Source organism: Cupriavidus sp. GW823-FHT06D04 (genome assembly GCF_058795055.1).
This window is the reverse complement of sequence record NZ_JBXAHL010000016.1, coordinates 57,209-114,624: the sequence shown is the minus strand read 5'-3', so window position 1 is coordinate 114,624 and position 57,416 is coordinate 57,209. Positions and strand designations below refer to the sequence as shown.

At 59.3% G+C, this 57,416-nt stretch carries 56 protein-coding genes (2 of these 56 running past the window's edge); 34 read left to right on the top strand and 22 right to left on the bottom strand.

The window, feature by feature from the left end:
* From AC1Q7H_RS20580 to AC1Q7H_RS20565, 4 genes are all read right to left on the bottom strand, one after another.
* Positions 1-4,416, bottom strand: partial view of a strawberry notch C-terminal domain-containing protein gene (locus AC1Q7H_RS20580; protein WP_492381678.1) — the 5' portion only. It extends 828 nt beyond the left edge of the window; 4,416 of the gene's 5,244 nt are visible here — the first part of the coding sequence; the start codon lies at positions 4,414-4,416; its stop codon lies beyond the left edge, outside the window.
* A gap of 102 nt (positions 4,417-4,518) precedes the next feature.
* Entirely contained in the window at positions 4,519-5,706 is a 1,188-nt protein-coding gene (locus tag AC1Q7H_RS20575; RefSeq protein ID WP_147316235.1) for a hypothetical protein, read from the bottom strand.
* Positions 5,707-5,726: 20 nt separating this feature from the next.
* The gene (locus AC1Q7H_RS20570; RefSeq protein WP_116321307.1) at positions 5,727-6,755 is read right to left on the bottom strand and encodes a hypothetical protein; all 1,029 of its coding nucleotides are present in this window, start codon (positions 6,753-6,755) and stop codon (positions 5,727-5,729) included.
* Between the two features lie 223 nt (positions 6,756-6,978).
* Positions 6,979-7,200 (bottom strand): LbetaH domain-containing protein, encoded by a 222-nt coding sequence (locus tag AC1Q7H_RS20565; protein ID WP_411860315.1) that lies wholly within the window; start codon positions 7,198-7,200, stop codon positions 6,979-6,981.
* Here AC1Q7H_RS20565 and AC1Q7H_RS20560 point away from each other — a divergent pair.
* Positions 7,168-7,365, top strand: coding sequence for a hypothetical protein (locus AC1Q7H_RS20560; RefSeq protein WP_233528223.1), 198 nt, complete (start codon positions 7,168-7,170; stop codon positions 7,363-7,365). The genes AC1Q7H_RS20565 and AC1Q7H_RS20560 overlap by 33 nt on opposite strands.
* A 317-nt stretch (positions 7,366-7,682) precedes the next feature.
* Here the strand turns inward: AC1Q7H_RS20560 and pilV are convergent, their stop codons facing one another.
* Genes pilV through AC1Q7H_RS20495 form a run of 13 tightly spaced genes read right to left on the bottom strand, consistent with a single transcriptional unit; the run spans position 7,683 to position 20,700 of the window.
* Positions 7,683-9,134 carry a shufflon system plasmid conjugative transfer pilus tip adhesin PilV gene (pilV, locus tag AC1Q7H_RS20555; protein ID WP_116321309.1) on the bottom strand — a complete coding sequence of 484 codons (1,452 nt, stop codon included), beginning with the start codon at positions 9,132-9,134 and terminating at the stop codon, positions 7,683-7,685.
* Positions 9,135-9,143: 9 nt separating this feature from the next.
* The gene (locus tag AC1Q7H_RS20550) at positions 9,144-10,154 is read right to left on the bottom strand and encodes an ATPase, T2SS/T4P/T4SS family (protein WP_116321310.1); all 1,011 of its coding nucleotides are present in this window, start codon (positions 10,152-10,154) and stop codon (positions 9,144-9,146) included.
* Between the two features lie 35 nt (positions 10,155-10,189).
* Entirely contained in the window at positions 10,190-10,759 is a 570-nt protein-coding gene (locus tag AC1Q7H_RS20545; protein WP_116321311.1) for a type 4 pilus major pilin, read from the bottom strand.
* A gap of 38 nt (positions 10,760-10,797) precedes the next feature.
* Positions 10,798-11,907: a type II secretion system F family protein gene (locus tag AC1Q7H_RS20540; protein ID WP_116321312.1), complete on the bottom strand. Its 1,110-nt coding sequence runs from the start codon at positions 11,905-11,907 to the stop codon at positions 10,798-10,800.
* An 8-nt stretch (positions 11,908-11,915) separates the two neighbouring features.
* Positions 11,916-13,622 carry an ATPase, T2SS/T4P/T4SS family gene (locus AC1Q7H_RS20535; protein ID WP_116321313.1) on the bottom strand — a complete coding sequence of 569 codons (1,707 nt, stop codon included), beginning with the start codon at positions 13,620-13,622 and terminating at the stop codon, positions 11,916-11,918.
* Between the two features lie 19 nt (positions 13,623-13,641).
* A complete protein-coding gene (gene pilP / locus AC1Q7H_RS20530; protein ID WP_116321314.1) occupies positions 13,642-14,238 on the bottom strand; it encodes a type IV pilus biogenesis protein PilP in 597 nt (198 codons plus the stop codon).
* On the bottom strand, positions 14,225-15,493 hold the full coding sequence (pilO2, locus tag AC1Q7H_RS20525) for a type 4b pilus protein PilO2 (RefSeq protein WP_116321315.1): 1,269 nt from the start codon (positions 15,491-15,493) through the stop codon (positions 14,225-14,227). The genes pilP and pilO2 overlap by 14 nt, the downstream gene beginning before the upstream one ends.
* A gap of 13 nt (positions 15,494-15,506) precedes the next feature.
* Complete coding sequence (gene pilN, locus AC1Q7H_RS20520) at positions 15,507-17,258, bottom strand: PilN family type IVB pilus formation outer membrane protein (RefSeq protein ID WP_492381677.1); 1,752 nt, start codon at positions 17,256-17,258, stop codon at positions 15,507-15,509.
* Complete coding sequence (locus AC1Q7H_RS20515; protein WP_116298459.1) at positions 17,255-18,052, bottom strand: toxin co-regulated pilus biosynthesis Q family protein; 798 nt, start codon at positions 18,050-18,052, stop codon at positions 17,255-17,257. The genes pilN and AC1Q7H_RS20515 overlap by 4 nt, the downstream gene beginning before the upstream one ends.
* 15 nt (positions 18,053-18,067) lie before the next feature.
* Entirely contained in the window at positions 18,068-18,337 is a 270-nt protein-coding gene (gene icmT, locus AC1Q7H_RS20510; RefSeq protein WP_116321316.1) for an IcmT/TraK family protein, read from the bottom strand.
* Complete coding sequence (locus AC1Q7H_RS20505; protein WP_116321317.1) at positions 18,334-19,452, bottom strand: type IV pilus twitching motility protein PilT; 1,119 nt, start codon at positions 19,450-19,452, stop codon at positions 18,334-18,336. The genes icmT and AC1Q7H_RS20505 overlap by 4 nt, the downstream gene beginning before the upstream one ends.
* Positions 19,449-20,261 carry a type IV secretory system conjugative DNA transfer family protein gene (locus tag AC1Q7H_RS20500; protein ID WP_116321318.1) on the bottom strand — a complete coding sequence of 271 codons (813 nt, stop codon included), beginning with the start codon at positions 20,259-20,261 and terminating at the stop codon, positions 19,449-19,451. The genes AC1Q7H_RS20505 and AC1Q7H_RS20500 overlap by 4 nt, the downstream gene beginning before the upstream one ends.
* On the bottom strand, positions 20,251-20,700 hold the full coding sequence (locus AC1Q7H_RS20495) for a DotD/TraH family lipoprotein (RefSeq protein ID WP_116321319.1): 450 nt from the start codon (positions 20,698-20,700) through the stop codon (positions 20,251-20,253). The genes AC1Q7H_RS20500 and AC1Q7H_RS20495 overlap by 11 nt, the downstream gene beginning before the upstream one ends.
* Positions 20,701-21,348: 648 nt before the next feature.
* Between AC1Q7H_RS20495 and AC1Q7H_RS20490 the strand changes: the two genes are divergently transcribed.
* The 4 genes from AC1Q7H_RS20490 to AC1Q7H_RS20475 all read left to right on the top strand — a co-directional run bounded on the left by AC1Q7H_RS20490 (position 21,349) and on the right by AC1Q7H_RS20475 (position 26,314).
* Complete coding sequence (locus AC1Q7H_RS20490; RefSeq protein ID WP_116321320.1) at positions 21,349-22,647, top strand: replication initiation protein; 1,299 nt, start codon at positions 21,349-21,351, stop codon at positions 22,645-22,647.
* A gap of 96 nt (positions 22,648-22,743) precedes the next feature.
* Positions 22,744-23,898, top strand: coding sequence for a ParA family protein (locus AC1Q7H_RS20485; protein ID WP_116321376.1), 1,155 nt, complete (start codon positions 22,744-22,746; stop codon positions 23,896-23,898).
* A gap of 8 nt (positions 23,899-23,906) precedes the next feature.
* Positions 23,907-24,908 (top strand): ParB/RepB/Spo0J family partition protein, encoded by a 1,002-nt coding sequence (locus AC1Q7H_RS20480; RefSeq protein WP_116321321.1) that lies wholly within the window; start codon positions 23,907-23,909, stop codon positions 24,906-24,908.
* Positions 24,909-25,177: 269 nt separating this feature from the next.
* The gene (locus tag AC1Q7H_RS20475) at positions 25,178-26,314 is read left to right on the top strand and encodes a hypothetical protein (protein ID WP_147316236.1); all 1,137 of its coding nucleotides are present in this window, start codon (positions 25,178-25,180) and stop codon (positions 26,312-26,314) included.
* Positions 26,315-26,878: 564 nt separating this feature from the next.
* Here the strand turns inward: AC1Q7H_RS20475 and stbB are convergent.
* Positions 26,879-27,568 carry a StbB family protein gene (gene stbB / locus AC1Q7H_RS20470; RefSeq protein ID WP_116321324.1) on the bottom strand — a complete coding sequence of 230 codons (690 nt, stop codon included), beginning with the start codon at positions 27,566-27,568 and terminating at the stop codon, positions 26,879-26,881.
* Positions 27,569-28,024, bottom strand: coding sequence for a hypothetical protein (locus tag AC1Q7H_RS20465; protein WP_199414641.1), 456 nt, complete (start codon positions 28,022-28,024; stop codon positions 27,569-27,571).
* Between the two features lie 1,410 nt (positions 28,025-29,434).
* Here AC1Q7H_RS20465 and AC1Q7H_RS20460 point away from each other — a divergent pair.
* The 21 genes from AC1Q7H_RS20460 to AC1Q7H_RS20360 all read left to right on the top strand — a co-directional run bounded on the left by AC1Q7H_RS20460 (position 29,435) and on the right by AC1Q7H_RS20360 (position 48,211).
* Positions 29,435-30,283, top strand: a complete 849-nt coding sequence (locus tag AC1Q7H_RS20460; RefSeq protein WP_492381676.1) for a site-specific integrase — start codon at positions 29,435-29,437, stop codon at positions 30,281-30,283.
* Between the two features lie 671 nt (positions 30,284-30,954).
* The gene (locus AC1Q7H_RS20455) at positions 30,955-31,305 is read left to right on the top strand and encodes a helix-turn-helix domain-containing protein (RefSeq protein ID WP_116298363.1); all 351 of its coding nucleotides are present in this window, start codon (positions 30,955-30,957) and stop codon (positions 31,303-31,305) included.
* A gap of 62 nt (positions 31,306-31,367) precedes the next feature.
* Positions 31,368-31,991 carry a DotI/IcmL family type IV secretion protein gene (locus tag AC1Q7H_RS20450; protein WP_158577687.1) on the top strand — a complete coding sequence of 208 codons (624 nt, stop codon included), beginning with the start codon at positions 31,368-31,370 and terminating at the stop codon, positions 31,989-31,991.
* Between the two features lie 8 nt (positions 31,992-31,999).
* A complete protein-coding gene (locus AC1Q7H_RS20445; RefSeq protein ID WP_135707257.1) occupies positions 32,000-32,266 on the top strand; it encodes a hypothetical protein in 267 nt (88 codons plus the stop codon).
* 2 nt (positions 32,267-32,268) lie between these two features.
* Positions 32,269-33,216 (top strand): DotH/IcmK family type IV secretion protein, encoded by a 948-nt coding sequence (locus AC1Q7H_RS20440; protein WP_116321327.1) that lies wholly within the window; start codon positions 32,269-32,271, stop codon positions 33,214-33,216.
* A 2-nt stretch (positions 33,217-33,218) separates the two neighbouring features.
* Positions 33,219-34,391, top strand: a complete 1,173-nt coding sequence (locus AC1Q7H_RS20435) for a DotG/IcmE/VirB10 family type IV secretion system protein (protein ID WP_492381675.1) — start codon at positions 33,219-33,221, stop codon at positions 34,389-34,391.
* Positions 34,392-34,446: 55 nt separating this feature from the next.
* Entirely contained in the window at positions 34,447-35,370 is a 924-nt protein-coding gene (locus AC1Q7H_RS20430) for a hypothetical protein (RefSeq protein ID WP_116321329.1), read from the top strand.
* Positions 35,370-35,900, top strand: coding sequence for a conjugal transfer protein TraQ (gene traQ / locus AC1Q7H_RS20425; protein ID WP_116321330.1), 531 nt, complete (start codon positions 35,370-35,372; stop codon positions 35,898-35,900). Before AC1Q7H_RS20430 ends, traQ begins: the two co-directional genes overlap by 1 nt.
* 25 nt (positions 35,901-35,925) lie before the next feature.
* Positions 35,926-36,477: a hypothetical protein gene (locus AC1Q7H_RS20420; RefSeq protein WP_116321331.1), complete on the top strand. Its 552-nt coding sequence runs from the start codon at positions 35,926-35,928 to the stop codon at positions 36,475-36,477.
* Between the two features lie 12 nt (positions 36,478-36,489).
* A complete protein-coding gene (locus AC1Q7H_RS20415; RefSeq protein WP_116321332.1) occupies positions 36,490-37,266 on the top strand; it encodes an HNH endonuclease in 777 nt (258 codons plus the stop codon).
* Complete coding sequence (locus AC1Q7H_RS20410; protein ID WP_147316237.1) at positions 37,241-38,524, top strand: hypothetical protein; 1,284 nt, start codon at positions 37,241-37,243, stop codon at positions 38,522-38,524. The genes AC1Q7H_RS20415 and AC1Q7H_RS20410 overlap by 26 nt, the downstream gene beginning before the upstream one ends.
* The gene (locus AC1Q7H_RS20405; RefSeq protein ID WP_492381674.1) at positions 38,505-38,762 is read left to right on the top strand and encodes a hypothetical protein; all 258 of its coding nucleotides are present in this window, start codon (positions 38,505-38,507) and stop codon (positions 38,760-38,762) included. Before AC1Q7H_RS20410 ends, AC1Q7H_RS20405 begins: the two co-directional genes overlap by 20 nt.
* Positions 38,759-41,827, top strand: coding sequence for a putative type IV secretion/conjugal transfer ATPase (locus tag AC1Q7H_RS20400; RefSeq protein WP_492381673.1), 3,069 nt, complete (start codon positions 38,759-38,761; stop codon positions 41,825-41,827). The genes AC1Q7H_RS20405 and AC1Q7H_RS20400 overlap by 4 nt, the downstream gene beginning before the upstream one ends.
* Positions 41,824-42,321, top strand: coding sequence for a hypothetical protein (locus AC1Q7H_RS20395; RefSeq protein WP_492381672.1), 498 nt, complete (start codon positions 41,824-41,826; stop codon positions 42,319-42,321). The genes AC1Q7H_RS20400 and AC1Q7H_RS20395 overlap by 4 nt, the downstream gene beginning before the upstream one ends.
* Positions 42,322-42,367: 46 nt before the next feature.
* A complete protein-coding gene (locus AC1Q7H_RS20390; protein ID WP_492381671.1) occupies positions 42,368-44,596 on the top strand; it encodes a DotA/TraY family protein in 2,229 nt (742 codons plus the stop codon).
* Positions 44,597-45,867: 1,271 nt separating this feature from the next.
* Positions 45,868-46,479, top strand: coding sequence for an ATP-dependent DNA ligase (locus tag AC1Q7H_RS20385; RefSeq protein ID WP_492381670.1), 612 nt, complete (start codon positions 45,868-45,870; stop codon positions 46,477-46,479).
* Positions 46,480-46,621: 142 nt separating this feature from the next.
* Complete coding sequence (locus AC1Q7H_RS20380; protein WP_492381669.1) at positions 46,622-46,885, top strand: hypothetical protein; 264 nt, start codon at positions 46,622-46,624, stop codon at positions 46,883-46,885.
* An 86-nt stretch (positions 46,886-46,971) separates the two neighbouring features.
* Positions 46,972-47,268: a hypothetical protein gene (locus AC1Q7H_RS20375; protein WP_492381668.1), complete on the top strand. Its 297-nt coding sequence runs from the start codon at positions 46,972-46,974 to the stop codon at positions 47,266-47,268.
* A complete protein-coding gene (locus AC1Q7H_RS20370) occupies positions 47,255-47,575 on the top strand; it encodes a hypothetical protein (RefSeq protein WP_492381667.1) in 321 nt (106 codons plus the stop codon). The genes AC1Q7H_RS20375 and AC1Q7H_RS20370 overlap by 14 nt, the downstream gene beginning before the upstream one ends.
* Positions 47,576-47,638: 63 nt before the next feature.
* Positions 47,639-47,905, top strand: coding sequence for a hypothetical protein (locus AC1Q7H_RS20365; protein ID WP_116298378.1), 267 nt, complete (start codon positions 47,639-47,641; stop codon positions 47,903-47,905).
* A 48-nt stretch (positions 47,906-47,953) separates the two neighbouring features.
* The gene (locus AC1Q7H_RS20360; protein ID WP_492381666.1) at positions 47,954-48,211 is read left to right on the top strand and encodes a hypothetical protein; all 258 of its coding nucleotides are present in this window, start codon (positions 47,954-47,956) and stop codon (positions 48,209-48,211) included.
* Positions 48,212-48,372: 161 nt separating this feature from the next.
* Here the strand turns inward: AC1Q7H_RS20360 and AC1Q7H_RS20355 are convergent, their stop codons facing one another.
* Complete coding sequence (locus tag AC1Q7H_RS20355) at positions 48,373-48,699, bottom strand: hypothetical protein (RefSeq protein WP_492381665.1); 327 nt, start codon at positions 48,697-48,699, stop codon at positions 48,373-48,375.
* A gap of 187 nt (positions 48,700-48,886) precedes the next feature.
* On the opposite strand from AC1Q7H_RS20355, the gene AC1Q7H_RS20350 reads away from it, so the two are divergent.
* Positions 48,887-49,261, top strand: a complete 375-nt coding sequence (locus AC1Q7H_RS20350) for a hypothetical protein (RefSeq protein ID WP_492381664.1) — start codon at positions 48,887-48,889, stop codon at positions 49,259-49,261.
* A gap of 90 nt (positions 49,262-49,351) precedes the next feature.
* On the opposite strand, the gene AC1Q7H_RS20345 is transcribed toward AC1Q7H_RS20350, so the two are convergent.
* Positions 49,352-50,356 carry a replication protein RepA gene (locus tag AC1Q7H_RS20345; protein ID WP_492381663.1) on the bottom strand — a complete coding sequence of 335 codons (1,005 nt, stop codon included), beginning with the start codon at positions 50,354-50,356 and terminating at the stop codon, positions 49,352-49,354.
* A 155-nt stretch (positions 50,357-50,511) separates the two neighbouring features.
* Positions 50,512-50,754, bottom strand: coding sequence for a hypothetical protein (locus AC1Q7H_RS20340; RefSeq protein ID WP_492381662.1), 243 nt, complete (start codon positions 50,752-50,754; stop codon positions 50,512-50,514).
* Positions 50,755-50,835: 81 nt separating this feature from the next.
* Here AC1Q7H_RS20340 and AC1Q7H_RS20335 point away from each other — a divergent pair, with 81 nt between their 5' ends.
* From AC1Q7H_RS20335 to AC1Q7H_RS20305, 7 genes are all read left to right on the top strand, one after another.
* A complete protein-coding gene (locus AC1Q7H_RS20335) occupies positions 50,836-51,243 on the top strand; it encodes a hypothetical protein (RefSeq protein WP_492381661.1) in 408 nt (135 codons plus the stop codon).
* Positions 51,240-51,716, top strand: coding sequence for a lytic transglycosylase domain-containing protein (locus AC1Q7H_RS20330; protein ID WP_492381660.1), 477 nt, complete (start codon positions 51,240-51,242; stop codon positions 51,714-51,716). The genes AC1Q7H_RS20335 and AC1Q7H_RS20330 overlap by 4 nt, the downstream gene beginning before the upstream one ends.
* Positions 51,701-52,819 (top strand): secretion/conjugation apparatus DotM-related subunit, encoded by a 1,119-nt coding sequence (locus AC1Q7H_RS20325; protein ID WP_492381659.1) that lies wholly within the window; start codon positions 51,701-51,703, stop codon positions 52,817-52,819. The genes AC1Q7H_RS20330 and AC1Q7H_RS20325 overlap by 16 nt, the downstream gene beginning before the upstream one ends.
* A gap of 10 nt (positions 52,820-52,829) precedes the next feature.
* Entirely contained in the window at positions 52,830-53,828 is a 999-nt protein-coding gene (locus AC1Q7H_RS20320; RefSeq protein WP_492381658.1) for a hypothetical protein, read from the top strand.
* 14 nt (positions 53,829-53,842) lie between these two features.
* Positions 53,843-56,704, top strand: coding sequence for a type IV secretory system conjugative DNA transfer family protein (locus AC1Q7H_RS20315; RefSeq protein ID WP_492381657.1), 2,862 nt, complete (start codon positions 53,843-53,845; stop codon positions 56,702-56,704).
* Positions 56,705-56,796: 92 nt separating this feature from the next.
* Positions 56,797-57,240: a YcbK family protein gene (locus AC1Q7H_RS20310; protein ID WP_167884681.1), complete on the top strand. Its 444-nt coding sequence runs from the start codon at positions 56,797-56,799 to the stop codon at positions 57,238-57,240.
* 116 nt (positions 57,241-57,356) lie between these two features.
* Positions 57,357-57,416: the beginning of a hypothetical protein gene (locus tag AC1Q7H_RS20305; protein WP_492381656.1), read on the top strand. It continues 1,062 nt past the right edge of the window; 60 of the gene's 1,122 nt are visible here — the first part of the coding sequence; it begins with the start codon at positions 57,357-57,359; the stop codon falls past the right edge of the window.

Below are 57,416 nucleotides of genomic sequence, written 5' to 3'. Positions count from 1 at the left end.
CTCCCCAGTGAAGCGGATCAGGCGGCCTGGCATCACGCGCGGCAGGTTCTCCCGCATCCAGTCTCGCCGCAGTTGCGAGAACTTGATCGGATTGGACTCGCTGGCCTGCAGCGCGGCCTGAACCGACTCAAACTCCGTCATCGAGCGCAACGCTCGCTTCTGCACATGGTCGAACGCAGCATTCACGTCGGCCATGAGCTTCTCGGGCGCTAGTGCCCAGCGATGCGCCTCGCTGACGGCATACTGGTTCTCCTTCAGTTCGAATCGACCGTCGTTCTCCACGAGATGCTGGCGGCTCCGCGCGACAGCCGCACGCATGACCTCGGCACTCAGCGGAATGACCTCCTCTTCCCACTCGACGCGCGCGCAGTAGGTCGGACGGTCGAACACCGAGCCCGACTCTGTGCCTGGGCGGAAGACGGTTTTCTCGACAATGCGTGCGCCCCAGTCATACACCGACGTCTGGAATGGATTGATCCCTTTCGCCGCCATCTCCTGCAGCGTTTCCGCGTAGCCGCGTGATAGATCTGCATACGCCTGTCGCTGCTTCGCCACCGGCAATAGCGCAATCCGGCCAGTTAGCTTGTTCGCGAAGTACGCTTCATCGTCGCTCGGTGTCTCCTCCTCAGGATCAATATCGAGCAGCGCCGCAATATCCGGATTCTCCATCAGGTATCGCTTGCAGATCTCATTGCCGACCTTGTTCAGGATGTCCGGTACGTCCCGCATCTCCGCCTGGTTGTTACGGTTCGACTGCGTGTTGGCCGACAGCTTACGCAGCTTGGCGTTCTGCATGGCGAGTGTCCGCGCCTCCGAAGGAAGCGGCGACACAAGTGTCGTGATGATCGGATCGCATACCTGACCGCGGCGGTTCACGCGCCCAAAAAACTGGACACGTTCTGCGACATTGTTTGCGATCTGCAACTCGATCATTTCGCGCTGTCGTTGGTCCGCGAATTTCTCGCTGGCATGAAGCGAGAGTCCTGTCGCCCCGGCTCGGGTAATGGCAACAGCGTCCCTGGTGCCGTTGTTGAACTCTTGGATCGTGCGCAGTCGCTCGTCCGGACGGACAGTGACAATCATCCTGTTACGATCACTCGGGTCTACCCGGGTCTCAAAGCTGCGCCCGGAGATCTCGCCAGCCGAGTAGCCGAGCGCCTGGATGCGTTCCCGCACCGTATCCAACGGTGAAACAGGCAAATCGGGTAAGTCATCAATGCGTGCGCGCATCGATGCGAGCATTTCCTCGATAGCCTCCCGTTCTTCGTCAGTCTCCGCCTGCTGGAGGACGTGCTCGTAGTGCCCAACGCCATAGTCGTCGCGCACGTAGATGTATTCGAGCTTTGCGGCCACCCGTCGCATCACGTCCCGGAAAGTCACACGCTGGATGGTCGTTCCATCACCGCCGATCCCCATCATGCTGGCATCCGTACTGTCCGGATCAGGGGAGTCGTTCTGCTGCAGCGCTTCTTTGAGCAAGGCTTCGAACGTCTGTTCGACTACCAGCACCGGTTTGCGGCCTTCGCGCAGCGCGTTCGCCGCGGCCTCAGCCGCATCGTCAACCTTGATCGCAAGGCTGAACTGCCGCAGGATGTTGTAGAGGCGCGAGCCGAAGCTCTGGTAGGAAACACCCATGCGGTTCCCCTTCCGGGCGGCTTCCGGCAGCTTCTCCAACTCCTTCTTGATGGCCTTGTTCATCCGCTTCGTGATCCGGGTTACGTCACCGGAGAAGTAAGCCATTTCGCGCAGAGCGGCGCTCAGAGAATCGGCCCACGATTCATAGTCGGCGGCATTCTTGCTCGCGACCACGGTGCGGAATTCCAACTTGGACAAGTCGTGTTCGCGACGGATGAAAACGCCCTCCTCCGCCAGCATCGCTGACAGCACTTCCTGCAGAGGCTCCCCACCGACTGCCAGGGTATCCGCGAGACTTTCCACCTGTACGCTTTCGGGGAAAACCTTGCGGTACGCGCGCATGTTTTTGGCACCCTTGGCATACGTCGCGCTTGAGTAGATGGCGGCGTCGCAATACTCAGCTGCGCGCGCAATGTTGTCGGAGATGTTCGAATCGCCCGCGGCAACGTGGGACTCGTCCAGGATCATGACGCTGCCCTTGACGCCATCCGAGATCCAGTCTGCCTTCTTGCTCTTTATTGCCTCGCGGTTGAACTGCGAGTAGGTAGCGAACATGATGTTGTAGCCGGCGTCGCGCACTGACAGCTTGGCGTCCATGATGCGCTGCAGTTCGCCGGCCTTCGTCGCTTTGATCTCGACTTTGTTGGTATCCATGTTGCGGATGGGCTCGTCCGCATTCAGGATCATCGGACGGAACAGATCTTCGGTGCCGATGTCTTTCAGGTCGCGCCAGAAGTCCGAGAAGAGGTTCGCCTTCTCCGTGCAGAACGTAACGGCCTTCCCGTTGAGTACGGCATAGCGCGCAATGCCAGCCAGTACGCGCCCCTTTCCTTGGCCCGTCTGGTCCCCAAGAATGAAGCCGCGCCCTTCTTCGCTACGCTTGATTGCCAGCGCGATGGCGTCTACTTGTTCTGCAGTGAACGCAATTTCGAGATCTTCCGGCGTGAAGTCGAGTTTCCGAGCGACATAGCTGTCGACGCTCTCGCCGATTTCATCGGTTAGCTTTGCCAACGCCTTACGCACCGGTTCAAGCAAGTTTCGCGGCGTCATTGCGGTGGGCTCGCTGATCTGGGACGCGGGCACGTACGGGGCCTGGTACTCGTTCTCTTCCTTCGGCGAGTGCGCGGTCTCCTCTGCAGCTTCATCCGGCTTCGTCCCATCGTCGCTGGTCAGGTCAATGGCCTGTGCCGGGAGCGCTTCGGCTTCGACGTCCTCGGATTCCACCTGGTGGGCGTCCGTAGCGTCGTTATCGACCGGCTCCGCGCCAGCGAGTTGCGATAAGTCGGCAGCCTTTTGGGACAGACGGTCGGAAAGTACCTTTGCATGGGACCACAACGAATCCCACGTATGGAGCACCGGCAGCGTGTCACCAAGGCGGTACTCCTTGGTCCGCAGCGCCTCCGAGGCCTCAGCGTCGGTACGCCGACGTCCCACCGTGACCATGCGCACGGGGTACTCCGACCCCTGCTTCCGATATAGGGCACCGTTCAGCTCAACTACGTCCTCCAGCTCGTAATGGTCGGACAGCCACGCGAAGAACGCCTTGCTGCCCCCAGCAATCTTGCCGGGGTGCACAAGACTCTCGCGGTCCGCGGCGATGATGAATACCCCCCGGCCGTCCGCCCTGCGCCGTTGCAGCGCCTTGATTGCGATGAGGTGGTCGATGCGGGTACAGCGCAGATCCTCGACTACGACAGACTGCTGCAAGCCGCCGAAAGGCGGGTTCGCGATCACTCGGTCATAGTCCTTGCCTCCGCGCTGGCCAATGCCGACGAAATCGCCCTCGATAACGGTGATCGGCTTGCCGTTCACCTCGCTACCGAATCGGGTCTGCTCCGCCCTCTTGGGATCGATCTCTACGCCGGTAACAGCCACGTCCGCGGGAAAGAGAGCGACCAGGCTTGCGTTGCCGATGGTCGGCTCCAGGACCGTTTCGCCCGATGTGGGCGCCAGAATCCTCTGCGCCGCTACCGACATCGGCAACGGTGTGGAGTATTGCTGATTCTCGACACTGGTGGACGTGCGGAATGTGAAGACCGGCTGCTTGTCGCTCAGGGAAACTGCGTGAGCGAAGGCCTCATCGGTGGCAGAGTCTGCAGTGCGAGTGAGTTCGCGCTGCATGGCGGCTTCAATGGCTTCTTGTGCCTGGCGTAGCCGGGTATCGGACGCAGCTAGCGGCTTCTCAGCGCCGAATGCTGCTTGCGCAAACAGCCGCAGATCCGCTTGTCGCATGTTCCGACCGCCGAGCATCTCCTGAATAAATCCGTCTGCGCAGAACTGCAGGCCGGTGTCGTCATCGGCACGCAGCCACTCAGCACCGCGGGCACTGCGTTCGTTTGCGGTTGCGCCGGCTGCGATATAGCAGCGGTCCTCATAGACCTGGGAACCTTGATACCGATAGAACCGACCGGATTTGTCTTCGAAAACGGGGTGTCCAGCATGATTGACGCCGAGTTGAAGTACGTCACTGTCGGCGCGGCGCTTTCTCGGCTCAGCATCGTGTCGCGTGGACTTCTGCGAGGCAGTCTGTGCCTTCGCCTTGATCCAGACCCGCGACACTTCCATGTCCGCGATAGCCGCGCGCGGGAAGATCTGGCGAAGCGCGCGACTGTTCAGATCAGCACCCTCTCGGATCAGCGTCTTGCCAGAGGCGGATGCCACGAAACCAAGCGCCTCCAACTCCTGCCACTGCTGCGAACCCGAAGAAACTCCGGCAACGATGAGGTGGGTAGTTCGGTCGTCCGCCTGATATAGCGCTAGACGCGCGTTGTGTGCGGACAAATCAAGCCAACGCATTGTCGGGGAGCTGGACATAGTCTTGGAAAGCAGGAGTTGATGCAGAAAAAAGGCCGCCCGCGGGCGGCCCAGAAGGCGAACCTGGTATTACATGCGCATGCGCGAGGCGGTCTGCGTGGGGGCAGCCGTCTCCGGCACGACGTCGTGCAGGTCGAAGTCCTCTTCATCCTCGAAGCCGGCCTCCGCACGAGTGCCTTCGCTCAGGTCGCGCGCCTCCGCCGTAACGCTATGGCCAACGTAGTTCGCCGTGGCAACGTCGCGCGCATGGAACAGCTGCGGCTTGTTCGACAGCGGCTCGGCCATGGTGAAGACCTTGGCATCGTTGGGCAGTCGATGCAGCACCAGGTAGGACTCGGCAAAGCCGGTTTCACTTTGGTCTTCGCGATCCAGACGATACGCGCGGTTGGCAACGTCCAGCTTGCCGCCATTCTGCTCGTAGCCGGCTTTGGTCTGGCTGCCCATCGACAGCGAGGCCAGCGGCATCACTTCGACATTCAGATCCGGGTTCGCGGCGAAGCCGGAAATCTGCTTGCCAGTCGAGGACTGCAGGAACCGGACGGTGGCTTCGTCAAACGGCAAATCCGAATACTCACCGCTCTCCTTATTCTTGATGCGCGGCACTACCACTTCCACGGCCTTGCTGACCTGGCCGTCGCTGAGGCGGATCAGTACACCGTTGCGACCGCCCACTTCATTGCCATTGCCGCCGAATGCCGACAGAATTGCGCCCTGCAGCTGCTCCCCCGACTTCACGACTTGCGCCATTGCCGGGTTGATCACCGTGACCGTGGCCGAGGCCGGGGCGTTGTCACGGTAGATCACCGGATCGACGCGCGCCATGACGGAGGGATGCACGACCGTATGGCCGGCGTACTTCGACGCCGAAACCAGCCACCCGGCCTGCACCATGCCTTCGGCATCGGTGAATGCGCGCTGCACGATGATCGTGCCGCCCGGCTCGGTCTTGGCCTTATAGCCCTTCATGACGTTCTTGCGGACCTCGTCATTCGGCAGGCTGTCGATGACGCTCGAGATCTCGCCAGGCTTGGCATAGAAGTCCTTGATCTCAGCACGAGGCGCCTTCAGGGGTGTCTTGCCGGTATACGGTCGCAGGTAGACGCAAACCTCTTCGCCCGTGTCCTGGCGAATGCCGGTGATGAACGGCTTGCCCGCGGGGTCACGCTTGTAGCCCTGGACTTCCATGGAGAAATTCTCCGTGGGGGGCAGCTGACGACGCGCACCGGTCTGCTCTTGGAACGAGTTGAGAATGGACATTTCCTGCTCCTGTGTGCTAGTTAAAAAGAAGCCGGCTTGCGTGCAGGCTTTCGGGTGATTTCCGTTGCCGGAAGTAGCTTTGTTTCAGGCACGTCGCGAATGGACGTCACCGAGGACAAACGGGTATCGAGCATCTCCGCCACGTCACGTCGCAGGGCTTCTCGAACGCTGGAGATCTGCGGGCTGCGGGCGATCAGGAAGCGCAGATCACCGGCTTCCGATGCTTCGACGGTCAAGGCTCGCAGTTGCAGACTGGCGCTGCGCAAGCGCTGCTCAGCCAGATGCGAGCGAAGTGCGGGTTCGATGGCCTTGAATTCGGCATACGCGGCGTCGCCGAGCAGCTTGAGGAACGCAGCGCGATCTGCGAGTTCCTGCAACTCGTCTTTCGCTGGGTTGGGTAGCTGGTTGACCGCAATATGTGACTGCCAGTAGTGATCGTGAACGCGGTCAATCTCTGCCAGCATTTGAGGACTCAGCTTGACCTCGGCGATGCCGGCGTGCGAGTCCACCGCGAACAGACCAGTAACGCGGCAACCCGACGACCTTGCTATCAGCGCGTCCACATGCAACTGCACTGCCTGTTCGTACCCCTGCAGGTCCGTGCGAGAGATCATGACTACGCCGTTACCAGGCATGCGCGCCATCACGCTGTTACCGGGCCGTAGCATCTGCTTCGCCAACTTTGGCCTCACCTGCTGGCCAAGACCTGGGGCCGGAATGGCGTTCAGGCGGTTAAGTGCATTTTCCTTTTCGCCTTCGATCCACTGCGCTTGCCCGACGACTGTCAGCTGAGCAGGAACCGCGAGCAGCAGCTTTTCTGCGCAGATCTCGCGTGCAGTGCGCCCTTGGTGCGGGATGCTATTCAGTTCTTTTGCAAGAACAGCGACTTCGTCGTGGGAAAAATGGCTGGCCCGAACGGCAGCTTGAAGGAGGGAGTCAGGACCATGCCGGCGCTCTACCTCTGCCGCCCATTTAGGGAATCGGCAAGCGATGTCATGCCAATGCGGAAGCTCTGCAAGGACGGCAAAAGCCGTCGCTCGTGGATGCATGGTTGCGGCTCAAGTTGGTTGCGTATCAAAGGAATGATACGTAACGTAGCGGCCGCATCAAGTCGTTTCTGACATTGCCCGACTCGGATTTTGCCTAGCCAGCAACGGATTTTGTGCTATTCCGCTGCATAGGCCATTAATTTGTGACCCATGGCGCAAGAAAAAAGTTGGGCGATACCAACGCGATTCGGCATTGCCCCAACAGAAGGCGCCTCGGAAGCGCCTACGCTGCGTCGCGCAAGCCCATGCTTGGCGTCGCGTCGGTCGGCGCGTGGTGCGCCATGGGGTGAGGAGTATGCAGCGCGAAATGCTCTGCGCTTGACCACGTCCGTTTCTGGACGGCGGGACTGCCGGCCACGAGAGAGAATGCCGGAACGTCTCGCGTCACTACCGAGCCAGCAGCCACGACGGCATGCTGCCCGATGACCACGCCTGGACAGATCACAGCACCAGCGCCGATCCACGCATGATCGCCTACCGTGATTGGCCTGCTGAACGAGTGCGGTTCGTTGTGCCGAAGGCGAGGGTCGACATGATGCGTGTCAGTGCAGAACTTTACGCCGGGTCCCACAAGCACATGCTCGCCGATGCGAACCTCCGCACCATTTAGCACGACGCACCCACTGTTCATGAAGCTACGGTAGCCAAGGAGGAAGTTTCCTGAGGTACCAGCGTGGAAAGGCCTGGCAATGCTGGATTTGGCGTGCACTGCCGGGAAGGCCCGTCGCAAAATCCGGTGGCGATGACTCCGCGAGAGCCATGCTGAATTGAAGAAGTGGCATGCGGTATCTGCGGAGATCCGCCTGCGCAACAAAAGAGCCAGATACAGTACGAACGACATATGCAAATTGACGCTTACCGCGCCCTCAAGAAAAGAGCCGCCCGGTTGCTTCTCCGTGCGACTCTCGTCTCTATCGGCATCGGTCTCTAATACTTAACGCACATATACATATGGTTGCCACCCTCCACCAGCACCTCGGTTCTTCCCCATCCCCCCGGACATGCCATTGGGCCACTGCCCCAGCCTATTCCCATGCATGAAACAGTAGGTGCCCCAGTGTTCCACTGAACCCCGCAAAGGGAGCCAGCCGGTGGGTCGCTGCCTCCCAGCTTTTTCCAAAGACCGTTCTGGCAGCTCAGGAGCGCCCCCGGCCCATCCCGACCGACAAGCCCATTCGGGCCACAACCCCAATTTTCATTCGCGATCCCGTCGATCTGCATATACTCGCCCGAACGAACTCGCCCCCATGACGAGATGTATCCGGAACTCACGCTGCCGTCCGCTTGAAGTGTACCGGGCGTCCAAATGTTCTTGCCGTTGTACGCACGAATCCAGCTGGGGTCGCTCATATACCAGCCGCCTCCCCATTTCTCCCAATAGATACCGCCGTCATTGCGGGCGCGGAACCACCCGTTCACGTAACTTTCGTTCGCCTGTGTGGTGTTCGCGTATACGTCTCGCGTGTAGATATCCCTGGACGACTTGATATCCGCTGCGTTGCCATTTACGTCCTGAACATAGAAGCCGCCTCCAGGCTGGGAACGAACTGCCGTGTTCTGGGTGTCGCCATAAAAGTAGGTACTACCAACACGCATACTGTTGGCGTTGCTGGAACCGGGAAGGCTGGCAGACTGTGCATCGAGGGCGTTGACGTTCGCGATGTCGTGACGAGCACCCGCGGTATCTCGCATGTTCAACGTGCCCATCATCGGCAGCGAACCATCCCGCCGCAGGAATTGCTGCCAGCCCAGCGTGGCGTAGCCGACCTGCATTGCCAGCGTCCCGACCTGGGAGCCCATGGGATTGGCTTGATTCCACTGGCCTCCGAACCCAGAAATCGTACCTGGGCTGAGATCGTCCGAGAAGCCGCCATCGCCGCCGATAGCCGAAATCGCTTCGCCGAGGCCTCGACCGTATACACCACCGGTCGCGGGGTCCGTCAATGGACCGGCCAGGTAGACGAGACCGTTCACATCGCAAGCCGGTGGCGTACAGCCGGATGGCACGCGCTGGAAGCGAAAGCGGTATGGCAGGTTGGTCCAGCCCGTGTCTGCGAAATTCTGAATCGGCAGACCAATGGCTTTCAACTCCGCCATCGTGGGCTGATATGGGTCCGCCACGCCTGGAATGCTTGGCGCAGCCTTCTGCAGCTCGTTGTAGTAACGCAGGATGTACTCGTTGCCGCCCGCGTTGCCGATAGCCTTCAGGGTCTCGCCCTGAGCCTCGAACGCGTTAGCCAGCGCATCTTGACGCGCTGCCCACATACCTGCAGACAGACCAATTGCCAGCAACGTCGATGCGATCAGCATCTCGACAATCGTGAAGCCACCCTGGCCTTTGCGGGTTTTCGAACGACGGTGCAGTCTGATTCGGTGCATAGTGGTCCCTTACGGGCGCATCTGGGATTGAAATGCGGCCCGCCCAAGCAGTTGAGTGCTTGCCTGGCGTCGCTGTTGATCGATTGCCGTCGCGAGCGTTTTCAGATCCGCCGCAGAATCCGAGATGATGTTTGCCACCTCCTGCGTGACACGCAGGCATCGCACCATCGCACGCTGATTCTCCAGCTTCTGATGGACCACAGCGCGCAGGTTTTGCCCAATAAGGCTGCGCGCGTAGGTTTCGCCGCCGCGCTCGGCGAATGCGATCAGCATCTCAATGGCCTGTTCCATCGTGGCCGAATGAATGGTTGTGATGACGAGATGGCCGCGCCCGATCAGTCGTGCTAACTCGGCTGCCGCCTCTTCATCAAGCACTTCGCCGAAGAAGAACATCGAACGAGTCTCAGCCGGGAACTTGCGCATCGCGCTGGCCACCTCGGACTTGAAGCCAGTGTTTGTCGCGTCCACCTGTTCGCAGTAGCCGTCACCATGAAAGCCCTCCAACTCCTTCTCGACAGGACTTTCGACAGTCAGGCAATAGCCACCGTAGCGCGCCAGCCGTTCCTTGACCGTTGCGTAGGCCGTCGTTGTCTTGCCAGACCCTGTGTCGCCGGCAACCAGGATCAGACCGCCTTTGCGGAAGTCCTCGTCCAGGAGGAGCTGCGATGCCTCGGCCCCCAGCTTCAGCTCCCCAAGATTCTGGACCACTTTCGGCGAAAGCCGGAGTGCATATCGACCTGGTCGAATCCGTTCGCCTCGGAAGAAGAGCCGACCGACAGGAAAAGACAGACTCTTTACGGTGCTATCGCCGACTTTTTGCTTAAGGACTTGCGCGATAGCGTCGCGCACCGGGAGCATCGACTGCGGAACCCGGGACGGGATGGACTGCGCCGTTGCCTCACCATCCCGCAAGGGACGAAATACCACAGTCTTCTCGATGTCATCGAGATCCACATGCCAGTCACGAAAGCTAGAAGCCTCAAGCCACAGCATGTCATCGATGGGGAAGTCGCCGTTCATCACCGTCCGTTCTCCTGATCCGTTTTCAGCCCGGCTTATGCCTTGCCGATGGTGTAGACGACGGTATTTGCCACACCGCCAGCTGCACAGGCCGTGCCAAGCGCCGTCATGTCGGTCTGCGCGTTGTTTGCCTTTACCGAAGTGCCGCCCACCGTGACAACGCGCACGTTCTGCTCCACGCCAGGGATGACGTCCGCGCATTCCGCCTGGGGAACCTGCGTGAAGGACAGCGTCAGGGCATCGTTTGCCGACACGAGAGTCGCAGTACCAACGGTAACGGTACCGCCCCAGCGGTTTTGAACCGTGGCGCCGACGACCCAGGACTGCGGAAAAACACCCAGGTTAATCAAGCCTGCCGTGGTTGCGCCGGCGTAGTTCTGTCGCTGCGCGTATTTCTGCTGGATCGCAGTAATGATGGCCGGCAACTCCTTCATCTCGCGATTCGCGCGGTCGTTGGACATGTAGTCCGAGACACCCTTATAGATGCCGGCAATACCGAGAGCCAGCAGCACGGCAGCAATCAGCAGCTCCACCAGGGTGAAACCGCCCTGCTGCTTGCGAATGCTACGAGCGTTGATTTTGCGGAAAGTGCGCGATTGATTCATGAGAGTGCTCCTTTTCGTTGGAAAGTACGTTTCGCCGCTTAGCGGCGGTGCTGCTGGTGATTGAGTTGGCTCTTCATTGCACTGGAGAGATCCTGCCCAGTGCGCATCGTGCCGAGGATGAGATAGCCCACGACTACCCCCATGATCAGGATCATCGTGATATTCAGCCTGTATGCGCTTTCCTCGACTTGTTGCCGGGTTTCGTCCATCCCCTCGATGCCTATCCGCTTCATGACGGCAGGGAAATCGCTGCTACGACGGCTACTGTCGATGAGCCGGTTGGCAATGGGCTGCGCAAGGACGCCAGTGTTGAAGGCCTCGCCATGCGAGCGCGAGGCTCTTAGACGGTTTTTAGCGATCTTCCTGATGTGCCACCGCAACCACGGACTGGAACGCTTCTTCAGTTCATCAAGGGTCGCGTCGATGCCGACGCCTGCCGCCAGCATCGACGCGACAGCAACCAGAAACTGGGCTGCGTAATAGTCACGGAACACACGGTAGAAGACCAATCGGTCTGCCTTCACCCGATAGGGGCCTGTCCAGTTTCGGATGGACCAGACATACGCCCACACCCCCACAGCAACCAAGGCCGCGATTAAGATCCCGTAATGGGTGACTGCGTACGAGATGAGGTACAGGGAGTAGCCGGCGGTCCCCCACTTCTCAGGCGGGGCGATGAGTGAGAACACCGGCACCACAAGCAACGAGAGGACAACCATGAAGACAACGGTGATGGCAAGCGCAATGACTGGCACAGTGACTGCTTTGATCAGTACGTTGTTCAGCTTTCGTTGTGACTTGATCGTGACCGCGAGGAACCGAAGCGTCTCAGGCAAGCGGTGCAACGTGAGGTCTTGTGCTGAGATAATCATCAGATCCATCTCGGGGGCACATCCCTTCAACACGTGGGAAAGTCGACCACCTTCTGCGCCTGGCATGTCCATTCGCCGCAGCCATTGCCTGTACAACACGGCGAGTGGATCCTTCTGTGCCGCGGCGCGTGCGGCCAAGGCGCTGAAGTATCTGGCCATAGCCTCCCCGTCCGCAATGGATTCCGCCAGGGAGTCATAGAACTTCTCCCTAGTCTTGCGGAACGCGCGCACCGCGGCGCGATACTTGATCTCATCGATAAGTTCTTGGAGTGCCATGGTGCTTCTCAAATGATCTCGAACCGGTCGAACGTTTCGAAGGTTTCTACCGTCCGCGGATCAATGCGTCCGAGGTACGCCTTGTACAGGGCATGCTGGAATACGGTCTTCCCTGTCATGTTTGGCGAGTCAAAGCGCCCGTCCCAAGAGCTACGCCAGATCCGTTCCGCGTCGAAGATGTCCCCTTTGCGGATCTTTTCCAGAATTGCCCGGGTCGGCTGCAGCATCTCCGCCACCACTTCGACACCTGCGACTCCTGTGTGATTACATTTGTCGCACCCATGCTCGTTGCGCACGCGCATTTGAGTGGTATCGAGGCTGAACCGATCCTGCAGAAACCGCGCGAGGTCAGGCAACTGTTCGTCCACGGGCTGCTTGCAGTCTTTGCAGAGGGTTGGCACCAGCGCTTGATACACGATCAAGTTCCAGAAATTCGGCATAGTCAGCGTTCCCAGAGTGAACCCAATCGTCGGATCAACCAAACGATTGAAGACACCGAGCACGGAGTCTGCATGCACTGTGAACAGGGTGAGGTGCCCTGTTTCGTTCATGATCTTCGCCGTCTGGCCTGACTCAACGCACCGTACTTCACCGATGAATACCGCATCCGGATCTTCACGGACCAGCCGCCGTTGCACGTCTCGCCACGCATCCGGGGTCGTTTCCTGAATGGTCTTCTGGCGGGCCCCGTGAATCTTGTATTCCACAGGGTGCTCGACAGTGATGATGTTTAGACGGTGTCCGTTCAGTTGATCGACCTGCTCCAAGAAGTATTTGGCAGTCGTGGACTTTCCGGATCCGGTGATGCCAGAAAAGCTCACCGCCCCCTTGCGCGCACGCATCGCAGAGAACAACAGGGCCGCCTGGTCATCCGAATAGCCAGCGCCTTGCGGTGAAGACCAGTCGGTGGTCTTGGAGAACAGATAGCGCAAGTAGACGGTGAACCCACCGAAATTCGGCGTGCCCGTATAGCGGATGTTGAAGGCTTCTTTGCCGTTGTCATACGGCACCATGCATTCAAGATCGATTTCGGTGCTAAAGCCCGCATCGTTATTGGTCTTGTCGGCATGCAACTTGTTGTAGGCGAACGCCACAGCATCCTTCACCGTGTCAATCGGATGGATGCCCTTGTCCGCGGATCGTGGGGGTATCAAATCTCCGTTCACCCGGTACAGCAAGGATCCAGTCCGGTTTGCCTCCTCGAGCAGAACGTGCAGGTCTGTCGCGCCTAGCTCCAGCCCCTGGTCGATCATCTCGTTCCAGAAGATCTCTGCGGACGTCAGCCCTTCCGTAAGGACGCCGTTGCTCGTATCCAGTGTGGATTCGGTCGCATACAGCTGAGCGATTAACTCCTCCGGAGCGTAGTAGTAACCGTCGATCCGGATGCCGATAGCTTTGAGCTGCGCCGCCATGGAGCGAACCAACGACTTTCGGCCTTCGTGGAAGCGTGGATCGACGTAGAAGTTTGCAGACTTCTCGTTACCCAAGGCGATACAGCCGCGCCGAAAGTCGTCTGTGACGCCTTTTGCCAAATCGCTCTTCCTCCCCGTATGGATACAACGATACGTAGGAATCTCGGCAAAACTGCGTACCCACTTATGCTGCTCGGCAGCGGGCTGCGCGGCTTGCTTCGCCGCGACTTTTCGCTTGGCCACCGGCGCGACTACAACCGGCTTCTTTGGCCCAAAGCCAAGGAGGTTCGCAATGGCGTTCATCAGCGTGCTCTCGTGCCGCTTAGCGCTTGGCAGCGCCAGCTGCCATGTTCGTCAAAGCCTGCGCCAAGGGACTGACTTGCGTCGGGGTCGGTGCGATGATAGGCGGCAAGGAAGAGCCGAAGCCAGTTGGAGGTGCGATGCCGCGCGATTGCGTGGTTGCGACCGTTGCGGGCTCGGACAAGTAGACGACATGACGTGTGACCCCCTTGGCCTTCTTCTTGCCTCGGGTGAAGTTCACTCTTTGCGAAGTAATCGAGTCCACGTACCAGCCCGGCATGACTTCATAGCCTTCCTTGACCGCGGTGGGCACGCCGCCCTTCACGGAAACATCGGCAGTGAGCTTTCCCACTTCACCATACACGGCTACCACTGAGACGTCCTCAATGCGTGGCTTGGTGTCTTCCCCCACAACTTGCGTCTGGACAGGGGCCGCAGCGGATTGCGTACCGGCAGCTGGTGCGTCTACTTTCGCCTTCGACTCCGCTCGCTTCTTCGCAATCTCATCAGCCATCGCTGCGCGCTGCTCGTCTACAAGATCCCGCAACGGCGCGGCCTGTGCGACCGAAGCGCACAGCAGCACCGCGGAGAGAACCGCGACCGGCTTAGTCTTTGACATAGTATTTGCCTTCCAGATTGAATGTTGGCCCAGTGCTATCGGACCCCAGCGTTACGCGCGCAAATGTCATGTTGCGAGGCAACAGCGACGCGATCTCCGTCGCAAGCGCGAGCGGGCCTGTATAGCTGAAGGTGCCAGCACGAACTGGCGATTTGATGGATCCTGCAGGAATGGCCGGGTCCGCCCCGAAAATCTCCGTAGGTGTGAAGGTGTATTGGACGCCAATTAGGCGAACGTCCTGCGAAAAGGAACCGGTGTCCTCCATGAAATGCTGCATGGTGGGCAAGCGCGAAGGATCGAGGAGCGAAGGCGGCGCGTTCTTCGCAGGCACAGTGAACGACGCTCCTTTTCCATCCAGAGACGCGGTGATTTCCCTTCCACCCATCGCACTCTTGAGCGAGAAATTGTTGCCGCCGACGTTCTCCCATGCGTAGGTGCAGCCGCTTGCCTCACAGACAACCTGCTTCATCATCCACCCGCCTTCGTACACCTCCTGATTCATCGCTGATTCGATGAGAGGCGGCGCGGCCTCCGCGACCGGAGGGCCGGCTGTTGAGAGAGCCGCTGCGAGGCTTGCAGCATACAGCTTCTGAGGATCCTGTTGCTTGGCGCGCGCCGCCAAGCGAGCCGCCCTGTCACGTTCCTTGCTCCAGGTCGAGTAGCCGTATCCCGCGCCGACCACAGCAAGCAGTGCCACAAGGAGCAGTAGCTTCGGATCGACGCCACGCGACGCTGGCGTCAGGGTAGCTCCCTTGATGTCACCCTCTTTGACCAGGTCTGCTAGCGGCAGTGGGATGCTGTCAGGCAGCAAGTTCCCAAAGAACTGGAACTTCGAATCGGTCTGCGCCAGGATGGATTCGGCTGCGGCCATTACCTCCGCCTTCGAGCCACGATAGTCGCCACCTGGGAAGGGAACACCGTTCTCAACGACCGCCATATGCGCCGAGTCGCCACGGAATTCCGCCCAAAGTAGGTTTGTCCCCGCGTCCGGCATCGTCGCCAGGAGGATTGCAGGCGATACCAGCTTAGCGTTGCGCGGGATCGTGCCGGCAGCGACCAACGAACGCCGGTCATCAGCTGGCAGCAAGCCGTAGAGGACCTCCACCTGGCTTGCCGCGCGAACGCTATGCGACGCGTCAAATTCCTTGAACAGTTGACGCGCCTCCGCCCGTTCGCGGTCGGTGTCGCTAAGCGGGTGCCAGCTTAGACCGAAGACGGCCAGTGCGTCGCCCACTGGAACAATGTGCACAGACATACTCTCGCCTGCCTTAGATTGCGCCTTCGGACAGGACCGGCGTCACCAGGATGACCACGGCTTCGCGATTGGACGTGCCGTTGATCGACCCACCCAATCCGATAGGCGCGCCGGATGTCAGCGTGCGCTTGTCGTATTGACCCGCGCTGCGCTCATAGCCTGACAGCACGAGCGTTTCCCCAGGTCGGATCGCGACTTTCTGCAGGAAGTCAGTCGAGGAGATCTCCGGTGCCTGGATCTTCTGATCGCCAGATGGGACGTCCACGAGCGCCGTGAGATCCGAGATACCGAGACCAAACTGCAACAGAATGCTGTTGCTGTCCAGGACAGTCGGCAAAAGATTCAGCAGGAAACCGGTTGTCACCGTACCAGGTTCCAGACCCGGCGTACCCCCGGCACTGCCACTGGCACCTGCAGGAGCAGGCGTGACCTTCGCGAGATAGGTAGTCTGATTCGTGATCGCGACCGGAACGGGTTGGCGATTCAAAGTCATTGCGTTCGCGGTTGTGACCACGCTCACGCGCCCGAAGCTCGACAGCGCTTTGAAGAACGCCTTCGAGCCGCCCCATCGCGCCTGCGAGGCCGACATCGCGCCATTCGTCGGCGCGAGAATCGATACGCCGAGGTTCGCTGCGTTGTTACTGACAAGCGACGCGGGCGAGGAGAAGCGCAAGGACCACGGCACCAGATTGGAGACTTGATTGAACACCAGATCCCAGTCGACACCGAATTCCTGACCGTTGTTCAGCTTGACGGACAGGACTTCCACGCGCATTGCAATCTGGCGCGTGTTGGCAGCATTCTCGTGATCGACAATCTTCGCCACCTGGTCGACAACATCTCGCGTATCCGTCACCGTGATGGTGCCCGAGGCCTGCGAGATCGCGTACTTGCCTGCGAGGGAGATCACCGACTTGATCGCGTCCTCAACCGACTCCCAGAGGCTGAACTTTGAGTTCATCTCGATGTTCGTCTGCGAGTTGTAGCCCGCGCTCGACTGGGAGTTTGTCGACCCCACAGCACCAGCTTGCGTCTGGCCTTGCTTGCCGATGGCCGACTTGAATGTCGAATCACCTGGAATCGCTTTGAGGGTGAAGATCTTCGTCACCAGGCGATGCAGCGAAATTACGCCCTCTCGATATTCCCACGAGATCCCAGCGCGAGCAGACAGAAGATCCAGAAAGCCACTGACTGGGCCCTCGTAGTTCATTTCATACTCGGCAAGGCCGGGGTTGAATGCCCCGCTTGCTGACAGGCCTGTCGCCAGCAGCGACGACTGATTGCCCATCGTTTGAGGCGCGGGGAGCGGTGGCAAGACAGATCCGCTGCTCGCGGTAGTCGTCGGTGCAGTTTGACGTGCGGTCTGCGCGATGGCATTACCACCGGTCACAAATGCGGTGGTGGGCAGGAGAACGTCGGGCTTCACGCGGACGGGAATTCCAGTTACCTGCGTCACGCGCTGGGCGACAGTCTCAATCCCAACTTTCCCCGGAAACTTGAAGGCGTAGCGCTTGCGAAACACCTCCGGGAGGGTGAGATCTGCCTGAAGAGGCAGCGCCTTACCGCCAAGCCAGGCCCCACTGCTCTTCTGGACCAACGGCACATTGCTGGTCGTCGTTTGGGTGAGGACCTTGTTGCTGTAGTCGGTGACGGCGTCGCGGTTCGCCATGTATTGGCTGTCGACATTCTGCTGCAATGTGCCGCAAGCGGCGAGAAACAGCGGGGATGCGGCAAAGAGCCTGCGCACGGTAGGATTGATGTTCACTTTTCGCATTCCTTCTTGTCGCCGTAATGGAGGATACGGACCACACGATTTCCTTCGTACATGCAGCCCAGCAGCGGGAATTCGCTGGTCCGCAGCGAAGCTGTGAATTGCTCCACCGCGTCTTCGAACGTGCCACCGAATGCAGCCTCGAGCTGCACCGGGAAGTCGTACTTCACTTCCCATGCAACTTGCCAGCCGGCGTCCTTCGCCCAACGCATCAGCGACTGGCGCAGCGTGAGGTCGCTTGCGCGCACTTCCCATCTCGCTGCCGCGGGCACTGCATTGGCAGAGCCTGGGCCCGTAGCGCGCACCTTCTGCATGCCGAATGTGATGGTTTGATTGGTCCAGTCAATCGTGGCAACAACACCAGGCAATTGTGAAACCACCTCTCCCATGACTACAGGCCATGGCTTGCCGCCAGACCAACTGACGGGCACGTTACGGCTTACATCCGCGTAGTCTGCGTGAAAAGCCGTCGGCAAGACTGCAGGGACTACATCTGCGAGCGCCATGGCCGAGCCCTTTCCTCGCGCCTCCTTAACACTTGCCGGTCGTGTACCAATCTCGACAAGACGACCAGCTGTAGCGCGTGTCTCAGAAAGTTGCTTTCCGGGGCTTTGGTTCGACTCGGGTTGCTTGGCCTCTGCGGGCTTGCTCTCGCCAGCAGGCGTCTGGGTCGACGCAGCAGGAGTTGGCGCTGCGGGTGCAGATTCATTGATGAAGCCGGCCATGGCCCCGCCGCTACAGAGCAGACCGCTCGCCATCAGCGCTGCCACCAGGTTCTTCTTATCCATTTGCTCTGAGATCCTTCAGTCAAAGAAGCGGCGGTGTACCCACCACCCGCGAGAAGCCACACTCCTGCCACGTAGCCAGTGCCGAACCGCTCTCAGGAACACGGGCAATGTGTAGCCGCGTGTCTCCATGAGTCGAAACATCACAACAACAATGAACGCGACGCTGAACGTCCACACGCGCATGTGAAAGAGCGCGAAAATGAGCGGAAAGAACGCGCGCGCATCGATGGATGCAATGCGAGGCGTACGAGCTGCATCACGCCAAATCGACTTTCTGCCACTCATGCGTTTGCCTCCCCTGCGTAGCGCTTGTAGGCTTTCGCGTCGATGCGCCCTGCCTCCAACAACACCTTTAGTCCGCCACTCATGCTTTGATTGCGCTCTGCGACCTGGCGGCGCAGGTAGCTGCCCCAACTCGTGTAGTCCATTTCGCCCATCTCGGCGCGAATCGCATCATCGAAGTACAGCCATTCGCGGACAGCCAAGCGGTCGCCATCCAGAGTCGGCACGAGGATCTGCACGACAACGAGACGGATCGACCCCAGCAGCTTGGACGCCACTGCCGAATGCTGCGCGGGCGGGAAGACCTGAATGGCGCGGCTGATGGTTTCTGCAACACTATCGGTGTGCATGGTCGCGTAGGCGCCGTGCCCCGTGAGGGCGGCCTCCACCAGCGTGCCGATGGTCTCAGCGTCACGGGCTTCGCCAATACCGATGATCGTTGGCTTGCATCGCATGGCATTGCGCACGCCAGCTGCGAAATCCGGAATGTGGCGGCCAATCTGCATTTGCCGAATGCGCGGGCCATTGTTCTTCACCTTCGTATAGAGGAACTCGATGGGATCTTCGTAGAGGAGGATCTTCGCGTCGCCGACGTGCTCAGAGCAGTGGGCATAGAACGCCGACATCAACGTCGTCTTACCAGAACCCGTCGGGCCGCAGATCAGCACCAGGCCGCGCGGCTGGTACAAGTTTTCCTCGATGCCGGCAGGCAGGCCGAGCGACGGCATCGCGACGGGCGTTTCTGGAATCGAGCGCATGGTCACGGATATGCCGTCATCGGAGTCGCCAATCTGGCCACTCGCGATGTTCACGCGATAGCGAAAGTTCTCGCGCGCAATGGTGAAGCGATATGGGCGGTCAGCATCACGCCCGCCGCGAATAACGCCAATCAGGTCTGCTCCAAACGCGCCGCTCAACAGCGCCTTGATCTCTTGGTCGCGCAGAGGACGAGTGCTCGCCTTGCGCTGACGGCCTTTGATCTCGACCCAGGCGTAGTCATTGGTCTGCAGGACGATGTCGGAGGCGCCCTTCTCAGAGCAATAGCTGAGAAAGGACTGGCACTCGCTTTCGGAGAAGTTCGGAGCCAGATCGAACGGCTGGATGTAGTCGTGCGTCATTTCGCCGCTCCCGAGGCTGGCAGCACAGTTGGTTGCCACTTTTTGGGGTCGGTAATGAAGCCGCCCGTATCCGTGACCCGCATGAGCGTGTCACCCAAACGCAGCTCGTTGCGGTCTCCGCTCACCACACGAGGGGCCACCGCGACGGTCGGCTCAGACACCATGCCGTTGTTTAGGAGATACGAGTACCGCATGATTCCAATGAAGTCGCGGTCCAGCCTGGCGAGGTTCCGCTCAAGAATCTCGTCCGCCAGCTTCTGACCATGAGCCCAACCATCGGCGACGTTCTTCTTCCAGAACGCCTTTTCCGCGGGAGTTTTTGGCAGTGCCGACGACACAGGCATCGGTACGTCCTTGGTCAGGCGCAAGCCCACGAAGAGGTAGTCGCGCCAGGAAGGTGGAGTCGTTACTGGCTTCGCCTTGACGACGATCTTGTAAATGCGGTCGGCCACACGGACCTGCTCGTCGGACGACTGAACGGCGTCCCGGGCTTCGGTAATCACTGGCGGCAGGAGCCCATTCTTGGTGACGTACGCGGAGAAGCGATATTGCCTGTCAAGCACATAGGCGCGCTTTTCCAGGTCGGCCACCAACACCGCGCAACGGTCAGCCAAACCGGCCTGGGACCCCATGCTCCGTGCGGCCTCGCGCAAGATCGCGGCGCGAACCGGCGTCACCTCAACGTCAGCGGGCACGGTGTCCGCCGAAAGTGAGGAGATCTGGTCCAGCGACATTTGCGCAATGGCTGCCTCGCTTGCAAACACTAGCGCGGCAGCAAGCGGCAAGAGCGCCTTGGGGTCAATTCGCACGGTAATGAACTTCCAAGGACTGCTGACGAAGGATGACGTCCCCTCGCCCGCCGAGCTGGACGCCGATGTTCTCCAGCACCGCGACAAAAGGCGTGTTGACTGCTTCAATCGCTACCGGGGACGGCACGCGACGGCCCTTGATATCGAAAGTAAGCCCCTTCGCCTCAGCCATCTTTTTGATGACGTCCGGAGCGTCGCCGTGCCATATGACGGTGACGAGGTCGCCGTTGATTTCGACCTTACTTGGCTTCTGGGCCGGCGATGTGAGCGCACCAGCGCGCGCGATATCAACTAGCATGGCGTCGATCTTCTGAGCGGACGCAGTCAGCTTGGTGTCGAGCATGCGGGCCGTTTCATCAACAGCTGCCGGAGGTGTCGCGCAGGCGGAAAGGCAGGCCGCTACTGGCAACGAGAGCATGTGAGGACGCTTGAACATCATACGGTTATGCTGGTCCTGAAAATTTCGTATCGATCATATCATACGGAATTTCGCGTTCAAACAAAAATGTGCCTCGTATGCATGAGTCGCGATGGCCGTTACTACTAGGCATGGAGTGGTTGTTGAGCGGTTCGAGTGGGCGTTGCGGGCTCTGTCGTGGGCAGCATGGTCCGGACGAAGCTCAGCGCGAGGCCGGGATCCGTACGAGTTATGGAAGAGCTAACCCGAGTGTTGGGTGCTACTGCTATCGGGCGCATCAGTGCCCCATGGGGCTTGTTGAAATGGCTGATCTAAGAAGCAACAACATAGAGCTTCCTGGGGCGAGGCGACGTTTCACCCAGTTTGGAATGTATGTTTGGGTTTACGTTTACGTATACAGCTTTAAAAGCGTTTACGAGGCTAGAAGTGTTGCCGGAGGCGGCTTAGCGGGCACCTTTCACCCAGTCTAGAATGGCTATTCACCCAGTATGGAATCGCTGCATGGGTAGATATCGCCCAATCTGGAATGACTGTTCACCCATTCTAGAATGGGTAGCAGGATGCTTTCACCCAATCTGGAATCTGAGCGAGAAGCTGCGTTGAGATACAGGCGACCTTTCGCCCTTGCCCACCTTGTCGCATTGGGTGAAATGGTGCAACATAGGCGCCATGCAAGCCACATCTGACAGCGGCCAGGAGCCGCGCAAGAATCATCTCAAAAAGCATGTCGCCGCCATCCATACTAGCGGCGAGCTGAGCCTGCTCGAGCGGAAGCTGTCGAATGTGCTTCTGTTGAACGCGTACGATGACTTGCCAACGGCGCGTACTCATCGGATTCCGGTCGCTGCACTGTGTGTGATCCTGGGCTGGGAGACTAGCACCAGTCAACGCAAGCTGAAGGACGCCCTACTTCGGCTCATGTCCACTCCCATCGAATTCAATCTGATGGGAGATAACTTCAAAGGCGGAGAGGACTGGAGTGCGACGTCCATCATCTCATACGGGCGCATACATGGCGGCGCCTGCACTTACCGCTACGATGAAGCTCTGGCCGAGAAGCTGTATGACCCTGCCATCTACGCCAAGGTGCATATTGGCGTGCAGACCCGTTTCAACGGCAGCTACGCCTTGGCTCTCTATGAGAACTGCTTGCGGTACCTGAAGGTTGGCTCAACGGGTGAATGGGACGTAGTGACGTTGCGGAAACTGCTAGGGGCGACTTCCGACCACTACAGCGACTTTGGCCGCCTGCGACAAAAGGTCCTGACGCCTGCGATCAAAGAGATCAACCGAGTCGCAGACATCGAGCTGACGTTGCATCTGATCAAGGTGGGTCCGAAGGTGACTGCGGTGCGCTTCCAGGTGGATCCAAATCGTCAGGCGTCTCTGTTGCCGCCTGGCGAGTTGGATGAAGTTTCTCGCTTGCGGGAATCGCCTCTGTTTGCGCGCTTGCGCAAACATGGCATCGGAGAGAAGCTGGCGCTGAGTTTCCTTGCCGAGGACCCTGAGCGAGCAGCCCGTATTGTCGAACTGGCCGAAGAGAAGGATGGCAAGGGTGAGATTCGTAGCAGCACGGGTGGGTTTATCCGTTCACTGATGGACAGCGGCGCCGACGTGCAGAAGCCCGTGCAGCAGCGACGGAAAGAAGACGCCACGCAAAGGGCCAAGTCCCAACGCGAAATTGAAGCGCTAGCGGACCTGAGATCTGAGTTTGAACGCAGCACCAAGGCAAAGTCGGTGCAAGCCTTGACCCCTTCTGAATTGCTGGGCCTGGCTCGCGTGTTTATCACTACCGATGCCGGGAAGCCTTACGCCAACGACTTCTCCGAAACCAAGACGGATCATTTTCCAGGCGGTGCTGCTCGTGTTGCCTTTCGCCGATGGCTACCGAGTCAAGTAGGTTTGCGTCTCGGCGACGACGCCTTTGCCGCCTGGCTGGCTGAACGAACAAAGGCAATTCATACCTAATTGGTAAAAAACATCAATTTAGGTTCGAATTCGTTTGCTTCCCATTGTCAGTGCAGGATATGATTCCTTCATCTCAAATTGATGAAGGGCTTGTCCATGGCGATATCTATCTACGACATTGCGGAACAGGCACTGAAAGCTGCCAGCACCGTTAGAGACGTGCGCGGGCGCATGCTGGCTCCAGAGGCTCGAAAGCAGCCGCCCGTCTTCAACATGGTCCAGCTCGCCGGTCTGTGTGGAGCGGAAAAGACCGCCATCGCTTATCGATTGACTCGCAACGAGTTGCCGAGTGGCGTGGTGAACGACACTGGCCGTCGTCGGGAATTCACCTTGGCAGAGGCCCGGGAATGGGTCCGCGTCTTTCGCGCAAAGATGGCCAAGCCGAAGGGTGCGAAGGCGATGACCATCGCCGTGTGTAATTTCAAAGGCGGTGTGAGTAAGACCACGACGACGATGACTCTCGCGCAAGGACTTAGCCTGCGGGGTCATCGCGTGCTCGTGATCGACATGGATCCACAAGGCTCGCTGACCACGCTATTTGGCATCCTGCCTGACACCGAAGTTCGCGAAGAAGACACGTTTGTGCCGCTGGCCAACGGGGATGAGGACTCGCTGGACTATGCCATCCGCTCTACCTATTGGGACGGCATTGACCTGGTACCCGCTTCCCCTACCCTTTTCACCTGCGAATTTGGTCTGCCTGCACGACAGATGAAGGACCCAGAGTTCCAGTTTTGGAATGTCCTGAACGGGGGGCTTGGCGCTGCGCGCGAGGCCTACGACGTGATTCTGATCGACACGCCGCCCGCGCTGAGCTACGGCACAGTCAATGCCTTCATGGCGGCTGATGGCTTGATCGTGCCGACGCCGCCGAATGCTTTGGATTTTGCCAGCTCTGCACAGTTCTGGACTCTTTTCAGCGACCTGGCGCTGAACCTAACTCAGACTACGGGCGTGGATAAGACCTTCGAGTTCATTCACGTACTGCTCGCGCGAGTGGACCACAACGATGCCGCGGCCAGCGTGGTGCGCCAGTGGATCTCCGCGACCTACGCAGAGAAGGTTTTGCCGGTGGAGATCCCGAAGACGACGGTCACTTCCAACTCCTCCGCGGAGTTCGGTACGGTTTATGACGTGTCGCGCTATGACGGTAGCGCAAGCACCTATCGGCGGGCCCGCGAGGCCTATGACCGAGTCACAGAATTGGTCGAGCAATCCATCCAGGCCTATTGGGCCAAGACCGCTCAGTAAGGAGGCATATGTCGATCAAGGATCGTTTGCTGGCCAAGTCCGGCGATATTGGCGTGGCGCGGCCTGCGTCCGAAGAGCCGCAGTCCAGAGAGCGGGATAGTGCGCCGAAGACAGGGCCGGGGCAGATGCTTGCGTTCCGGCAACAGATGCTGGAACACACCAAGCAGGTTGAGTCGCTGAAAAGCGAGCTTGAGAAGTTTGACGGTGCTCAGCCAGTTCGCAAACTCGACCCGAAGCTGGTGCATCGCTCGCGCTGGGCTAACCGGCACGAGGACAGCTATTCGGATGGAGCCTTCCAGGAGTTGCGCGAGGCCATCAAGAGCACTCAGGGCAACGTGGTTCCGATCAAGGTTCGTCCGCGCGAAGATGGCGAATACGAGTTGGTGTTTGGAAACCGGCGTCATCACGCGTGCCTGGTCGACAATCTTCCGGTGTTGGCGCAGATCGATGAACAACTGACCGATCGTGATCTGTTTATGCAGATGGAGCACGAGAACCGGGAGCGCAAGAACCCTAGTGCCTGGGAGCAAGGCCGGTCATACCAAATGGCTCTGGACGCAGGGCTGTGGCCTTCGCAGAACGCTATGGCGTCGGATGTCGGGGTGAGTCAAGCGCACGTTTCCCGTTCGATTGCGGCGTTTGCCCTGCCCTCTACCTTGGTGGAGGCGTTCGATAGTCCAAACGATATCCAGTTTCCGTGGGTGAAAGACCTAACCGGCTTATCGAAGCTGGAGCCGCGCGTTCTCGCTGAGCGGTTGCGTCAAGCTAAGGAAGTCACGGAGCGCACGCCAAAGAAGGTCTTTGCTGCGTTGATGGACGACGGCCCGCGGGAGGCGGAGGCCCCCAAAGCGGCTAGGAAAAACACCGGCTTGGTATCTGTCAGCGTAAGCGGCAAGGACACGAAGGTCGTGTGCAAGAAAACTGTCCTGACCGAGGAACAGCAACAGAAATTGGCCGAACTCGTGGACGACTTCATCCAGGCACAACTGGGCGTGAAACCGACCGCTTAGCGCCGCTTATACATCATGTATAAGCGCGCGAAAGTTGGAGGGTTATACATCATGTATAAGCCGCCCTTGGCGCCTTACACAGACTCGCAGTAGAAGCAGTGCCGGGATAGGGATTAGGCCCCCTACCCGGCACCTGACACCCCAACCCAAACCAGGAAATTGGAATGCTGACTCAATCATACCCTGCCCGAGCTGGCCGGGAGGCAAACGACCGTCATTTGCGTCCGTGGGCTTACACTGCCCTCGCCTTGCTTTCAGGCGCTGGGGGCGTGGCCGCCGCAGTAATTACCACGCGCTTTTTCGTGCTCGGCCTTGAGCGCACCGAAGCTGATGAACCTGCGCGCCAAGCACTGATCGCCGCGGGTGCGCTAATGGTCGTCGTTGAATTGCTCGCCTTTGGCTTGGCCGCTCTCCTGCCTCGCACAGCGTTGCGCGCCGCCCGTTTCAAGCTTGTGGCGTTGGGTCTTGCCCTACTCGCTTTTGAGGCCGGCACGCTCTATGTCACCCAGGTGGCTATGGTACGCACGTCTCAAGCCGCCTCACACAGCCAAAACACTAGAATCCACGAGCTGCGCGCATCAATCGTGGCGCAGCGTGAAGCTGCAGCTGCCCTGCGCGAGACGTCTGCAAGGCAGGCGCAAAGCAGCAACGTATGGATTCGCGAGGCTGCCGCAAAGCAGGCCCGTCAGGCGCTGGACGTGGAAGCTAATCTCGCCGGCCAAGTGACAGAACTTGCTCGCCTGGAGGCCGCGTCCGCGCCGACCTTGGCGGATACGCTGGGCGAACAAGGCATGATTGCCTATGCCGTGTGTCGGTCGTTGTTGATCGTCCTGATGGGGGTCGTTCTATTCGCTGTGGCCGGTGCACTTCTGCGTGCCCGCCGCACCGTCATCAATGCGGTTGGCCCATGCGAGCAAGAGGTTGTGGCTGAACCTGTGTCACAGCCGCTTCCAACGATGCGGTCTACTGGAGGCCGGTTCGCTGCTGCACCGCTTGCTGCATTGGCCGCAGCGCCTGCAGCGTTCGCCCAACCGCAGGTCACTGTACAAACGCCCGCGCCGGCTGAGCGGCCAACTGTAGCAACACCGATGCAGTCGACCGCATCAACGATGATGCGGCGGGCCGATGCAGTGGTAACCGAACCGCTAGAGACCAAGCATCGTGCAGTCGTTACGCAAGGGGCAGTACAGGACTCCGGCACTGGTGAGGACGACGGCGCAAGGTTTCAGCGCGTACGCGCCGACATTCTGGCTGGCAGGCTCAAGCCTTCGCTGCGTGCCGTTTACGCCGAGCATGGGGCAACACAGGCTGTGGCACGACGGTATTTGGCGGCAATGGAGGCCAGCGGGGAAATCAAACGGGTAGGGCAAGGATACGTGCTGGCTGACGCTTCGTCAGGGACCTAATTCTTGGCCGGAGGTGAAGCCCCATCTCTACTATGAGTCCTTGACATCCGTCCAGGGCAGGGCGGATGTCAAGGATCTTCCAGGCAATCAAGGAAGGCCCGCGCAAGCAGCGTTATCTGCGTCGAACGGAGTAGGCCAGAGCCTCTTGCGTTTGGGAGTCGAGCGCGTTCCAGATTTTGGTCTGAGTTGCACTATCGAGACTGGGCCAAGCTCGCACAATGGCGCGCCCGATATCAGTCGCCTGGGCCTGCTCTGGCGTCTGCATGGGCTGATGGCGACTAACCAGGGCACCCACGCTGGCCGCTACGATGACGCCTGCAATCACAGCAGCGGCCCACATTCCTCGCCTCTCCCAGCTTCCTCGCGAATGTGGCGCTGTTCGATGAGGGGTGGGCTTCGAGATTGCAGCCCGTGGCGACCCGTTCATAGCGGTTAGCGTGGCCGTGGCCCGCTCGACCTTCTTGGCAGCGTCAGAGATCTTGTCTGCGAGCTGGTCAACGTCCTCGAAGTGCTGCGCCAGGAGGGCTTCGTGGACCTTTCGGATTTCACGCATACCCGCGGTCTCTACTTGAACAACACCTTATAAACCGCGTCGAGATTATCGTTGGCCGAGTCTGCGAGGCGCTTGGCAAGGATCATTTGCACGCAAAGTTCCTTCTCATGTTCGTCCTTGGCTTCTTTCAGCTTCGCGCGGAAATCGGTTGAGTCCGCCAGAATCTCGGAAAGCGTCTTGCCGAGAGCCTTGCTTCGCTCGAAGACATCGTTCTCGAAGACGGCGGCCTCCGGCCTCACAACACATTTCTTCTCCTCAATGGCATAGCCGAAGATCGCGCCAAACTCGCTATGCACATCGTCCTCGATGGCCATCTTGTTGAACACGACTCGGATCTTCTTAGCTGGCACACCAAGTGCTGACAGCGCGTCAATGGTGGCGATGGTGTCTTTCTGCTGCTTGGATTCCTTCACGACCGGCACCACAAAATAATCAAAGTCCTCGTGGGATCTGCGGTATTGCGTCATCGCGTGGATGAAGGCCTCGATGTTGGAGGCTCCAATATCGATCACAGCAACGTCGTTCGTAAGCAGATGGCTTTGCAACTCGTCGTACTGGCTGGCCTTGATGCTCTCGCCGCCTTCGTCTGCATTGATCGTTTCGACGGTGATCAGCTCGGTGTTCAGTCGCGGTGCGAGAAGATGGCGGGCGAGCGTGGACTTGCCAACGTTGCCTGAAAAGTTGATAACGGCGACACGCATTTAGGACTCCTTTTTATGTCCAAGACGTTTGGAAAGGGTGGTGCTGCTTGAGTAACGCGAGAATTTTTCTTCGCGCGATTGCTGATTGGTCAGTGCATCGCGAACTGCCTCAGTGGCCGTATCGGATGTTGCCGCGCTAGCCACAGGTGCCTCATTGATAAGAGTGGTCTGGGTCTGGGGGGGCATGGGCGGGGAAGTGGACAACTGGCCTGCGCACGACACTCGGGCCGCCTTGCCTCGTTGCCTGCGGATTCGGTACAGCGCGCTCTCGAAGCCCTTGAGGCTCATCCTGAAGCCCTGCGCGTTTAGAGCGTCCAAGATTGCTTGGCGCTTTACGCCCGCGCTAAGAGCCGCTTCCACCTCCTCTAACACGTCGCGCAGGCGCGCAGTCTCGGAGCGCCCGTTGCTGTCTGTTGCCAATGCGCGCAGCGCCCCTGCCACGCTGCTTCTCTCCATCGGGGAGCCTCCTTTTTAGTACGTATCAGTGTAATTATACGTAAACAAGCGATGCAGTGCGCTCACGGTGACATTGCGAGCGTTCTGCATTGCGCGTGCAGTGCACTTGCAGTGAGCAGGCAGTGAACATGCAATGGCCCGGAGTGAGCGAGCAGTGAACCTGCGGTGCATCTGTGTCCAATTGGCCGATGGGGCTCAATGCTCGGTAACAGATAATTCTGTAACCACCACCGAATGCGGCGGGCCGCGAAGCAAAGAATCCGCGTGCCGCCCGCACTTCCGCTCTAGATCAGCGTGCTACGTTGATTAGGTGTTAGCGCTATTGTCCGTTACCGAGCATTTCATATGCTCGGTAACGGACAATACTGGCATCTCGATTGCCGCGACACAGGAGCGTCAGCCCGGAGGCCCACCTTCATGTGTCTGACGAACCCCGAGCAGTGCCGTTCCGATGCTGGAGGGATAACACGACGGCGTTGTAGCCCGGTCAGAAGGTGGGCAATCGGGCTGTGGGGGGACAGCATCAGAGGACAGCGACAGGCACAGCAGTAGGGCCAGGATTAGACGCACGACATCTCCTTGCGAGTTCATGATGTCGAGTAAAGCGTGAGCGTTTTAGGCATCGCACCAACACACCTGGGCCCGCTCCCGGTCACGCCAGCGCCGGTTGCAACTCGTCCGGCCCCCAACCTGTGCCGAAAACACGACATTCGATTCCGCCCGAACAAGGTATCTGCTAGGATTCCGCCACCGAGTGCCTGTTACACGACGTAGCGGGCGCTCGTGTAACGCGGCTATGTGCAAACATGGCCGCCGCCGATACCAATCCGAGTAACGGAATCTTCCAGAGTCGCAACCCGCATCGGCAGGCAACGGCAGGAACAGCAACCCACCAGGAAGTGACCGACAGCTCAGTGACCAATCGCCACGACAGCAGCCGCGCATGGCCAGCACCCCTCCGGGACGACACCGGCAGGGTCTGAAGGCGAACAGCGTGGCCGCGCAGGTAAGGAATCGAGCGAGACGACACCGCCAGGCCGGAACCACGTGGGAGGAATCAGCCGAGAGCGGAAGGCGCGGGATATGAAACCGCCAAAGCCGCGCCGAGCCAGCGTCAGGCTGGCCAACTCGAGGAAGCAGGGTCCGACCGAGGGCGAAAGCAGCATGGCAGCAACCGCCAGGATCGAATCCAACCTGTTGAGTGACCGCCACCGCGGTAGCCGCGCACGGTCGAGGCCAACAAGGCGGGTACGCCGTTGAGAGAAAGCAGGGCGGGTGAGGCTCAAGCCAGCCGTCCACGGAACCAACCGCAACCATTGAAGCGCGACGCACATGAATCCGAACAGAGCACGCGAGCAATCCCGGACGTCGGCAACGGTCGAGTGCTACCTCCGGCGCGCAAACGGCTTGATGAGCCGCTTGGCGAAAGAGATGGCGCTCCCTGATGACGCCTATCCGCCGCCTGAGGCTGTCGTCGCCTTCCTGAAGCGGAACGCCTCCCAATGGAAGTGGTCGACATTCCGGCAGTACCAGGCCAGTTTGGCCTGTCGCTACGAGATCGAAGCCGAAAGGACCGGCAACGCTCTCTTCACGCAGACTGCTGAAGAGATCCGGACCCTACCTTACGGTGACTGCGTGCCGCCGGATGCAGTCGGCCAGACTTCGTCGCGCAAGCGCAAGGGTATCCGGAAGGCTGACTACGATTTACTTGTCGCCAACCTCTCGAACCCTACGCGGAACGGTCGTTACGCCAAGCGCGCAAGCCTATGGCTCATGGCCGCGGTCGCGACTGGCTTGCGCCCACGCGAGTGGGAGTACGCCGAGCTGGACGAAACCACCGGCCTGCTGCATGCACGTAACGCCAAGGCCACAAATGGAAGAGGAACCGGCCCGACGCGCTCTGTCCCTGTCGCAGCCGAAGATATGGGGGTCGTCCGCGCGCATATTGCCTCCGTCCGCGAAATGCTTGCCGCAGGAAAGTCCTTCACGGAAATCCACGAAAACTGCGCAGTGGCAGTCAACCGGGCGTGCAAAGCGCTCTGGGGGAATGACCCGACCAAGCGCTACGCGCTGTATTCAGCTCGTCACCAGTTCAGCGCAAACGTCAAGGCCGTGCACAATCACCAAGAAGTTGCTCGCCTGCTCGGGCACGCGTCTACGCGGACGTCCCGGACGCACTATGCGCCAAAGCGCTCCGCCTGGCCGAAGTACCGCGACCAGACAAAGCCAGCACCGACCCCGAAGCCAGAGGGCGCATAACCTGTTGCTCAAGGGCTGAGTTACTAGACGTCTCACCCCAGGACCGGTCGGGAGATTGCCGAACGGACTCTTCCTCACAGGCGGCAGGTTGACTGCAAGTCACTGATTCCAAAGGGACAAAATTTTGTCCCTCTCCCAGCCAGCCGGTTTTGCGTACCTAAATGCAATGCCGATAATTATTTCCACGACCGCCGTCACCAACACGTGTGACGTGTTGCCGTCGCTCGCCTGAGGCACGCGTTCAGCCTCCCCCGAGACCAGCCTCGCCTGGCCGCCCTGGCTTGCAACTATTAGCCCCCGTGCGCCCGTGGGGCCTTTGCGATATCACTCGCAATTTGCGCCAGAGCAACATCTGTATGCCCCAGTGGTGGGGCATCCCCCCCAAGTGGGGTATCCATAAAGTTGTCATATCCGCCGTTTAACCAAATACATAAGTCAGATAAAAGCAACGTTTAGATCACAAATCAACAGTTGCCATAGTGCCTCATACGCCACATACAGGAGGCAGAGAGGCAACATTCCCCACCCATAAGTGGGGTAAATGTACTAACAAGCGCACAAAATGGCCGAGTCGCAGATTTGTTTCCCGTCAGTGAATGTTCTTGACAGTCAAAATCTGAGCGCGGTTTAATTCCGTACCATTGACACGATACATAATTACGCCCGTTCCAATGTCCGCATCCGATAGACCGCTGACGGCTCTCAAGGCCATCCGCGTGGCGCGCAACCTCAGCCCAGACAAGCTCTGTGAAGCCGCTGGGATTTCCCGTTCGTACTTCACCCGCCTGGAGCAAGGCGGCGTGCCGACGCCGGAAGTCGCGGCGAGTCTGGCGCGCATTCTCAACTCTGGAACGTGTGGCCGCGATAAAGACGGGGCACCCTCGGAACAGAAGACGAAGCTACTAGCCGCCTGCAAAGAGCTTCTCGACCGCATGGGCGGCGTGTACATGATCGTGTCCGAGATCCACCTACTGTATCCGGAGCGATTTGCTGCTCGCCAGCCAGAGAAGGACACCGCCTAATGACGTCGCCAGCCCAAAAGTCTCCAGCCGGCGCGCGTCCGGCCATGAACACGGACCCCATCATGAAAATGCTGGCAACGTCCGGCTTCTACAAGTCAGGGTTCAGTCGCCAGCTCCGCAACAACCTCGTTATCGGCTTCGCCCTGGTCGGATCCGTGGCCCTGAACATTACGCAATTCGTGACGCGACCCGCGCCGGTCCTGGTCGGCATGACCGAAGGGGGCCGACTGATCCAGATCGTTCCGCTGTCGAAGCCCTTTGTCAGCAGCGAAGCCGTCCTGCAGAAAGTACAGAAGACTGCGACCGGGGCCTTCTCACTCGACTTCGATGACACCAATCTCAAGGCGAAGTTGGTTGCGCTGCGGCCACAGTTCACCCGCGACGGATACGCCTCCCTGATGGAGCAGTACGACACGTCAGGCCTCATCGAGAAGATCCGCTCGCGCCGGTTGGTGACGTCAGCCGTAGCCACTGGTGCGGGGGTGATCGCAAACGAGTATGAGCGGGACGGCGTGTACACATGGGAAACCGAGATGCCCGTCGCCATCACCATCACCGGCCAGAGCGAGCGCAAGACCTACGAATGCCTGGTCAAGCAAACAGTCAAGCGTCTGCCGGTCGAAGACAACCCGGCAGGCATCGCTACCCAGTCCCTGCGGCTTACTTGCAACACAAAAATCAACTAGGTGAAGTCATGCCACAAGAAGCAGAAGAATTCTCCCTGCCGACGTCGCTGGATATCGTTCAGCACGCCGCCTGCGGGGAACACGGTCATCCTCTCAGCACAGCAATGCAAACCGACTGGGCAACCCAGCTCGACCTCATCGACGTCTTCGCGGCATCACGGGATACCCTGACCGAGCTGCAGCAAAGCGCACCGTCGCGGCGGTGCCATGATTGGCTGCAAGGCATCATTGACACCCGCTGCATGGTTGCCGCCGTAACTGGAGTGCCATTCTAGCCATGCGCCTTTCGATCCCGCGGCTCTACGCAATGTTGATCCTGTCGATTTCGACTGCCTGTGGCCACGCCGCCGCGCAAGGCAGTCCGGGCGAGTCGAACAGGCCCGGAACGCCGTCGCCCGCCGCAGGAGCGGACGATGCTCCGCGCGCACTCCCGCCTCTCAAAGCACCTCCGGTTGGCTCGGCCAACTTCAATAGCGCCGTAGACACGGTCTCGCCACTGTCGAACAACGAGATCTTGGACCTGCGCAAACGTGTAGACAGCGCCCGACGCGCCGCCGCGACCTATCCGGGCGTGCCGCCGAAGCCGGTCATTTCGACCACCACCGTCGATCTTTCGCCTGGCTCGACCCCCCCGATTGTGCGCGTGAGCAACCAGGGCGCGGCAGTTTCCCTGGTCGATATCACAGGGGCACCGTGGGACATCTTGGAAGTCAACAACCTCGCCAAGCGCTCTTTCGAAGTGAAGCAGCCGGCCAAGGATGTTCCCACTATTACGATCACGGCCATGGGCGACTACGTGGAAGGCAACGTCGCCATCTTCCTGAAAGGTCTTTCGATCCCAGTGATGCTCCGCATGGTCGCTGGTCAGCGTGAAACCGACTATCGGCTGGATCTCCGTATTCCCCGGCGTGGGCCCAATGCCACTGATCCGATCGCCGGCACGCCATCGATCAACCTTCCTGCCAACTATCTGCAGACTTTACTGGATGGCATCGACACGCCGAATGCGAAGTCGATCCGCGTGGAAAACGCACCGCCTGGAACGCGCGCATGGATGGTCGGAGGCAACATGGTCCTCCGCACGAGTCTATTTCTGAACAACCCAGCCTACCAGGCAACGATTGCTGCAGCGGACGGTACGCGGGTGTACGAGATGGCTCCCACCCCCGTCGCCACGCTCAGTGAGAACGGCTCGCTGCGCAACGTCTACTTCGACTTGGAATGACCATGTCTGAACGAAAGAAGCTGCATCCCGGATTCAAGAAGAATGCCAAAGTCATGGCGGTCGTTACAGGTGTAGCGGTGGTCGGGGTAGGGGTCGCATACATGGCGATGCAAGGGCGCGCCTCCCAAGCCGCAACGGTTGAGGTGCCGGCACTTGACACGCAAGGCGGCAAGAAGACCGAAGAGACACCGAACTACTCGCGGGCGCTCAATCGCGCTAATGACAAAGGCTTCCAGCAGGCCGAACATGCGGACGGTACTTTTATTCCTACGCTATCGGAGAACAGTGGCAAGACGACAAACCTTGAAGACGAGCTTGCCAAGCGTGCCCAGGCCACCCCTCCGGCGCAGCCGCGCGATATGGCCCGCCCGAATCAACCCTATGCGGCAACAACATCGGCTGATTCTCAACAAGCACAGCCGACGTCAACAGGTCTGGGCGACCAAGTGCAAGGGCTGCGAGCATTATGGACACGCGATGAGTCTTCGCAGCAGATCCTGAACATTGCCGCGCAAGCCGGTGACGCACGCAACACGAACGCAGCTGCAGCGACTGCCGCCGCGGGAGGAAACACGACGATAGCAGCGGACGATACCAACACGAAGCGCCAGGCCGTTCCCTATATTCGTGGCTTGGATCAGATCCCTGCGGTGTACCAAAACAGCATCGATACCGATGCACCGTCCGATGTTCTCGCACGCGTCGAGACCGGCAAATATGCTGGCAGCGTGTTCTACGGCACGGCGCGCCTCTCCAACGAAGTCGTTGTCACTGACTTCACCAAGATGAAGGTCCCGACTGGCGAGATGATCTCCATCACGGCAGTGGCTCTGGACGAGGAAGAGATGCGCACGGCCCAGCCGGCAGACATCGATCATCGGTACGTGCAGCGAGTTGGCGTGCCGGCTCTTCTTGGCGCGTTGGGAGCTGCAGGTTCGGTTTACCAGAATGCAGGGTCCATAGTGCAACAGACACCGCTAGGGGGCGTGACCACGACGACGAACCCGAATCCGAGCGGAAAGCAACTTGGCGGCGCAGCGGTTTCATCCGGCCTGCAAGCTACGCAGCAAGTGATCCAGCAGGAGAATGCGACCATCCCGCCGCGGCGGGGACGGATCAAACGAGGCACGCCGATCATGGTGCTGTTCAAGGCCGATGCCTATCTGAAAGAGTAGAATTCGCATACCGATTCTTACGTATAATTGCATGGATACGCACTAGAGGCACCCGATGAGCCAGACCAACCACTTTGACGCCCACCTCGAAACCAGCGAGCACGACGACCCTCAGCACGATACTTCGCAAGATTACGTCACCGACGTTTCAACTTCGGAGAAGCCGAAGCGCAAGCTGCCGACAAACTATCTGATCTACGGTGCGGTAGCCGTGGCTGTGCTGGGCTTCTGGGGCTTCAAGAAGATGACGAAGCCGTCCAGTCCGGCTGGCTTTGCTGCCAGCGCGCCTATGAACGACGGCGGCATGATGGGCGCTGCTCCGAATCCTGAACGCCCAACATCGGACTCATTTGCTCCCGTCCGTCCAGCACAGCAAGAGACCGCGCCGCAGGGCTTCGCGCCGAGTGGCGCAGTTCCCGCGATGAGCAATAACAGCCTGCAGGCGTCCGGGGCAGGGTCGGTGAATTCCACTTCGGCGAGCGGCCCTTCCGTCGAGTCACTGGCGGCTAGCGCAACCAATGACGCAGCCGAGATCGCAACCGGCAAGCCTGGCCTCAAAGATGCGGACCGAAAGGAGATGAGCGCCGCCGATGCCGCCATCCTGGAGCAATTGAAGGCGCAGACGGTGCAGCTTGAGGACATGGGAAAGCGACTTTCCGCACTCGAAACTCGCCGCGTTGAAGCCAAGACCGAATCGAAGCCTGCCCGCGGTAGTAAGCCAATCTCGGACGAGGACCGGGCGCGAGAGAAGGCTGCCGGCGTAGTCCGCGCAAAGGCGAGTCGTACTCGCACGAGTTCGAAGGAGGAAGTCCAACTTGGCTACAGGATCAAGCAAGTCATTCCCGGACAGGCCTGGCTCGAGGACGACACGGGTAAGCAGTACGTGAGAACCAAGGGCGACAAGCTCGGCGGAAGCGAAATCGTTGAGATTGACGCCGACAAGTTCATTGTTCGCACGACTGCTGGCGTCATCCGCTGATGGATCTGACAACAATCGTCACCCAGCTCGGCGCCACGATTGTCGAGTTCCAGTCGCTCGCCGCAGCCGCCGCCTATGCAGTCGGCCTCTGGTACATCGCTAAGGCGGTGAATCGAGGGATTAAAGCATCCAGTCAGCCGGGTGGCGGTGAAACGTCTGGCGCAGCGATCTTCACGACGCTTCTTATCGGTGCGGTGTTGCTCAATCTCACCAACACCATGGGAGATCTATGGGAAACCATGACCGGTGAGCGTGGTGCTGGTTTCGGAATGGTGTCCTATTCGGGGGCAAGCGCTGCAGGTGCCTTTGCGCCGGCCATCAACGCTATCTTCACCATCGTTTCCACATTCGGCTGGTGGTACGGATTCAAGGGACTGACCATGTTCAAGAAAGCATCGGAGGGACACGGAAGCGGCGGATACGAAGACTACGCCTGGAAAGGATTCATCCATGCCATCGGCGGAGCCGCGATGGTCAACATCGGCAGCACCGTGGATGCGTTCAAAGAAACCGTTGGCTTGACCTTTTAAATCAATCCTCCCGATGGAGATCAAAATGCAACACTGGATTAACAAGGCGCACATCGCCGCGCAGACGCATGCCCATGCACTGAAGTATGGGACCGCAGTATCCATCATTCTTGGTGGGCTCCTGTATCGCAATCCAACTCTGGCTTGCACACTTCTCCTTTCGACCGCCATCTGCTTGTACGTTCTCGCCTCGACTGGCAAGAAGCTGCGGTTCGAGGCAGGCAGCATGGCTGCAGTCGCCGCCGCTTCGCTCACGCTGACGATGTTGCTCTCGCCCGATGTTGCGCACGCCGCGGGTGGAATTGCTGGGTGGGCTCGCGCCATCAAGGCACAACTTGGCGACGTCTATGACCTGATGATCTACGGCTCCTACGGTGGCGGCATGATCGGCCTGATTACCAGCGTGGTGAACGGCAAGAAGAAGTCGAACGGCGACCAAAGCATCAAGACCGCCAGCATCTACGGCAACGGAATTGGCGGCGTGGCACTCATGATGCTCGGCTACCTGGCGGACTCCCTCGCCGAGTCTGTCGGCGGCAGCTCTGGCCAGATGAACCGGATGCCTGGCGGCCTGTAAGGAGCACAGCGAATGACAGAGAACATCGAGAGCATGGGCGACGAGTCGGTGGATGGCGTTGCAACAGGCATCTCGTGGGAGAGGGCGGCAGAGGGTATGTCGCCTCCTTCTGAGTCGCTGGGCGCGAACTTCGCGGTGCGCCGCTTTGCGCCCATTGTGTTCTCCGTCAAGCGCCACCTCTGGCGCAAGAACGACGACAACATGGAAGCCGCTGACGCCGAGTACCGCGCAAAGCGAGAGTCCCGCCTGCAGAAGGGCAACTATCAGTGCGTCTTCTGCGGCTTCCGCTCCAAGCACACGGAGATCCACCACAAGAACGACAACCATGCTGATAACCGAAGCGAGAACCTGATTGTCGCTGACCCGCTCTGTCATGGCACCCAGCACATCGGCCAGGTGGGCTCGAAGCGGCATGGTTTGATGATTGACGCGGGTGGTCTGCCGCAGGCCGAGCTGAATCACTTGCAGCGAACGATTGCAGTGGTGCTGGAGATCGGCACAGACGCGGAAAAGCACGACGCGTCCACACTTCTTCAACATCTCGCTAGCCGCGGGGAACTGGTCATCAAGGTATGGGGCAGCGCGAACCCGTCCGACTTTGCAAATGCAATGCTTGAACTGAAGGATCACGAGCTGGAAAAGCGGGAAAGCGCTTTCGCCGGCCTCGGTCTGCTCTATCGTCCTTCTCGCTTTGTCGAGTACATCGGTCGTTGGATAGACGAGTTGTACAAGTCGCTTCCCACGAATACCTGGCAGCGCATCCATGACCGTGCAGTCGGCAATCAATAGCGGGGAGGCGCCATCCACTGCAGCGGACAATGACATCGTCATCCCTGAGGTAGGCGTCCTCCTGTACGACAACCCTAACGAATGCACTTCCGGGCATGCGTCCGTCAATGGATCGCCTGCCACCCACGTTCGTCAGCATTCCGATCTGGCAAACAACGTCATCTGGATAACCAATGGCGCTTGGAGCCAATTTATGGTCCAAGGCCATCGCAATGTTCACAACCTCCGGGGCTCCGACTTCTTTCGTACCAATGTCACTCAGATCGGCGCGGATCTCGGCCTGGACATGAGCACGACAAACTCCGCCCAGGTTGCACCGACGATAAGCCTCATCGCCGCACGGACGTTCAAGCTGCTTGCGGAGTGCTACGAGTGGAAGCCGAACGAACTCGCCAACGCGGAGAAACTACATCAGAACATCAAATCGCGGTTTCCGCGCGATGTAAATCTCAACAACCCCGCGCTTGAGCGGGGCCTGCAAGCGGCCTATCAGACCGACTCTGCCACTTCCAAGGCAGACTTCATCGCGGATTCGGTCTTTCTCACGCTTCGCATGAACCGTCTCGCCCATGCGAAACGGGTCATGTCCTGTCCGGTCCCTGAAGACGCATGGGAGTACGTCCCAGGCGTGGCACTACCGAGCGGCCAGCGGGATCGTCTCGCCTTCTGCCTAAGCCACGAACATCCCGTTCTGGCCGAAGTGCTGGTGGACATGTCGAGAGCCGACTCACAGTATGCGGCCCTGGCAGCCTTTGGTCAGAAGGCCAGCAGCCGCATGGTATTGCGAGAGTGGGTTTCTCATCCCGAGCTGCTGTGGCTGTCCCGTTTCGCGCCTCTGGAGATCAAGTCGGTGTTTCGGTCATCACGATACGTTGCCCTGGCGGAGCGAATGCAGTTGCCGGTGGCGCTGACGTCCGACCCATTGCTGGAGTTGTCGTACTCGGCAGGCCTGCTGGCGGAAAACCACTGGATGAGCCTTGCCACCGACGAGTACAACAAGATCACGAAAAGAAAGGCACTTTCCTCTCGTGCTGTCTGGTTGCGCGCAGCAGACCGAGCACTGTGCTTCGCACTGGCGAAGAAGGCTGTCGACAAGGGATTCGTGGTGACGGGCTACGGAACTGGTGCTGTTCGGGTGCGCATCCAGCGATCCGAGTTGTTCCAAGCGCTGGAGTTCGCCATCGAGAACCAACTCGTTGCGCCAAATTTCGCTCGAATCATTCATGCAGGAGACGTCCATGCAGCTGCAGCAGCATGACCACCCCATCAACCTCGAGGACCTAAGCGAGATCCTGTGCGCTGTGGCGATTCGGGCCGGTGATTTTCTCAGCCTCGACGTACTTGCCACGATGTCGCCCTTGCAGCGGGTGATGCACGCTGTGAAGACAGCGAACGAATCTCTGAGCACAGATCCGGTGGTCGCCAAGGTGCTGAGCGAGACGCAAGCAGCACCCCTGCTGAAGAATGAATTCATGAAGAGAAGGAACGCACAATGAGCAGTGCACTCGCGACAAACATAGTGGAAGGCGTGGAATCGATCCTGGCGTGGCTCGCCAGCTTCGGGCTCGGCGCAGATCTTCCGTCGTACTGCCACCTCGAATCCGCCATCGGGCTGGACGAAGAAGATCCACGCACTATTGCGGCGCGTGCGAAGAACCCCGAAGGGGTCAAGGCATACATCCTTCTCACGCGCGAATGCTCCATGCTTACCGCATTCGAGTTGACGGGTTCGATGGACGTGGTCGGCGACGCGGAGTTTCAGTCGATTACCTCAAAGGTTCACGACGCACTAGCGTCCTACTTTCAGCGACCAGGTCATAGCATCGAGATTTCCTTTGAGCGAGATCCCGCACTTATGCGGGCCCATGTCGACAGGATGATGGAACCAGCCTACGCGACGGCCAGGCGGTTAGGTTTGAACGGCTTGTGTGATGTGCTAGATGACCGATGCGCGCGTGTCGCTGCCCTGTGCCAGCATGAGTCCTGCCTGTTGCTCGTCTATACGCATCTTTCGTCCATGTCATCGGATGAACTCAAGCGTGAAATGGCTGACCACCGCCAACGAATTAGGGAGCACGCAGTCCCCGCGGCGAAGTATGCGCAGTCCCCAACTGCATTGATCAAAGGCCTGCTCCACACGCACGAGACTCTGATTGAGGCCATCGAGGAGGACCTCCGCTCGGCAAAGATGCACGTTGGTCGTCTCTCTACTCACCATGCGCTGCGCGAGATCCGCCGATCCTTTGATCGGTGGAATACTGGTCTGGATTGGAAGGCAGCGTTGCCAGGCGACCGCTACACCCCGCGGGCCTCGTCGCGCAAGGATGATGCGTCCAATCTGTTGCTGCCGAAGTTATCTCAGCAGCTGTGCAAGTCTAAAGTCGAAACCGATGGCGAGTTTGTCGTCATCAACGGCCAGTACCATGGCTATTGCTTTATGGAGCTGGGCCCTCAAGATCCGCGCGACTTCATGACGCTATTCCGCCGCATGGGCGATCAACTCCCATGGCGCGTGAAGTGGACCATTGAACCTGGCGGTATTGACTCCATGGCCATGAAGAAGACCATCGTGGATATCACGGCCTTCCTGAGTTCGACCAATGCGGCAATCAAGCGCTCGTTCGATGCCCTGCAGGAGGCAATTGAAGACGGTGAGCATGCCGTCACCGTGAAGATTTGTGCGTCCACATGGGCAAACAGTAAGGCCGACTGCCAGCGTCAGGTATCGACCATCGCGAAGGCGCTGGAGGGGTGGGGTATTACACAAGTGACCACCGACGCTGGAGATCCGATCCAGGGCCTGGTATCAACGCTGCCGGGGTTCAGCGAGAAGAATATCGCGCCCCGGATGGTTGCACTTCTGAGCGACGTGGTTCGGATGCTTCCTTGGCAGCGACCCGCATCGCCTTGGTTCGAAGGTGGCTCGATTCCCCTCCGGTCGCTGGATGGCAAGCTCTACCCCTACCAGCCGACGTCGTCAAAGCAGACCGCCTGGATCGATCTCATTTGGGCCATCATGGGCTCCGGGAAGTCGGTTTGGCTGAACACCCTCAACCTAGGATCGATCCTCTCGCCGGGCCTGAAGCGCATCCCGCTGATCACGATCATCGACGTGGGACCGAGTTCGGCGGGCCTCATCGACCTTCTGCAAAGCGCACTCCCTGAAGACCGCAAGCACGAGGCGATCTACGTGCGTCTGCGCAATACCGATGAATTCGCGATCAATCCTTTTGATACCCAACTCGGTTGCCGCTATCCAACCCAGTTCGAGCGCGAGTTTCAGATTGCGCTGATCAGCATGCTTGCGACGCCGGCAGGTCATACGGATCCGCCTGAAAGCGCCCCGGAACTGGCGGCGATGATGATCGATGAGGCTTACAAACTGTATGCCTCGCCGGGATCCATGAAGCGCTACGACGCCATGACAGACGAGGCCGTCGATCTGGCGCTTGCTGACATCCAGTTCGCATCAGACGACATGACGACCTGGTGGGAAGTCACCGATGCGCTGATGGCCGCTGGCAAGCCGCGTGAGGCCAGGTTGGCGCAGCGATTTGCGGTGCCCGTTCTGTCGGACCTCATTGACGTTGTGCGCAGCGCCCCAATTCGTTCCATCTTCTCACCTAGCGAAGATTCGCAGGCTCGCACGGCTTCCGGGCTGACGCTGATCGACAAGATGGCGCAGGTCCTGACGACTGCACTGCGAGACTTCCGCATCATTTCGAGTCACAGCCGCTTCGAGATCAACGAGAACTCGCGTGTTGTGGCGCTGGACCTGGACGAAGTGGCGCGCGGCGGCGGCGAGGACGGCGAGCGTCGCGCCGGCATCATGTTCGTATTCGCACGGCAGATTGCGGCTCGTCAGTATTACCTCTCAGAGGAGATTCTCAAGCTGTGCCCGGCGCTCTATCAGCGCTATCACCAGGAGCGCATCGAAGAGATCCGCGATCAGATGAAGGGGCTTTGTGTCGATGAGTTGCATCGCACTGGCGGCAAGAAGGCCTTCCGCAAGTTGCTGTCGCTGGATCGGCGTGAGGGTCGAAAGTGGGGAATCCGCGTGTCGCTCGCATCCCAGTTCATGAACGACTTCAACACCGATGGTGAGTCCATCACGGAATCCGCATTCTCCGTCTACATCATGAATGCCGGTACCAGCGAAACGCAGAGAGCTGCGCAAGAATTGTTCGGCCTTTCTGATTCAGCTATCGAGCGCTTGAAGCGGGATGTGCACGGCCCCGGTAAATTCTTAGTTTGGCACCAGGTCAAGTCAGGCGTTGTCACGCAGGTGTTGCACAACGCGCCGGGGGCGATTGAGTTGTGGGCCTTTTCCACAACACCGAAGGATGCAGGGCTGCGTCGACGGCTGTATCGGAACATGATGCCCGCCACGGCCCGGAAGATCCTCGCCAAGGAGTTCCCAGCAGGTACTGCCGAAGCGTATATGGAGCAGCGGCAGAAGGAGTTGAGCGAAAGCGAATCGGATGGCGTCATCGACATCGTCGCCAACGAATTGATTGCGAAGTACCAGGCAGATATTCAAGCGGAAAGGATGGCAGCATGAGCGAAGGAAAGAAGCGGAGCGTCCTGCGCACGGTTGGAAGGGTCATGAACCCTTTTTCACCGCTGACGTCGATGAAGCGGACGGTCAGCAGCGGCTGGCAAACGATTCAGGATCTGCAGGACGACCTTGCACATCAGCGTCGAAATCCTCGGATTCGAACCTTCCGGGAGGCCATGGCAGCGCGCCCCGCGGATGCAGTGCCTCTGGAACAGATCCAACGTACCTGTCTGATAAACAAGCGCATCGCACTCGCGTTCGGCTTCCTGGCGCTGGTGTATGCGCTTGCCAGTCTAGTGCCCGGGAATCTGTTCGGGGCCCTGACCGGCCTGCTTTTCACGATACTCTGCGCAATCCTGGCGACGCGATACGCCCACCGAGCTTGGCAGATCGGTAGGGGCCAGACCTCTCCCGATGAGCCGCTCGGCGGTGTTCGCGACTTTCTGCGCACCGATGGCTTCTTGCGGAAGATCTTCGATCCACAGTTGTTTGACTAGGCGTATGGTTATGTATCGATGCATTCATACAGAACGAGGCAAGATAATGAGCCTTTTCCCGCGTGCACTGATCCGCTCAGCCTGCACTCTCGCTGTTGCTCTGGCCAGTTCGGCGTCGTTTGCGCAGACGTCGGTAGGGGAGATCCAGAATGCGGCCAATCGATCCGGCGACAAGTCCATGGCGCTCCTCGAGCTGGTGTTCGGCAGCATTGTCCGAAACCCGCTCTCAGCTTCTGGCGGAGCGGGTGGCGGTATGCTGGCGAGCATCTTCCTTGTCATCACCTCCTGCATTCTTGCCGTTGGGGTAATCTGGGCGATATATCATTTCGCATCCAGCATGATCGCCACCGGCCAGGATGGTGAGTTTCTGGGCCAGAAGAAGTCGTCACCGTGGTTCATGATTCGCATGGTGATCGGTTTCTGCTCTCTGGTCCCGATTTTCGGCGGCTACTGCGGCGCGCAGGTTGTGATGCTCTGGGGCACGATGATGGGTGTCGGCGTTGCCAACCTCACTCAGGATGCGACCATCGCCGTGCTCAAGTCGGGCGGTTCCATGGTCGCGACGCCAGCCGCTCCAGCTGTCAATACCCTGGCCCAGTCTCTATTCGAAGCGAACCTCTGCGGCGAGTCAGTGAACACCGCTATAGCGCAGATGCCAGCAGAGGGTGGAGTAAGCGCCGATGCGGCGGAACGATTCTCGCCATCTCTCTCCAGCAAGAGCATCAACATCGTGAATGGGCGTGGCCAGTCTTGCGGTGGAGCTAAGCTTGAGCTTCCGCAGCCCGTATCCATGGCAGCCGGGGCAGAGAGTATTGCGGGCTATGGGCTCGATACCTCGACACTATTTAGCCCTATGCAGACCGCGCACGAGGCGGGACTGGCTGCCATGCAATCCACCCTCAGCGGACTCGCCCAGCAGTACGTGAATGCTGTGAACAGTGGTAGCTCTCCGCCCGACGTAAGCGCGGCACTGGCCTCGTCAGCACAAGCGTATGAGAACACGATTCGCCAGGCCATCGCCGGATCCCGCGGATCTATCGATTCGCTCACCAGCAAGATTGAGCAGAATCTCAAGCGCGACGGCTGGATTATGACCGGGGCGTGGTATCAGACGTTCGCGCAGGCCAACGCACAAGCCACGGCACTTGCAAACGCCACAGCCTCGGGCGTGGCCGGCACCGACCCGAATAACCTGGCATACCCCCAGCTTTACCGCAAGGTTTTGAGCGCATACCAGCAACAGCGTGCGATGGACGGGGCGAACGCATCCAGCACTGCGAATGCTGTCGCCGCATTGAAGACGGAATCCACGGATGCAAAAGGCTTTGTCGCCAGCATCTTCAGTGGGCAAGAGTGGGTCAAGGCCGCCATCAATCTGAACGGGAACAACGGCGGGGGCGGGACTACGAACCCGATGATCGGGATGAAGAACCTCGGCGACTACATCCTGATCGGGGGATGGAGTGCACTGGGAATGTACACAGCCGTCAAGGGCGGCATGGCAGCCTCCGACTCTCCAGTTGGGAAGGCTTTGACGGGCGTACTGGATGTCGTCACGTTTGGATATGCAGGCGCGGTCAAGAAGGCTGCGATGGGCGTCCTGGAGGCCCTTGGGCCGTTCATCATCATAGCCCTTGTCTCGCTCTTCTTCTTTGGCGCGATGTTGTCGATCTACATTCCGATGGTGCCATTCATCGTCTGGTTTGGAGGGGTTACGTCTTGGTATGCAGTGGTCGGGGAAGCGTTGATCGCGTCGCCGCTCTGGGGTATTACGCACCTTGACGGAGATGGTGAAGGTGTGGGCCAGCGGTCAACGCATGGCTATATCTTCCTCTTGAATGTTCTCTTTCGACCTGCGTTGATGATGATCGGATTCGCCCTCGGCGGTGCGGGCGTTATCGTGCTTGGAACACTGCTAAACACGATGTTTGGTGTTGCCATGGCAAATGCTCAGTTCGACAGCATCACTGGCCTAGTGAGCATCATTGGCTTTATCGCGATCTACATTTCACTGTGTCTGACGCTGATTCACGGCTGCTTCAATTTGATCCACGTCGTACCCGATCAGGTCTTCGCGTGGATTGGTGGGCACATGTCTGGGCAACTTGGCCGCGACACAGAAGACCGCGCGAAACAGGTATTCCTGGGCGGCATCGCAACTGGCAAGGGGGCAGTACAGCAATCAGCCTTCAACGGAGCGAAGAATCTGGGGGACGATCCGAAGAGTCAAAAGAAGCCTCCTGTCGCCACAAAGCCGAAAGGCTTTGTGGAATGAGGCTTCCGCCGCCAAAAACCAAAAAGCCCGCGCGATGCGGGCTTTTCTCTTTGTTAGTGGGCGCTACTACGAGGCTCTACGTCGACGCATTTCGTCATCGTAGGCCGCTTGACCGATAGCCTGTCGATTTGCCTGGACAAGCATGTAGTTCTTCGGGTCTACCTTGCTGAGTTCGGCCAGCGCTGCGTCCCGCACCGCACGGACTCCCCGCAAGTTCGCCTCAGCCTCTCGGAGCTGCGCTTCGAGTTCGCGCGCGTACGCTGCCCAATCATCTGCGCGCCGGCCTTGTGCACGCGCCAGGTTAAGGTTCAACGAATCTAGCATCACGACTCTCCCAATTTTTCCTCCACATCGAAACTATAAAGGTCTCACAGCGCACCTCGCAAGCCGAATTTGCCAGCTCGCCTAGGCCCTTCTGGATGCTGCACGCTCCTTCATGCAAACCGCAGTGGTCATTTAGAGCTTTAGAGCCGTATATCAACCTTGATGATCGCGCCCGGGGAACCTGTGGGCAGCCGCCGACCTGTGGGGAAGGGCAGGGCAACCCGGAGGGTTGTCCTGTGCTTCTCCACGGGGAACCGCGAAGCGGTTAGGCGGGAACCCGCGAAGCGGGCTGTCCATAGGTTGGTCGGGCAAGTCTTAGCCCGACAGGATTTCCACAGCGATGGGCAGGTTAACTACCGGGATATATAGGTAAACCATAAAGGCAAAATACAGGTACTACAGGCTATACGTGCCAAGCCGCCTCCAGCTTGGCTTTGCGGGGATGTGGCGCGACCATTTCACCCCGCATGCGCGACCACTTCACCCACACAGCGCGACCATTTCACCCAAGGGCTCGCGACCATTTCACCTCAAATAGCGCGACCATTTCACCTAGGATAACTTTGATTATCCACAGGCTTATCCAGAGCATAATACCGCGACCATTTCACCTCTTTCTGGTAGCGCGACCTTTTCACCCCGAGTGTACAAACGCGCGACCAAATCACCTCGCCAGGCGGGGCGCGACCAAATCACCCCTAAAAAAGTGATTCATAGTGTACTCGTTCGGAGCGGGCGCGACCAAATCACCTCATGTGTGTGATCTTTAGACGCGCGACCAAATCACCTCGGGTGCTGGAATCAAATTGTGCGGGGTGATTTGGTCGCGCTTTCCCGGCAGGTTCTCCCCCAGCACAGTGCGGGGCGGGCGCCATCATGGGAAACTAACATCAAGAATGTTCATGGGGCGATAACTCGCAAAGGCTGGTGTCATGGGAGCCGTGAGCGTGGACCTTGCCGCCATACCCCTCATGCTGGCAAAGCGGAGTCTTCAATTGCCGCGAACTGGGGATTGGCACTTCGAGCTGAAGTTAGATGGATACCGAATACTGGCAGGCACGGGGAATCAGCCGGCGTTGCGCACGCGCGCGGGCGCCATTGCTACAGCTTGGTTTCCAGAAGTGGTGGAGGTACTGAAGCAATTGCCAGCCGGGTGCGCATTGGATTGTGAGGCGGTGGTGCTCGATGACATCGGACGGTCGAACTTTGAGGCGCTGCATGAGAGGGCGAGGCGCAGGCGCTGGTATCGAGGCGCTCCCCACGTTACGCTTGGCGCTTTTGACCTATTGATTCTCAACGGCAAGGACATCCGGGACTGGCCCATCGAGAGGCGCAAGGCAAAGCTGCATGCCCTTCTTGGCACCGACAGTGGTCTGCTCTACGTTTCGGCAGTCGATGACGGCGCCTGGCTCTACCAGCAGGTTCTTGCCTTAAAACTCGAAGGGGTGGTCGCCAAGCGCGCCGGCAGCTGTTATACCGCTGGCCCCTCGGACAACTGGCTCAAGATCAAGCGCCCGGGTGTGCACGGCCATGGGGCGTTCAAGCGAGACATGGCATAGAAAGCTGGGGGCGCAGCTGCGCCGGATCTCGACTAGCGCAACCTGTGGCCCAAAATCAGCGGAAGACTGAGTTGCTCCCGCTCCGGGTACCGGGTACGAAGGGAATTGATGGCACACTAGTGGCCTTCTTAAGGAGGGTACCGTGAGCCACTACATTGAAGGCAGTTTCACCGACCTGATGGACGATGCCAAGTCTACGGCTGGGTCCTATCTTCGCGCAGCCAAGCGGGAGATCGATGAAGTGTTCGGCGCGGGCTATGCGGAAAAGAATCCCTCCCTCGTGGCAGCGTTCATGCAGACCGCAGCGGCGGATTTGAGTGCGGCCACCACCGGGAAGGTCCAAGGGGCCGCGCTGCAAGAGATCGCGGAAAGCCTTCAGAGCATCGCCAGAGCACTGGAAGGCTGAGCCTGGGTGCGCTGGTTGGCCAGCGCGTCAAGAAGCCAACCAGCTCCAGGCAGTCTAGGACCACCAAAAAAGGCGAGGGGGGCGAAGTGGCGAGAATCACCGAATCCGTCGATTGCGCGCTGTGCCATATGCCAGCGTCGCGCTGGGCCTTGCGGCAGGCCTCGGACGGCTACATGTACGACTGCCCGGCCTGCGGCGGACGCTATAGCCTTGGCAAGGCGGCGTTGAAGCGCGTGACAAACGACGGAGTTCCGCCCGATTTGTTGCAGGCAATGCGCCAGGTCATTGCTCGTGGCGACATTCCGCGGGTTGCCGTCATCGGCGGCATATGGGAATGGCCCCCGCAAATGATGGGACGGCAGGACGCGGATGGCGACCTCTGAAATGCTCCCGTGGGATGACGCTATGCGCTATGAACCTGAACTGCTGGAAACGCATCCTCTGGACCGGCCTATCTTCATCGCTGCAGCATTGCGCGGCTGGCGTCTGCAGCGGACCGCGGATGCGTATGCGCTGTACCAGCGGAGGGGCGAGACGCTCGTTCTGGTGGCCGATGGGTTGAGCTTCAAGGACGTGGCAAACCGTTGTGGCGCTGCAGGGACCACGACTCTGCGCCAGGCCGTGGAGCGAGACGGCCTGATATGGCCGGACACCTTTGAGGAATTCTTGGCGCTGGCCAGCAAAATTTGACATGGCGATAGCTGACTACGCTCTATTGGGGTGCTCAAACAAGCGCCAGGGAGGGCGCGAAGAATGAAGCGACGATTCTTCCTGCTGTTGTGGTGGGCTACGACCCTATGGCTAGCTGTGGTGGCGTTTGGTTGGTGGTTTTGGTTTTCGACGTACGGCAGCTGGCCGGTGCGCTCAACGCTCGTTCCATACGACTATGTGTACGAAGGTTTCATGCGCACGCGTGTTTATCCGCTCGTGGCCATCGCCGTAGCCTATGCCGCGTGCTTCGTCGGGTATGGGAAACCGTACCGGCCGCCACGCATGAGCGATTTCCTGAAGCAGCAGTAGATAGATGGAAAAACGCCCCCTCGAGACAACCTCAAAAAGGAGGTCGCTATGGAACCAGCCGACGAAGAAGAAATCCGGCGAGCCCTGTTCCCGGATATGACAATCGAGGAATACCGAGAAATGGTGCGGCGGAATCGCGCCGAGTTTCAGCGCCTGCCACCAGAGCGCCAGGCGCGGATCCGCGCCACGGTTGGCACCTGTGCGACCTGCGGCTATCCGGACGAGGACGCCTCGCAACCGCCGGGTAAATCCCCCATATGGCAGTGCCCGGCGTGCGGCCGGGCGTTTTACACGTCCGATGATTGAAGAGGGCAAAGCGCCGCCCTCCGGCGGCTTCTTCGTCGCTGTGGCCCATGCCGATAACTGATTGTTATCGGCATGGCGCGTCCAAATGGCAAACGACACTTCCGGCCACAGCTAGGCAACAGCGCCGCCAGAGAAGCCGCGACCATTTCACCCCAGCCGGATCATTCCTGCCGATGTGCACCGCCTGAGCGGGGAGGCCCAAAGAATTGCCGTTCCCACTCGCGTCTCTCGGCGACGCATGGCTCGCCGGCCAGCTCGCGCCTAAAGATGTCCAGGATGAATTCGGTGGAGTTCGCACAGCCGCCGTCCAACGCCACCTGGAGCTGATTGGCGCGCAGGATCAGTAGGCGCAGCCGGTGGATTTCCCATAGCAGCTCGCGCACCTCTGCGGACGGATTGCGTTCGTAGATGGCGCGCAATTGGGCGGCGGTCAGCCGGGGGTATTCGCATTTTCCGTCCGGGCCGATAGGAAATTTCTTCTTAGGCATACCTGTATGAATATACAGGTATTCGACAGCCATCCGATTGCGGGGGTTGGAGGGGGTTCGCGCGACGTATGTTCTCCTGACTGCGACCATGCGACGCCTTGGCCGCGACAGCGAGGGCAGGCCCGTGCTGCCCGAGCCATCGGAGGTTGATCGAGTGATGCGGCAGGCGGCGTGCCGCTGTGGGGCTATGGTCTCCGCGGCTGTGAAGCGTGCGAAGCGCCGACAGATAGTGGTGCGCCTGGCGGGCTGCACACTGGATATCTCACCAACGGTGGCGCTGCGCTGCGCGCAGCGTCTCCTCGGGCGCGGCATCGCCAGGCGGGCCGCGCGGGCAGCGTTCGGAACACCGGGGCGCACCGCGTCCGACAAGAGCGCCGTGACAGCCGTGGATCTCGCCGCCTTGGAGCAGGAGCTGGCGACGGAACTCGAAGCCTTGGGCGACGATATCGATGCCGCAAAGGACGGGATAGCTAGCGCATGGCGCGACTCGCCGGAGCGCCTGGCCATTCTGGCGGACTGGTCCACCCAACAAGCGGCAAGGATTCGGGGCGCGGCGGAGTAGGGCCTATATAAATCGGCTATGCATCGCTAAGCGCGACCATTTCACCCCGGATGGGATTCGTGTGGCCCACTCCCGGACGCTGGCTGAAAATTAACTCGCGAGTAGGAGCTGAGGCAATTCGTCACCGCTACGGCCAGAGGGGAGGGAAGTCGGAGCCACCGGAGTCGGCGAGGGATAGAGCACCAGCCCACTGCCACCCTCCGCTTCGCTTAAGCGAAGCCCGGGGTAGACGAGTTCGACACGTTTGAGGGATTCGATGAACTCGCTTCGGAAGTCTCGAAGTCGACCGTAGTTAGACCCGAACTGCTGATACAGCTGTTCCCAGGTCGGGCGAGCCGGCTTGGTCAGCTTGAACATCCGGTAAGCCAGCCACTGATAAATATCGAGATCCATCGGCGAGCGCTGGAGGGCGGAAACAGCTCGCAGATCCACTGGAATGCAGTGAGTCGTGATCTCGTTGAAGAAATTTTCCGTGAGGGTGATTTCGGACCCGAACAACGAACCCTGTTGCGACGCCTGCTCATCCGGGTCAAAAAAGAGGGAGTATTCGTCTGCAAAGTTGAGAAGATCGGTGTGCTTGAGCTTTGCGCTGAGAATGTCCGCTCGCTTGCCCGTGGCAAGATGGGCTGGAAGCGTTACAAACGCAGCACGGCTCTGCAAAAAGCGATCCGCTTGTTCGATCAAGGCTTTGCCCGCACCGCGCTTGCCTCGACTCCGATCAATGTTCAGCTTGCGGCAAAACTCGGCGAACGTACCACCGGTATGAATCTTCCGGCTGCCCGTCCGAAGCGCCTCTGAAGTCAGCCACATGACAAACAGGCGCGGATAGATGCCGTAGGGAATCCCGTTGATGCCGCCCTGTATCCAAAGAGCGTAGTTTCCGTTGTGCCTGAGCCAGGCGCCGTTGATCAACTGCTCCGGCTTCGGATTTCGGTATGGCAGAGAAGCAGAGACGAGGCATTTCGCGCCGAATCCCACCTCATCACTTCCGGGCTTGCGAGCGGCGATTACGCTTGACGCTTGAATGATCTTTTCGCCCGCACAGACCTTTGTTCTCGCTTTGGCGGCGGGCGCAACCAGTTCCAGTTCGACCATAACTTAATTCCGTATCGATGCTATGACACGTAAACGATAGAGGGAGGGAGGCGATATGTCAAATACACTGCTTTCACGGCTTGGCCGGGGGTGTTGGCAAGCAGTGACAAAAAAGAAGCCCGCCTTGAGGCGGGCTCTCGATTCTCGGTCTGACTTCACCTGGGGGTGTAGCGCTTGCGCGGCTCCACCGCTGCGCGGGGATCAGTTGCCAGGACCGAACCGCCCGGGCGCTCAGCGACGATTTCCTCGCAACCGGCCTCGGCAAGGTCTGCCACGTGTCCGATCAGCCCGAGACCCGCCAGACTCGCCAGGTGGCTGAGTTCCTGGGTAGAGCCTTCCTCTTTCTCGTGCTTACCCGTCTGGGCGCGCGGTTGCTCCTGCTTCATCGACTCAGTCAATTTTTCCTCCCAGTCAACTTTAAGTTTGGCGTTACAATGCGTATCGATACATCGATACGGAACTAATGGAGATCCTAACACATGGCCTCAACGCTCGGAGAGCCTCGGGAGGCGTTGATCGAGTTGCTGCAGTCGGAACTGGGCCGGATGGTTGCAAGGCAGATCGATGCACCGCACCAAGGCATGCCCAAGCAGCAGATCGCCGCCGCGGCCAATCGCATGGCCAAGATGGTCGCAGCCATGTCGCGAGATGACCTGGAAGCATGCCATGTCGAGCTGAACCGCTTTATCGCAGCAGTGCCGTTTACCGCCGCGATACCAGTCGTGATCGCCATCGAGCATAAGTGGCCACATCACGTCGAAACCATTCCGGAAGCCAACCGCCGCCTGGATCGCATTCGGAAGGGAGGCGAATACGCCTTGCTGTTCTCGACCGAGAAGCTACGCCATCTGCTGGTCTGCATTCAAGAGATCGAGGAAACGCAATGACGGGGGTTCAGCGGAAGCTACTTGTCGCTGCGGCGACGGCACTGATCGCAACCACCGCTGCTGCTTCGGACGACGCAGAACTGGAGGCGTGCTTTGCCGCAGCAGAGGCGGAGTACCAGGTGCCGTCTTGCATCCTCCGCGGCATCCACCAAGTGGAAACCTCTGGGTCGAAGAGCACCAATATGGTGTCCCGGCCAAATCGGGACGGATCGCGCGATTACGGAATCATGCAACACAACGACTTCTGGATCCGCTATTTCCAGCGCAACTTCGGCATTACGGCGCAACAGATCGTCCAAGACCGGTGTCTTGCTATCCGCGGCGCAGGTTACGTCCTGCGATATGAGATGAACCGCGCGCGTGATTTCTGGACTGGGGTAGCGAAGTATCACAACCCAGACCCCGTCATCGGTTATGGCTATGTCTTGCGGGTGGCTAACGCGGCAAAGAGGTTCGGATGTCAGATCAAATAAAGAACGACCGCTCCGCAGCCCCGCTGGTCGGCATGTGCATTCTGATCGCGGTCGCGCTCTTCTGGTTCCTGTGGACCTTCCGGCATGAGGCCATGGCGCAGCGACTGCTGATCTGGAAGGGCTACGAGATCTACCCGTGGGCCAAGCTCTTCGACTTCGCAAGGGATCGTCAGTGGCAGCTGATCACATACTTCAAGTATGCACGTGTCGTGACGTTCAAAGAGATCTGGGTTGCTGGGTCAGCAGTGGGATATCTCTGGGCCTTTGTGCCCGTTTCACTCGGCATCTGGTTTTCCATTAAGGCCTTGCGCAACCCGATCCTCAAATCAAAAAGCGTCTACACCATTCAAAGCCTGCTGGAAGCGCAGAGCCAGAACTTTTCTGCGGTCGCTCCGATCCTGCACCGGGATCTTTCTCAGGAAGACCCGCCAGAGTGGGCATCGTCTGTGCACCCGGAAGAATGGGTTGCTGAGCACGGGCTGATCTATTCAGACCACCTGGACGAGGACCGGACTAGAGAGTTGCTCGCGCAGCAGCTCGGGCAACCTGTCGCGGACCGTCGTCAGCTGGCGAAACTGGCTCCCACCGAACGCGCATTATTCGCCGTGCTCGGCCTCCGCGTGTTCTTCAAGGACCTCGAGGCATGTCGCACACTCATGGATGCACTGAACTACAGCGCGTCAAATGAAGGCTCGCGGCCTGACTTCACCTTGGCCACACCTGCGTTCCAGCGTTGCATGAAATGCAAAGAAGTAGATGTCTGGATCAAGAAGCACAGGTATCCGCGCACTTTACTGATGGCGATGCTCATTCAAGCGCGCGAACTAGGCACGCTGCCATCCTCGGAGTTCATCTGGCTCAAACCGCACGACCGGGCACTCTGGTATCCGCTCAACACTGCTGGCCGGAAGGCCCCAATGATGGAGTCGGCTGGGGTCTTTAATCACATGCAAGCCGAAGAGGTGGCATGGGATGCCGGGTGCGTCCTGTTGGAGCCGCACGTCGACAACGCCCTGGCAGGCCTTCGGAAGTATCTCGAGGACACAGGCGTCATCGAACAGTCCAGCAAGCAAGATGAATTCTCGCTATTGAACCGACCGTGAAGGAAAGGAAATGAAGATCTCGTTTGAGCGAAAGCCGAAGGATTTTGTGCGCATCGAGCCGGATGGCTCCCTCTCATCATTCTTCGCCGGTACCGGCCATATGAAGGCGTTGTCGCGTGTTCGGTTGACCTCGGCTAATGAAGCGTCGCTGAATGCCTTCTCTGTCGCTTCCGCCAGGCCCGGGGACACTTCGCAAGACGATGCAGCTACCGCGCCTTACGCCATCGTTTTCGTTACGGAGGATGCGGGCGAAAAGCTACGCATCCTCGAAAGGTTCCAATCGCACGAGGACGCCGAGCGTGCTCATGGACTCATCGTCAGAGCATTCCATCGCCGCTCGTTCGTGGAGCGTCTGAAAGCAAGGCTGCGCACGCTGGGGCTATACGTCGGTGTTCCGCTGCTTGTCCTTGGCATGTACAGCAGTATCGCAACTCTCGCTACCGCGAAATCTCAATCACCAGAGTTGACTGCCGCGATCCTGGCCGAGGCAAACCGAATCGCCGGGCCTTCCGCGCTGCCTTCTGCGCCGACTTCCAATGCCTCGCCCGTTGCGCGCACGGACGGGCAGATTTCTGTAAGCCCGGTCCTCTTTCCGAAAGGCACGCCATCGATCTACGTCTTCTCCGACCCGAAATGCCCCGCATGCAGAGCGTTTGAGCCCGCTATCCAGGAGATTGCCCGGCATCAACCGGTTGTCGTCCTACCCGTTGCCTACAAGCCCGGGTCGGATGAAGTGGCTGTCGACGCGCTGTGCCGGGGGGATTCGAAGCAGCAGGCAGCGGCATGGGGGGACGCGATGGCGGTCGACGTTCGCGGTAAGGAAAGCACGTTGAACGAAGAGCTGTTTCAGAAGCAGGGTCGCGCCCCCGAGTTGTGCGCAAAGGGGAAGGAATGGCTTGAAAAGAACCGCCAGGCGTTTGAAGCGATGGGACTCACGCAAACGCCATCGGTGGTCAACGCAGATGGTCAGCTGCTGGATCTGAATGACCTGGTGAAGCAGTACCGATGATGCGGTGAACGACCGTGAACAACCCATACCAGACCGCGCCTAATCGGGAGCTATCCCAGCAGGGGATCACGCTCGACCCACGCCCCATCGCGCAAAAGATCGGGGATTGGCTCAAGCAGCCACGGAACTATGCAAAATTCCAGCTAGGAGCAGCCGTTGCTTCCGTAGCACTGTCATTTCTATGGCTTCCGATCACAGTAGTGATGCTGCTTACTCAGCTCTGGTACTCGTGGCAGCGTTTCCAGCTGCCGATGCGAATGCCAAAGCATCTCGGCGGTATTGACCCTACGCTGGAAGCGGCGGAGCCGAACAAGGATGGTACCGGGGAGGTGATCAAACGCAAGGAAGCAGACGGCATCCTGCACCTCGGCAATCAGCGTTCCGTCGATCAGGCCGAGCACCTGAAAGAGCTTTGGGTCACGAACTCAGATGCTCGCACGCATATGCTGCTGATGGGCACGACAGGCTCCGGTAAGACTGTCACGCTGCTCTCGATCTGCTTCAATGCCTTGGCGTGGGGGTCGGGCTTCTTCTACTCGGACGGAAAGGCTGATTCCAGCCTTCACGCCGCGGTGTGGAGCATGTGCCGCAGAACCGGTCGGGAGGACGATTACCTTGTCCTCAACTTCATGACTGGCGGTGCGGATCCGTACAAGCGCAAGAAATCCACGGAGAAGCATTCGAACAGCATGAACCCGTGGTACGAGGGCACGCCAGATTTCCTGTCGCAGCTCTCGTCGTCGTTGTTGCCAAAGGCGGGCGGGGATGGGGCGCAGTGGCAGCAAAAGGCGGTGAACATGATGGACGCCGTGCTGCGTACGCTGTGTTACGAGCGAGCAGTTGGCAATCTCACCCTATCCATCGGCGTCATCCGGGAATACCTGGCGCTTCCGAACTTGGTGAAGCTCTACCTGAAAGGTAAGAAAGGCGAAATTCCGGAGTATGCATTCCTGCCGATCAAGGCCTACCTTGAGACAGGCCTGCCTGGCTTCCGCCCAGATCTCGCGGACAAGCCAGACAAGTGGGATCAGGGCGTCTATGACCAGCACGGGTACCTGACCGGCCAATACGCGCGCACGCTTTCCATGCTGATGGACACGTATGGCTACATCTTCAAGGACAAATACTCCGAAGTGGACATGATGGATGTGCTGCTGAACCGGCGCATCCTGGTGGTCATGATCCCGACGTTGGAGAAGTCCGCGCAGGAAGCGGCCAATCTTGGGAAGTTGGTGGTCGCGAGTATTCGTCTCATGATGGCGATGAACCTTGGTCACAGACTCGAAGGCACCTACGCAGAGATCATCGACACCAAGGCAACGAACTCTCCGGCCCCGTACATCATCACGATGGACGAACTGGGCTACTACTTTGCCGAGGGCATCGCGCTCATGTTCGCTCAGGCGCGAAGCCTTGGTTTCATGATGATCGCCGCGGGCCAAGACGTGGCGGCTATGGCAAAGGGAGAGAACAAGGAAGAAGTGGATTCGATGATCGCCAACACGAAGATCAAGTACACGTTGGCATTGGAGGATCCAGACAAGACGCTAGAGGTCTTCAAGAAGGCTGCTGGCCAGGCGATCACCGTCGAGACGGGCTCCTATGAGGGGAGTGTTGGAAACCTCTTTCCAACGAACTTCAATCAGGCGCTAACGGGGTCCATCCAGCGCCGAGATCGCATCGAGCTGCAGGAGTTGAAGGCCCTCAAGGAGATGGAGGGCATCTTGATCTTCAAGGACCAGGTGACGCGAGCACGAAGCTTCACCTGGTTCCACTCGTTCAAGAAGACCAAACTGCCTTTCCGTCTGAACCGCTTCCTGCAGGTAGACCGTCCGCAGTTCTTCGAGCTGAAAGGCAAGGTGAAGCCAATCAAGGCGACGGACCGTCGCTTCACAACCATTGCCCATATCCTGCAGAAGATCCGAGAGGGCACCGCAAAGAAGTACCCAGCCAACGATGACCCCATCGTCGCAGCGGTTCGTGAGACGTGGCTAAGGATCGAGGATGCGAATCCGAACGAAGGCGCTGTGAATCGCGGCATTGCCTACTACCAGGCTGCGGTGGCAGCATTGCGCGCGCACCAGCCCGATGCGCAAGGCCGGTACTGGAAGGCAGCCGGTGGCGAGGAAGAGCAGGCTTCTGAGCCCTCTGCCATCGAGCAGTACGAAGGTGTTGATTTCGCAGCTGAAGCACCTGCTATCGTGCCTGCCGCACCGAACCAGGAGGCGGCTGTCCGTACGGAGCCGTACCACAATCCTCCGCTGCAGGAGAAAGCCGCGTCGAATGCATTTGCAGAGCTGGTGCGTGAGTTTGCCGAGTCTACACAGCGACCTGCATCGGTGCTGTCGAGCATCAAGGAGAAGACGGTCAGTGCTACTGTGCCGGATGACTATGACACGTTGCCAGAATCCCAAGCGGCAAGTGTGCAGGCTTGCGGTGCGGAAGGCGGCGGTAGTCCAGCCAGCAGCGCGAGCGACAGTACAGACGGTGGCCTGAACGAATGGCTCGCACAGTATCAGGACAGCCCGCAGGCTGATGGCGACACGTCCAATGAGCGCGCTATGGAGCGCGAGCACAATCTGACCCCTGCACAGGTCGATCTCGTGAACCCGGAGCCACCGCAGAGAACCGCGCACCAGGTCGAGACCAATCCAGTCGTCATCGGCTTTACGCAGGAGGCGGCAGACATGCTGGTGCGCATGGAAGAGGCGCTTGGCAGCGAGCAGCCACAGGAAGCGGTGAAGGCCACCGAGAGCGAGATCTCAGCGCAGTTGAAGTGGAGTCAGCCTGCTGAAGACATGAGCATCGAAGACATTGAGCAACTCTTCGGAAGCATGCAGGCGAACATCGAGAAATCGGCGAACAAGGCGCGGTGATGTTGAGGCGAGACTTCCTCCGCGCAGCCGTGGCGGCGGCCGCGATTGCCCCTTGTGTGGGGGTGCGTGAGGCATTGGGGCAGGAGGCCGCGATGCCTTCTGTTCTGTGGCTGCGCCGCGGCAAGGACCAGGCGCGCATCGACTTCGCTACGCCTGAGGGATATCGTGCTGCGGCGTACCTACTCCGGGACGTCCAGGCCGGCTTTACTGGTAGCCCGCATCCTGCGTTGCTTCGGCTGCTGGCCTGGGAGCAGGCGTGGCTGTCGGCCTACGGTTACACGATCCCGTTTGTCGTCCACTCCGGATGCCGCGTGGTTTCCACCAATAGCCGCGAAGGTGGGGTTCAGAATTCGCGGCACTTGCCGAATCAGATGGGAGTGTTCCGGGCCGTAGATTTCAGCACCCGCGAGATCTCTGCTGAATATCTGGGGCGCCTGGCCTATTTGGCGCGGCAGGGTGGGGTTGGGTTCTACACCCAGAGGGACTTCGTGCACAACGACGTCGATGAGCGGGTCCGGACATGGAGGGCACGTTAGTGATCTAAAAAGCACTCCGTAATTTCTTCTCACTCTTTTGGATGGGGCTGATTTCGGCTCTCCCTGTTTGCAACCCCGTATAATTGAAGCGATACAGAATCGCGCTGGAGCACTCTATGACCCCGGGCGTAATGTCGGAAAGTTACTTTGGAAGTCCCGCAGAGAAGGAGGTGGCC

Coding starts and splice junctions, on each gene's coding strand:
- AC1Q7H_RS20330 (WP_492381660.1), top strand. CDS start 51,240: ATGACGGGGGTTCAGCGGAAGCTACTTGTCGCTGCGGCGACGGCACTG.
- AC1Q7H_RS20325 (WP_492381659.1), top strand. CDS start 51,701: ATGTCAGATCAAATAAAGAACGACCGCTCCGCAGCCCCGCTGGTCGGC.
- stbB (WP_116321324.1), bottom strand. CDS start 27,568: ATGCGTGTCGCCGTTATCAACTTTTCAGGCAACGTTGGCAAGTCCACG.
- pilP (WP_116321314.1), bottom strand. CDS start 14,238: ATGTCAAAGACTAAGCCGGTCGCGGTTCTCTCCGCGGTGCTGCTGTGC.
- AC1Q7H_RS20345 (WP_492381663.1), bottom strand. CDS start 50,356: ATGGTCGAACTGGAACTGGTTGCGCCCGCCGCCAAAGCGAGAACAAAG.
- AC1Q7H_RS20515 (WP_116298459.1), bottom strand. CDS start 18,052: ATGGATAAGAAGAACCTGGTGGCAGCGCTGATGGCGAGCGGTCTGCTC.
- AC1Q7H_RS20460 (WP_492381676.1), top strand. CDS start 29,435: ATGAGCCGCTTGGCGAAAGAGATGGCGCTCCCTGATGACGCCTATCCG.
- AC1Q7H_RS20455 (WP_116298363.1), top strand. CDS start 30,955: ATGTCCGCATCCGATAGACCGCTGACGGCTCTCAAGGCCATCCGCGTG.
- AC1Q7H_RS20310 (WP_167884681.1), top strand. CDS start 56,797: ATGCCTTCTGTTCTGTGGCTGCGCCGCGGCAAGGACCAGGCGCGCATC.
- AC1Q7H_RS20570 (WP_116321307.1), bottom strand. CDS start 6,755: ATGCATCCACGAGCGACGGCTTTTGCCGTCCTTGCAGAGCTTCCGCAT.
- AC1Q7H_RS20560 (WP_233528223.1), top strand. CDS start 7,168: ATGCTGCCCGATGACCACGCCTGGACAGATCACAGCACCAGCGCCGAT.
- AC1Q7H_RS20450 (WP_158577687.1), top strand. CDS start 31,368: ATGAAAATGCTGGCAACGTCCGGCTTCTACAAGTCAGGGTTCAGTCGC.
- AC1Q7H_RS20405 (WP_492381674.1), top strand. CDS start 38,505: ATGCAGCTGCAGCAGCATGACCACCCCATCAACCTCGAGGACCTAAGC.
- AC1Q7H_RS20495 (WP_116321319.1), bottom strand. CDS start 20,700: ATGATGTTCAAGCGTCCTCACATGCTCTCGTTGCCAGTAGCGGCCTGC.
- AC1Q7H_RS20445 (WP_135707257.1), top strand. CDS start 32,000: ATGCCACAAGAAGCAGAAGAATTCTCCCTGCCGACGTCGCTGGATATC.
- pilV (WP_116321309.1), bottom strand. CDS start 9,134: ATGCACCGAATCAGACTGCACCGTCGTTCGAAAACCCGCAAAGGCCAG.
- AC1Q7H_RS20395 (WP_492381672.1), top strand. CDS start 41,824: ATGAGCGAAGGAAAGAAGCGGAGCGTCCTGCGCACGGTTGGAAGGGTC.
- AC1Q7H_RS20545 (WP_116321311.1), bottom strand. CDS start 10,759: ATGAATCAATCGCGCACTTTCCGCAAAATCAACGCTCGTAGCATTCGC.
- AC1Q7H_RS20480 (WP_116321321.1), top strand. CDS start 23,907: ATGTCGATCAAGGATCGTTTGCTGGCCAAGTCCGGCGATATTGGCGTG.
- AC1Q7H_RS20410 (WP_147316237.1), top strand. CDS start 37,241: ATGACCGTGCAGTCGGCAATCAATAGCGGGGAGGCGCCATCCACTGCA.
- AC1Q7H_RS20400 (WP_492381673.1), top strand. CDS start 38,759: ATGAGCAGTGCACTCGCGACAAACATAGTGGAAGGCGTGGAATCGATC.
- AC1Q7H_RS20415 (WP_116321332.1), top strand. CDS start 36,490: ATGACAGAGAACATCGAGAGCATGGGCGACGAGTCGGTGGATGGCGTT.
- AC1Q7H_RS20575 (WP_147316235.1), bottom strand. CDS start 5,706: ATGTCCATTCTCAACTCGTTCCAAGAGCAGACCGGTGCGCGTCGTCAG.
- AC1Q7H_RS20355 (WP_492381665.1), bottom strand. CDS start 48,699: ATGCCTAAGAAGAAATTTCCTATCGGCCCGGACGGAAAATGCGAATAC.
- AC1Q7H_RS20535 (WP_116321313.1), bottom strand. CDS start 13,622: ATGAACGCCATTGCGAACCTCCTTGGCTTTGGGCCAAAGAAGCCGGTT.
- AC1Q7H_RS20420 (WP_116321331.1), top strand. CDS start 35,926: ATGCAACACTGGATTAACAAGGCGCACATCGCCGCGCAGACGCATGCC.
- AC1Q7H_RS20550 (WP_116321310.1), bottom strand. CDS start 10,154: ATGAACGGCGACTTCCCCATCGATGACATGCTGTGGCTTGAGGCTTCT.
- AC1Q7H_RS20430 (WP_116321329.1), top strand. CDS start 34,447: ATGAGCCAGACCAACCACTTTGACGCCCACCTCGAAACCAGCGAGCAC.
- AC1Q7H_RS20365 (WP_116298378.1), top strand. CDS start 47,639: ATGAAGCGACGATTCTTCCTGCTGTTGTGGTGGGCTACGACCCTATGG.
- icmT (WP_116321316.1), bottom strand. CDS start 18,337: ATGAGTGGCAGAAAGTCGATTTGGCGTGATGCAGCTCGTACGCCTCGC.
- AC1Q7H_RS20505 (WP_116321317.1), bottom strand. CDS start 19,452: ATGACGCACGACTACATCCAGCCGTTCGATCTGGCTCCGAACTTCTCC.
- AC1Q7H_RS20335 (WP_492381661.1), top strand. CDS start 50,836: ATGGCCTCAACGCTCGGAGAGCCTCGGGAGGCGTTGATCGAGTTGCTG.
- AC1Q7H_RS20485 (WP_116321376.1), top strand. CDS start 22,744: ATGGCGATATCTATCTACGACATTGCGGAACAGGCACTGAAAGCTGCC.
- AC1Q7H_RS20465 (WP_199414641.1), bottom strand. CDS start 28,024: ATGGAGAGAAGCAGCGTGGCAGGGGCGCTGCGCGCATTGGCAACAGAC.
- AC1Q7H_RS20320 (WP_492381658.1), top strand. CDS start 52,830: ATGAAGATCTCGTTTGAGCGAAAGCCGAAGGATTTTGTGCGCATCGAG.
- AC1Q7H_RS20360 (WP_492381666.1), top strand. CDS start 47,954: ATGGAACCAGCCGACGAAGAAGAAATCCGGCGAGCCCTGTTCCCGGAT.
- AC1Q7H_RS20435 (WP_492381675.1), top strand. CDS start 33,219: ATGTCTGAACGAAAGAAGCTGCATCCCGGATTCAAGAAGAATGCCAAA.
- traQ (WP_116321330.1), top strand. CDS start 35,370: ATGGATCTGACAACAATCGTCACCCAGCTCGGCGCCACGATTGTCGAG.
- AC1Q7H_RS20540 (WP_116321312.1), bottom strand. CDS start 11,907: ATGGCACTCCAAGAACTTATCGATGAGATCAAGTATCGCGCCGCGGTG.
- AC1Q7H_RS20440 (WP_116321327.1), top strand. CDS start 32,269: ATGCGCCTTTCGATCCCGCGGCTCTACGCAATGTTGATCCTGTCGATT.
- AC1Q7H_RS20350 (WP_492381664.1), top strand. CDS start 48,887: ATGGTCTCCGCGGCTGTGAAGCGTGCGAAGCGCCGACAGATAGTGGTG.
- pilO2 (WP_116321315.1), bottom strand. CDS start 15,493: ATGTCTGTGCACATTGTTCCAGTGGGCGACGCACTGGCCGTCTTCGGT.
- AC1Q7H_RS20390 (WP_492381671.1), top strand. CDS start 42,368: ATGAGCCTTTTCCCGCGTGCACTGATCCGCTCAGCCTGCACTCTCGCT.
- AC1Q7H_RS20370 (WP_492381667.1), top strand. CDS start 47,255: ATGGCGACCTCTGAAATGCTCCCGTGGGATGACGCTATGCGCTATGAA.
- AC1Q7H_RS20490 (WP_116321320.1), top strand. CDS start 21,349: ATGCAAGCCACATCTGACAGCGGCCAGGAGCCGCGCAAGAATCATCTC.